Consider the following 57671-nt stretch of genomic DNA (forward strand, 5'->3'; position numbering starts at 1 on the left):
CAGCCTCACCGTGTCGGTGGTCCGCTTCGACAACCACCGTGGCCGTACCCGCAAAGGCGTCTGCTCCACCCACCTGGCTGACGCGTCCCCCGGCGCCGAGGTGCCGGTCTTCGTACAGCGGGCGCCGCACTTCCGCCCGCCCGGCGACCCCAACATCCCGATGATCATGGTGGGCCCCGGCACCGGCGTGGCCCCGTTCCTGGGCTTCCTCCAGGAGCGGCAGGCGACCGGAGCCCCCGGCGGCAACTGGCTGTTCTTCGGAGAGCAGCGCAGCACCACCGACTTCTACTACGCCGAGGAGCTGGAGGCCCTCCGCGCCGACGGCATCCTGAGCCGCCTGGACGTGGCGTTCTCCCGGGACCAGCGCGCGAAGGTCTACGTCCAGGACCGGATGCGCGAGAAGGGCGCCCAGCTGTGGGCCTGGCTGCAGGCCGGAGCCCACTTCTACGTCTGCGGCGACGCGAGCCGCATGGCCCGCGACGTCGACCGGGCCCTGCACGACATCGCCGTCAACCACGGACGCCTGACCCCCGAGGCCGCCACCACCTACGTGAAGCAGCTGGCCACCGAAAAGCGCTACGTCCGAGACATCTACTGAACGTCTCCCCCCACCCCACCCCACCCCACCCCCCCGCCCCGCCCCCGCCTCCGCCCCACCCCCATCGCGGCGATCTTGTGGGGTTTGGGTCGGTCGGCGGGCGAAACCCGGCAAGATCTCCGACGAGTTTCTCGCCGCCCACCCCCATCGCGGCGATCTTGTGGGGTTTGGGTCGGCCGGCGGGCGAAACCCGGCAACTTCTCCGACGAGTTTCGCGCCGCCCGCCCCACCGCGGCGATCTTGTGAGGTTTCGGCTGCTCACGTGGCGAAAGGTCACAAGATCTGCGGGGGCACCGTGGTGACCCGCGGCCCGCGGGTCAGCGCACCGCGGGTCAGCGCACCGCGGGTCAGCGCACCGCGGGTCACCGCACCGCGGGTCACCGCACCGCGGCTCAGGCCATGCGCGTGATGGCGGCGCGCAGACGAGCCAGGTCACGCCGTCGCTGTTCCATCGTCGTGGCGACACCGACGAGCAGCAGCCCGCCCACCGCGAGCGGCACCCAGCGAGGCACCAGATCCCAGAACTGGATCAGTTCATGTAGCGCGACCAGCGACAACGTGCCCCCGCCGGTGATGACCGGGGCCTGCAAGCGGGCGCGCGCACCGGCGAGAAGCACGAGCAGCGCACCCACCCCGAGAAGCAGCCGCCGCAGGTAGTGCGGTTCGTCCGCGGTGCTGTTCGCGATCACGGCGAGCGTGGGCAGGAACGCCGCGGCCAGCGCGGGCCCGTAGGCGGTCCACGACGGCAGTTCAGGCCGTCCCCGGCGGGCGAACCAGCCGGCGACCACGGCCAGCACAGCGGCAGGCAGGGTGTAGATCTCGACGGTCTCCACATCCCGCGACGACAGCAGGAACCACCAGCCGGCCAGCCCTGTCGAGCCGGCCGCGATCGCGTAGCGGAACCGGGTGCTCCGCGTCTCACCGGGCCGCAGCGCGCGAACCGTCAGGACCAGCGCCCACAGCTTGCAGACCAGCGCGGCCCATCCCAGACCGTCCGCGATCAGCAGCGCGACCAGAGCGGACGCATGCCCCACCACGAACGGCGCACGAGCCTCGACCGCCCGCCGACCACGAAGCACCCACTCCAGCCCGATCACCAGAGCCGCGGCCCCGAGGACGAAGAGCGACGGTCCGGCCGGGCCGACATCGATCAGATCCCCGATGGTGTACGAGAGAACGACCACCGAAACACTCCCGGCAGTCCACCCCGCGACCCGATCGGACTGAAGCCGCCCGAACAACCCGGCCACGACGGACGTACCCACCACCAGCCCGAGAGCCGCGATGCTGGCCCCGTGACCGGCAGCCGACCCGGCGAGCCCCGCACCCGCCAGCACCACGAACAGCACCGCGAGCACATTGCCCACCACATACCGAACCGGGGCGAGCACCACGGCCAGCAGCCCGGCCAGCCCGGTCACGAGCCCGGCGATCGGCACAGCCGGCCACGAAACCCCGGCCGCCGCGAACACCAGCGGAACAAGCACCGCCACGAACGGCGCGGCAGCCCACCCCGCCACCAGCACAGGCCCGGCAGGGCGTCGCTCCGGTCGCTCGGCCGCCGGGGCACTGCCGCCGCGGGAAGCCGCGTCCGGAAGCGGTGAACTGGTGACATGCCAGCCCGCGGCGGCGGCCGCGACGGCGGCTCCGGCGAGGGCGACGATGGCGGACCAGGTGACCGGCGACTGCACCGGCGGAACGCCGGACCAGATGTCGTCCAGGGCCGTCCACGGCTCCAGCAGGACGACCGCCAGGTCGGGTGCGGTCAGCAGGAGCAGCGCCACCCCGGGCTGCAGCACGGCGAGCAGCGCATTTCCGCCGCGTGCGCCGGGGAGAGGCAGCAACGCCACGACGAGCAGGAGCCCGGCCGCGGCGTAGAGCACGGCCGGATCGCTGCCGGGTACGGCCCAGATCGGTGCGGTCGCCGCGGCGAGCAGGGCGACTCCGAGCGCGTGCGGCCCGTACCCCGGAAGCCGTCGGCCGACGGCGTGCGCGATCAGGCAGAGGAGTACCGCGACGCCGAGCGAGACCCGCACCCGCCCGGTGACCGGCACGTCGGCCGCGAACAACGCCAGCCAGACGGCCGGCGGTGCCGCGAGGAGCCCCACGGTGAAGGACCCGGCACCGACGTCCGCGCCGCGCGGGGCGTTGCGCAGGGCCAGGGCGGTGCCGACGCCGAGCACGGTGACCGCGCCGAGCACCGCGGCCGCGACCTCGGCCCGCCCGCAGCCGATGATCACGGCATGGCCGACCATGACGAGGGCCACCGCGATCCGATACAGGGCCTCCTGCAGGGTGCGTGACCGGGCGGCGGCGATCAGCGCCACCGCGCCGACGGCGACACCCGCCACCGACGCCGTCCACCACGGCAGCCCGAAGGCCGCCGGAACCTGGAGCCCCAGCAGGGCCGATGCGGTAAGGCCCAGGTCGGCGAGGGTCCGGCGGGGCAGCAGGAGGGCGTACGCGACCGCGGTGAGCACGGTGGCGGCCGGCATGTCGTGCTGCAACCCGTTGACGGCAGCGTCGAAGGACGCGTCGAAGACCGGCCCGGCCGCTTCCCGGCTGCGAATCGCGCCGGCGACCGCCGCGAGCAGAACCGTGACGGCTGGTGCCGCGCCCACGATGAGCGCCCCCACCCAGGCCCCGTCCCCGACCGCAGTGGGAATCCACCGCCGCCCCGACTCCCCGCCGGCCACGGAGGAGGCGTGAGGTGGAGGACTTGCTGAGGGTGAAGGGGCACCGGCGGGCCGCGGCAGGCGGCGGGGAAGCCGGGCCACGACCGCCGCGATCAGGAGGGCCACCAGGGCGATCCGGCCGGCGTGCCAGGACGAGTCGCGGACGTCGATGGGCAGCGTCCAGGCCCAGCGCGCCAGGGCGACCCCCGAGGTCACCACGAGCAGACCGGCGGCGATCGACTGGGCGAGCGCCAACCGTGCGAGGAGCGCCCACGTGAGGACGACGGCTGGTGGCAGCAACAGGATCAGACCGGTCACGGCGGCGTCGGCCGGTCCGGTGGCGAAGGTCAGGTCGGCCAGGGCCAGGACACCGGCGGTGGTGGCGGAGAGAAGACCGCAGACGTACGTGACGACGCCCGGCCCGTCGGCCGCGAATCGGGCCGGGCGGAACCGCAGGACGGCGACGTCGAGGGCCGCGGTGGCGGTGAACGCCAGGGACCAGCCGGTCAGGTCGGCCTCGGCGGTGGCGGCCAGGAGCGGGAACACCGGCTGGGCCATGAGCAGCGCGGCGATGCGCGGGCCACGCAGCCCGGTCGGGATCGAGTAGCCGAGAGCGATGGCCGCAGTGACGGCCAGCACCGCGGCCGCGTACCCGCTCGGTTCCAGGCCCCGGACCCGCAGGAGGTCGACGGCCCACGCCGCGTAGCCGTCCATCAGGATCATGAGCAGCCCGACGGCCGCGAGGGTCTCGGCGGCGGCGGTGAGGCCGCGCCGGGCGGCGAACGGCGGCACCGCGAGGACGGCGGCGGTCGCTCCGGCGAGCAGCAGCGCCCGTCCGGTGACGCCGACCTGCGCCCAGGCGACGGCGGTGAACACCGCGGCGGCCACCACGAGCAGCAGCCCGCCGAGGGTGAACAGAACGTTCTGGACGGTGAGCGTGCTCAGCTTGGGCTCAACCGGCTCCGAAGGCGTGGACGCGAGAGCGGGCGAAGGCGTGGACGCGGGAGCGGGCGAAGGCGTGGACGCGGGAGCGGGCGAAGGCGTGGACGCGGGAGCGGGCGAGGAACCGGACGTGAGAGCGGGCGAGGGAACCGGCGCGGGAGCAGGCACGGGCGACGGCTGCCGGCGAGCGACGACACGGGCGGCGATCTGATTGCGGCGCGCACGGGTGTCGTGGAGACGCCGATCCAGGCTCGTGACCAGGGCCCTGGCCTCCTGCAGCTCGGTGCTCAGGCCGGCCAGCTCGGCGTCGAGGCGGATCACCTCGGCGGCCTCGAGGTCGGGTCCGGCGCCGCAGGCGGGGCAGCCGTCCGGCAGGGCGGCGGTGGCGCCGCAGCGCGGGCAGGGATAGGACGTGGTCAAGGCCGTTCCCGAGGTCAAGGAGATGTGGAAGCACAGCTTCGCGCATCGATGCAACCCGCGGAACAGGCGATTCGGCCGGTACGGGCTCCGTGATGAACCCGATGCGGTCCACGCCGGTAGTAGAGGGGGAGGACCGCCGCACGAAGGAGACCCCAGCGTGAGCGTCGCCGACCTGATCCTGATGGCCGACCGGATCCACACGATGTCGGACGGTCCGGCGCCGACCGCGATCGCCGTGGCCGGTGGCGTGATCACCGCGACCGGTGACCGGGCGGATGCGCGGGGCTGGCGCGGCCGCGGCACCGAGGTCGTCGATCTGGGCGCGGCCACGATCACCCCGGGCCTGGTGGACGGGCACTTTCACCCGGTGACCGGTGTCGGGCTCACCCGTGGGGTGGACCTGTCGTCCGTACGTACCGCAGAAGGGTTGAAATCGGCCTTGAGGGACGCGGACGTGGCGCCGGGCGCATGGCTGGAGGGCTGGGGTCTCGATCCGAACGTCTTCGAGGGAGCACCGGTCACCCACGCGCCGCTGGTGGAGGCCGTCGGGCCGGACGTGCCGGTGTTCCTGCTGCTGTTCGACGGGCATGCGGCGCTGGTCAGCCCACGCGCTCTGGAGATGGCCGGGATCGACGGTCCGCGGGCGTTCGTGTCGGGAGCCGGTGTCGTCTGCGACGCGGACCGGCGGCCGACCGGACATCTGCTCGAACTGGAGGCCCTCGATCTGGTCCGGGCCCTGCTGCCGGGGGACGCACCGGCCGACCGGCGTGCCCGGCTGACGGATCTGCTGCGGCGGATGGCGGCCGCCGGTCTGACCGCGGCGAACGCGATGGATTTCGAGGCGGACTCGGCGGCGCTGTTCCGCTCCCTGGAGGAGGATGGTGAGCTGCCGGTCCGGTGGCGGTTCGCCCCGTTCGTGATGCCCGGCGCCGGGCGTGACGGCCTGGACGCGGTGATCGCCCAGCAGCGGCTGGCCGGTCGGCGCTGGCGGGTGCAGGGCGCGAAGTTCATGATCGACGGCACGATCGACGGCGGCACGGCCTGGCTGGACGAACCCGACACGCACGGCGAGTCGACCGCCTGCCTCTGGCCGGACCCGTCGGCGTACACCGACGCGGCCGGTGTTCTCGCCGGGCACGGGATCCCGATCGTCACACACGCGATCGGCGACGCCGGGATCCGCTACGTGCTCGACACGTACGCCCGGCTGCCCCGCACCTCGGTCCCGCACCGGATCGAGCATCTGGAGACCATGCCGACCGAGCTGATCGAACGGTTCGCGAGCCGGGACGTGACCGCGAGCATGCAGCCGACCCACTGCACCGCCTACACCCGCGCCGATCACAGCGACAACTGGTCCTCACGGCTCGGCAAACGGCGGGCCGACCGTGCGTTCCGGGCCCGTGACCTGCGCGATCGGGGTGCCCGGCTGGTGCTGGGCTCGGACTGGCCGATCGCGCCGTTCGACCCGCGCGCGATCCTGGCGGCGGCCCGGCTGCGCCGCCCGGCCGGGCGGCCGGACGTCGAGCCGGTGCTGCCCGGGCAGGCGCTCACGGCGCGGATGGCGCTCGAGGGCTACACCACCGAGGCGGCCGCGGCGGCCGGGCTCTCCGGTGAGTCGGGGCGGCTGGTACCCGGTCACCGGGCGGATCTGACCGTCTTCGGCCTCGATCCGCTGAGCGCCGACCCGGATGAATTCGCCGAATCGCCGGTGCCGATGACCGTTGTCGGTGGCCGCGTCGCGCACCGGGGGTAATCGGTTGGCCTCTCCGGGCCGGACCATTCCGGCAAGCTCTGAAATCGCTGCTTCGTCAGCTTCACATGAATGTGATCACTAGCCTGGAAATATGCGTATAACCCACCAAAAAGCAATTAAGTTTCCTGCCGCATTCGCGCTTTCTCTCGGGCTCGGACTGGGCTCCGCCGCGGGTCTGCCGGCTTCGGCGAGCGCCGCGCCCGGACTGCCGGCGACCGCCGTCACCGCGCCGGCCGAACCGCCCGACCGGACGGAGCAGCTCAAGAAAGCGCTGCTCACCGAGGAGGACATGCCCGCTGGTTACGCGCTGCTGGACATGAACTACTTCGAGCCGTTCCTGCGGTCGGTGCTCGGCGAGGCGTCCGTGGGCGGCGACCCGTGCGCGATGTCCGGCAGCCCGGCGGAAGTCTCCTCGAGCCCGCTGGCCATGCCGGTCCAGGACGTCGACCTGGCCAGGTCGACCGGGCCGGTCCGCACGGTGGATCCGGTCAAGACCGGGCCGGCCGAGAAGGACGTTCCCGAGACGCCGGCGGCCCCGCCGACCGCGCTGGCGATCTTCGAGAACACCGACGAGGGCTCGATGGCGATGGAGGTGCTGTCCGCGGGCGGCGAGAAGGAGGCCGGTGCGGCTCTCGCGTCGCTCCGGACGATGCTGAAGGAATGCGCGGACATCGACGTGGACGACGCCGAACTCACCCTCCGCGCCCTGGACTGGCAGCAGCGCCTCGGCGACGACTCGGTCGCCGTCGAAATGGTGATGCAGGCGAAGTTCGCGGGGATCGAGAACACCATTCGGGTGAAAGCGGTGCAGGTCGCTTACCGGGACGTCTCGATGACGGTGGGACTGATGGGAGCGGAGGATCCGTCGAACAAACGGCTGAAGAAGGTCGCGCGAGCCGCTGTACGAAAGTTGGTCACGTCCACCGGAATCGTCACCGAGTGAAGCCGGGAGACAAATGAAGCGACACGCTATGTGATCGCTCTCACGTTCGGTCAACCGATGCCCTGCGTGCCGCATCGACAGGGGTGTGGCGGTGGCCGCGCGGGCACCGACCGGCGTCGTCTTTGCGCCAAGATACTGCGCGACGGCCGTGCGGCCGGTGCGAGACGAGCGGGGGGAACCGCGTGGAGCGGCGTGACGGCGGGCTGCCGGTGGATCCGGTGTCCGGGGAGCAGCGCAGGCCCTCACGCGCGGACAGCCTCCGGCTGACCCGCATGCCGCAGATCCCGCGGACCCCGCCACCGTCACCGTCCGGATCCGGCAGTGCGGAGGCTCAGGGTCTGTCGTTTTCAGCACCCGATGCGGTACGCCCGGAGCGGTCCCGCAGGCGCCGGTGGCCCTGGGTCGCCGCCGGTGCGACGCTGGCTCTCGCCGTGCCGCTCAGCCTGCTCGCCGCCCAGCGCACCGGCGGCCGGAACCCGGCCGAGGCCGCCGCCCCCGCGCCCACCGTCCCGACGGAGCAAGTCGCGTCCACTCCGGACCCGGCGAGCGCCGCCCCCACGAAGCCGCCGAACGGTTCCGCCGCCCGCCCGTCGGCCCCCGCGCCCTCCCCGTCCGTCTCCGGACGCTCCTCTTCCGTCTCGGGCCCCCCGAAGCCCGCCGCGACCGGCCGGGCCAACCCGTCCGGCGTCAACCTCGCGCTGCAGGGCACAGCGACCGCCTCCGCCTCCGAGGGCGACCCGTGGCGGCCCGCCAACGCGTGCGACGGCGACGCCTCGACCCGCTGGTCGAGCGGCTTCTCCGACCCGCAGTGGATCCGCGTCGACCTGGGCCGTGCCTGGCAGATCTCCGAGGTCGTGCTCGTCTGGGAGCACGCCTACGGCGCCGCGTACCGGGTGGAGACGTCGCTGGACGGCAAGACGTGGAAGCGCGCCTACTCGACCACCACCGGCGCCGGTGGCACCGTGCGGATCGCCGCGAAGACGAATGCCCGTCATGTGCGGATGTACGGCACGAAGCGCTCCGGGATCTACGGCTACTCGCTCATCGAGTTCGAGATCCGCTGACCGCTTCCGACCGCCGACCCGAGTCACTGTGGGTAGTCGACTGTGGAACGCTGTTCCGTCGCACCCTGCGTGACCAAGTGAGAGTCACCCGTCGGCGGGGTCCTGGGAAAATTTTCCGCACTTTTCTCGCAGCCGCTTTGAGCTGCGGTTTCTCGGCTTTTCAGGAGGCATTTCGGGACGTCTCCGGTCGGATGCGTTGAACCCGTCGAGGGTCCGGGCCCGTATGGCCCCCCAACCGATGGCATCGACCTCCAACGACGAGGAGTGATTATGAGGGCGCGCTCGTACCGACGTAACCCGGACAGTCGGCGGAAGACGATCGGCGCGGTGGTGGTCGCGGGAGTGTTGGTGGCCACCGGTGTGACCGGCGTGCAGCTGGCGTCGGCCGGCACCGGGAAGTCGAAGGCCGCGGCCGGTTCCGGCATCGTGACGGTCGACGGTCAGCAGTTCGACGTCTCGAAGTGCACCGACCTCCAGGTCAATGCCGGCAGCGTGGTCTGCGACGGTGAAGAGCTCGCCCCGATCCAGGAACAGGCACCCGAGGAGGCCGCCGTCGACTCGGCCGTGGCCCTCGAGGCGTCGTGCGACCAGTTCGCCGCCGACGTGGCCGCGGCCGCCGGTGAGGACGGCGCCGAGGAGGCCGCGCAGGAGGCCGAGGAGGCCGCCGCGAACCCGGCGAAGGCCAAGGCGGAGAACAAGGCGCTGGCCAAGAAGTACGCGAAGGCGGCCCGTAAGGCCGAGAAGGCGGCCGAGAAGGGCGCGGCCGGCAAGGGCGCCGCCGGTAAGGGCGGCGCGGGCAAGGGCGCTGCCGAGGGAGGTGCCGCCGAGGAGGGTGCCGCCGAGGAGGGCGCTGCCGAGGAGGGCGCTGCCGAGGAGGGCGCTGCCGCTGAAGAGGGTGCCGCCGGCGAGGGCGCCGCCGACCAGGCAGCCGCTGCCGCCGCTGCCGTGACCTCCGCTCAGGCCGCTCTGCTCCAGTCCTGCCTGGCCCTCGCCGACGCCAAGGCGGTTGCCGCGGCGGCCGGTGCCGGTGCCGGGGACCAGGGCGCCGAGGAGGGTGCCGCTGAGGAAGGTGCCGCCGAGGAGGGTGCTGCCGAGGGTGGTGCCGCTGAAGAGGGTGCCGCCGGCGACAACGCGGAGCAGGCGACCACGGGCACCAAGCGTCGCTGACCCCGAACCGTGACGGTGGTCCGGGTGTCGGGGCGGTACCCGAGCCACCGTCACACACAGCAGGCTCAAGCTGAGCCCGCCGGCCGTATCCCAGGCGTGTGATCCGCGTAGCGGACCCTGTCGGGAGTGCGGCCGGCGGGCTCAGCCGTGCTCCAGGCCTTGTCTCCGCATCCGTCCACGCCGAGAAAACTGCGGCTGGCGGCGGAAGGGCTCTGGCATCTAACATTTCAGTTGTGGAGAGCATTGGACGGCATCTGCTGCGGGACGCGGCCTACGGGCGGCTCCGCGGTGCGATCATCGACGGCACCCTGCCGCCGGGCAGTGCGCTGCGACCCGACGACCTGGCATCCCGGCTCGGGCTGTCGAAGGCGCCGATCCGTGACGCGATCGCCCGCCTGACCAGCGAGGGCCTCGTCGAGACGAAACCGCAGAGCTACACCCGGGTCACCGAGGTGGTGGCCAAGGACGTCGAGGACGCGGCGGCCGTGCTCGGAGCCATGCACGCGCTGGCCGTACGCCATGTGGCAGAGACCCTGACCGCCGACCTGCTGGAATCGATGCGCCTGGCCAACACCCGGTTCGCCGAGGCGGTCGCCGCGGGCGACGTCGAGGCGGCCCTGGCCGCCGACGACGAGGTGCACGCGATCCCGCTGGCGGCCTACGGCAACGCCGCGGCCTCCGGCACGGTCGAGAGATACACCCCTCTGGTACGCCGTGCCGAGCGCCTCCTGTTCACGTCCCCGCAGGCCGGCCGTTCCGTCCGGCTGCACGACGACCTGATCTCCGCCCTGGCCGCCCGTGACGTGTCGCGCGCGACCGCGGTGAACGCGGAGATCTGGAGCCATCTACATCCGCTGACCGAGGGGCGATCATGAGCATCTCCGACTTCCCGCGCCACCCGCTGCTGTTCGGACCGTCGCCGGTGCACCGGCTGGACCGGCTGACCCGTCATCTCGGCGGCGCCGAGGTCTGGGCGAAGCGGGAAGACTGCAACTCCGGCATCGCCTACGGCGGCAACAAGACCCGCAAGCTGGAGTACCTGGTCGCGGACGCGCTCGCGCAGGGTGCCGACACGCTGGTGTCGATCGGCGGCGTCCAGTCGAACCACACCCGGCAGGTGGCCGCGGTCGCCGCCGCGACCGGGCTGAAGTGCGTGCTCGTGCAGGAGAGCTGGGTCGACTGGCCGGACAGCGTCTACGACAAGGTCGGCAACATCCTGATCAGCCGGCTGGCCGGCGCGGACGTACGCCTGGTCAAGGCCGGTTTCGGCATCGGGTTCAAGGAGAGCTGGGAGGCGGCCCTGGCCGAGGTCGTCGCCTCCGGCGGTACCCCCTACGCGATCCCGGCAGGCGCGTCCGATCACCGGCTCGGCGGGCTGGGCTTCGCCAATTGGGCGTACGAGGTGATCGAGCAGGAGCGGCAGCTCGGTGTCTTCTTCGACACGATCATCGTCTGCTCGGTGACCGGCAGCACGCAGGCCGGGATGGTCGCCGGGTTCGCGGCGGCGGGCGGCCGTCCCCGCCGGGTGATCGGCATCGACGGATCGGCCAAGCCCGCCGAGACCCGTGATCAGGTGGCCCGGATCGCCCGCTCGACGGCCGGGCTGATCGGCGCACGGGAACTGACCGAGGACGAGATCATCCTGGATGACCGCTACCACGCCGGTGTTTACGGCATCCCCGACGAGTCCACGCTGGACGCGATGCGCCTGGCGGCCCGGACCGAGGGCATGGTCACCGACCCGGTCTACGAGGGCAAGTCGATGGCCGGCCTGATCGACCTGGTGGCCCGCGGCGAGATCGACCGCGACGCGAAGGTCCTCTACGCCCACCTCGGTGGCCAGCCGGCCCTCAACGCCTACGCCGGCCTGTTCTCCTGATCATGGCGATCCGGCCGGCGGTCCCGGACGACGTCCCCGCGCTGGCCCGGGTGCACGTGCGCGCCTGGCAGGCCGCTTACACGGGCCTCGTTCCGCAGGAGTTCCTGGACGCCATGGATCCGGCCGAGCGCGAGCCGCGGTGGCGGCAGCGGCTCGACGAGTTCCCTCCACCCGGCGCCGTTCTGGTGTGGACGGAGGGGACGGTGCCGCCGGCCGGGTTCGTGGCGGTGATGCCGAGCCGCGACCCGGATGCTGACCCGGAGACCGGCGAGGTCGGCGCGATCTATCTGCTGCCGTCGTTCCAGGGGCGCGGAGTGGGGCGGGAGCTGATGGCGGCGGCGGTGGAGCATCTGACCGCGGCCGGGTTCCGGCAGGCGACCCTGTGGGTGCTCGCGTCGAACGTCCGGGCGCGGCGGTTCTACGAGGCGGCGGGCTGGCGGCCGGACGGGATGTCGAAGGTTGACGACCTTCGCGGCTTCCCGCTGGAGGAGGTGCGCTATCGGCGTACCCTCACCGGGTCTCAGGGTTTGCGGCCGACCGCGCCGTAAAGGGCGACCGTGTCGGCGGGTGGTCGCTGGTGTGCCGGCACCTCGGGGAGCCACTCGGAGACGGCGACGATGCCGGGGCCGATCAGGCCGAGGCCGGTGAAGTACTCGGCGAACTGGGCGCGGGTGCGGGGGTGCGTGCCCGGCCGTCCGGCGGGTTCGGCCGGCCGGTGGTCGAGGGTGAAGCTGGTCGCGACGAGGTAACTGCCGGACGGCAGGGCGGCGAGCAGTTCGCGGACGACGCTGACGGACTGCGCGTGGTCGGGCAGGAGATCGAGCACCCCGACGAGGATCAGCGCGACCGGCCGGCCGAGGTCGATGGTCTCCTTGAGCAGGGGATCGCTCAGGAGGGCGCGGGGTTCACGCAGGTCGCCGTGCAGATATCGGATGGGGCCCCGTTCGGGCGTGGCGGGGAATCCCGCGTCGATCGTGGTGTCGTTGTCGACATACACGATCCGGGCGTGGGGGACCTTGCGCTGGGCGACCTGGTGGGTGCTGTTCACGAGTAGCAGCCCGGCGCCGATGTCGAGGAACTGGTCGACCCGCGCCTCCTCGGCCAGGAACCGCACCGCCCGTTGCAGGAACGAACGACTCTCCCGGACCGGAAGCCGGACCGTCTCCTCCACCACATCTGCCCCCAGATCGCGTCGAGTGTCCCGCGACTTTATCGTGATTCCACTGTGGAACAGGCAATGCGCCGGAAACTTTCGCGTTGCGTTGCCGTCGTGTACGCCTTAGGGTTCGCCCATCCCCAAAAGTTAGATGTGCATCGATGCTCAGGTCGGTCGAAGCGCTTCGACGCGGCCGCTCATCCCCCTCCCTGAGGAGCTCCCGTGCGCAAACTGAGAATCACCCTGTCCCTGCTGCTCGCGTCGGTCCTGCTGGTGCTCGGGCAGACGCCCGCGCAGGCCGCCGTCTGGTGGTCCTCCGACCAGTGGGGCAACTGGTCGAACGGCGGCTACACCCTCTACAACAACATCTGGGGCAGTGGCGCCGGACCGCAGACCATCTGGGCCAACTCGCCGAGCAACTGGGGCGTCTGGGCCAACCATCCCAACACCGGCGGCATCAAGTCGTACCCGAACGCCAGCCGCAGCGTCGGCATCCGGCTCAGCGCGCTGCGCAGCGCCACCAGCAGCTTCAACGTCACCGTGCCGTCCGGTGCGGCGTACACCACCGCCTACGACATCTGGGCCGACGGGCACACGTACGAGATCATGCTCTGGATGAACAAGACCGGCGCCGTCGGGCCGCTCGGGTCGCTGCAGGCCACGGCCACCGTCGGCGGCCACACCTGGAACGTCTACCGCGGATCGAACGGCGCCAACCAGGTGTTCTCCTTCGTCCGGACGAGCAACACCAGCGCCGGCACGGTCGACATCCGTGCCGTCATGAACTGGATCAGAACCCGCGGATGGTACGGCGACGTCACGCTCAGCACGATCCAGTTCGGCTACGAGATCACCTCGGCGAGTGGCGGCAAGGACTTCGTCACGAACAGCTACTCCGCGTCGGCCTCGTAGGTCGATGACAGGGCATCCATAGTTTCCGGTGTTTGCATGCTCGGGTAACCCCTGGCGAGCAGCACATCGGAGGAAGAAGTGACGGACCGACCGACCTATCAGGGACGCCCACTGGTCAGACCCGGGGAGGAGGTGTTCGACCAGGGCCTCGGGTTCGACCTGGGCACCCTGATGGGGCGGCGGCAGATCCTGCGGGCGTTCGGCGCCGGTGTGGCCTCCCTGGGGCTGGCCGCCTGCACCTCCGAGTCCACTCCGGCGGCGACCGCCACCACCGCGGCTGCCACGAATGCCGAGGAGATGCCGGCCGAGACGGCCGGGCCGTACCCGGGCGACGGCTCCAACGGCCCGGACGTGCTGGAGCAGAGCGGGATCGTGCGCAGCGACATCCGTTCCAGCTTCGGCGGCGGCAGCGGCACCGCCGAGGGCGTGCCGATGACCCTGGAGCTGACGATCAAGGACCTCGCCGGCGGCGGAGCCGCGTTCGCCGGGGTGGCCGTCTACGTGTGGCACTGCGACCGGGCCGGGCTCTACTCGATGTACTCCGAGGGCGTCACCGGCGAGAACTACCTGCGCGGCGTGCAGGTCGCCGACGCCGCCGGGAAGGTGACGTTCACCAGCATCTTCCCGGCCTGCTACACCGGGCGGTGGCCGCACGTCCACTTCGAGGTCTACCCGGACGAGGCCGCCGTCACCGACTCCACCAAGGCGATCGCCACCTCGCAGGTCGCGATCCCGAAGGAGCACTGCGACACGGTCTACGCCGAGAAGGGGTACGAGTCGTCGGTCACCAACCTGGCCCGGCTCACCCTGGCGACCGACAACGTGTTCGGCGACGACTCGGCGGTGAAGCAGCTGGCCACCGTGACCGGTGACGTGAGCGGCGGATACACCGTGGCCCTGACCGTCGGCGTGGACACCACCACGACCCCGGCTGCGGACGGCGGCCCTCCCGGCGGCGGGCGGGGTGGTCCCGGCGGTCCAGGCGGAGCACCGCCCTCAGGCCCGCCGCCGGCCTGATCAAGAGGCGGCCTGATCAAGCGCCGGCCGGGTCGGGGAGGTGGGCCGGCCCGGTTCCGGAAATGGTTCGGAACCTTGACAGAGGATCGGCGACGGTGGATGAATGTGTTCGAACCTGTGAGAGACCGTTCGGTCTTGCGAGGTTCGGTTGAAGTGCGTCCGTCCCTGCTCCCGCGAGGAGTCCGATGCGCCAACTTCTAGCCCGTGCGTGTGCGGTTCTGACCCTGGCCTCCACCGGCCTGGTCGCCGTCGCCGGTCCCGCGTCCGCCGTCGTCCCGAAGACACCACCCCTATCCACGCCCTGGACCAGCCAGGTCTCCACCACCAACCCGCTGCCCGAGTACCCGCGCCCGCAGATGACCCGCCCCGACTGGCAGTCATTGAACGGCGAGTGGGAGTTCCTGAACCCGGCCACCGACAGCGCCGGCAACGTCAACCGCAACGCCGCGCCACCGCTCGGTCAGACGTTGCCGGAGCGGATCCTCGTGCCGTACCCGGTCGAGTCCGCGCTGTCCGGGATCATGCGTAACGACAACCGCGACCTGATGTTCTACCGCCGCACGTTCACGGTGCCGTCCGGCTGGAACGGCCGCCGCGTGCAGCTGCACTTCGGCGCGGTCGACTACGAGGCCACCGTCTGGGTCAACGGCACCCAGGTCACCACGCACAAGGGTGGTTACGACCGGTTCGAGGTCGACATCACGCCGCAGCTCAACGGCGGCAACAACGAGATCGTCGTACGGGTTTACGACCCCACCGACGGACGCGGCGAGGAGCAGCCGTCCGGCAAGCAGGTCAACAACCCGGGCGGCATCTTTTACACCCCGTCCTCGGGCATCTGGCAGACCGTGTGGCTGGAGCCCACCCCCGTGTCGTCGATCTACTCGGTCGACATCTACCCGAACATCACCGCCAACAACGTCCGGGTGCGCGTGTTCACCCGCGGCAATGTGAGCGGGCACAGCGTCTTCGCCGAGGCGCTCAGCGGCGCGACCGTCGTCGGCTCGGCGACCGGCGGGTTCACCGAGTTCACCGTCCCGGTGCCGAACGCCCGGCGCTGGTCGCCCGACGATCCGTTCCTGCACAACCTGCGGGTCTCGCTACGCAACTCCAGCGGCGCCACGGCCGACCAGGTGACCAGCTACTTCGGCATGCGCGAGGTCGGCACGAAGCTGGTCGACGGCGTGCTGCGCCCGACCCTCAACGGCGAGTTCGTCTTCCACGCCGGCACCCTCGACCAGGGCTTCTGGCCGGACGGCGTCTACACCGCGCCCACCGACGCGGCGCTCGCCTTCGACCTGCAGAAGCACAAGGACCTGGGCTTCAACATGGTCCGCAAACACATCAAGGTGGAGCCCGCCCGCTGGTACTACCACGCCGACCGTCTCGGCCTGCTGGTCTGGCAGGACATCCCGTCCGGTGGTGACGACACCAAGTCGGCCGCCCAGATCGCGCAGTTCGAGACCGAGGCGCGCGAGATCATCGACGAGCACCGGGCGTTCCCGTCGGTGGTCACCTACGTGCCGTTCAACGAGGGCTGGGGCGAGTGGAACCTGGCCGAGACCCAGCGGGTCACGCGCAGCCTGGAGGCGTACGACCCGACGCGGTTGATGAATGCGCACAGCGGCTTCAACTGCTGCAACTCCAAGGGCGACCCGGGTACCGGCGACATCATCGACTGGCATGCCTACACCGGGCCGGACGCGCCCCTGCCGTCGTCGACACGGGTGTCGATGCTCGGTGAGTTCGGCGGGCTCGGCCTGCGTACGCCGGGGCACGAGTACAGCCCGAACGGGCAGTTCTTCGCCTACGAGCAGATGTCGGGCAACGCGCATCTCAACGACCGGTTCACCGGGATGATCCGGGACTCCGAGCGGCTCGTCACCAGCAAGGGGCTGTCCGGTTTCGTCTACACCGAGATCACCGACGTGGAGGGCGAGTACAACGGCCTCTGGACGTACGACCGGCGGATCCAGAAGGTCGACACCAACCAGGTGCGCACCGCCATGAACAACCTGCTCCGGACGGCGCGGAACCAGAACGCGGCGGTTCCGCTCACCCTCGGGCACGTGCGGTCGTTCCAGGTCACCACGCCCGGATACACCGATCGTCGTCTGCGGCACGCGAACTCGCTGGCGCGTACCGATGTGATCAGTGGTGACGGACCGCGGCAGGACGCGTCGTTCCGTACCGTGGCCGGTCTTTCCGATCCTCGTTGCTATTCGTTCGAGTCGGTGAATCTGCCGGGCCGGTTCCTGCGGCACGCGAACAGCGTGGTCCGGCTCGACGCCGATACCGGCGGATCGTTCGCGGCGGACGCCACGTGGTGTTCCCGGCCGGGCCTGGCGGCCGGCGGGGTCTCCTTCGAGGCGGCCAACCAGCCGGGCCAGTACCTGCGGCACGCCAACGAGCAGGTGCGGATCGACCCGAACACCGGCGGCAGCTTCGCGGCCGACGCCACCTGGAACGTCTCGGCTCCGGCACTGTGGCGCAGCTCGGTGGTTCTGCCCTTCGACGTGCGGCGCTCGCTGCAGGTCGCCACGTGGGGTTACACCGACCGGTACCTGCGGCACGCCGACAGCCTGGGCTGGACCGAGTCGGTGAACAGCGGCAGCAGCGCCCTGCTCAAGGCCGACGCCACGTTCACGCTGCGCCGGGGCCTGGCCGACTCGTCCTGCTACACCTTCGAGTCGGTCAACTTCCCGGGACAGTTTCTGCGGCACGCCTCGAGCCGCATCCGGATGGCGCCGAACGACGGGTCGGCGCTGTTCGCGGCCGACGCCACGTTCTGTGCCAGGCCCGGACTCAGCGGCACCGGGGTGACCTTCGAGTCGATCAACATCCCGGGCAGCTTCCTCCGGCACTACGACGCCCAGGCCTGGATCGCCTCCGGGGCGGGCACCGGAGCGAACCGCCCGCTGACCCTGACCGCCGACAGCAGCTGGACCGTCGCCGGTCCCTGGACACCGTAAGAGATGCGGCTGTGCCTCACCGCTGTCTCAGCTCGCTCGAGACAGCGGTGAGGCACAGCCGTGTGCGCCGGGCTCCGGCGGCCCGGAACTTTCGCCGGAGGCTCGGGATCTGAAACCTCAGGGCTGGTCACAGGAAGGTGTCGGAGCGGTAAAATGCTCGACTATGGGAGCGCTCCCACCACTGCTCCCATGCCGGCCCGCGACCAGCGGGGCGGCTCCGACTGCGACGGGGGAGGACCTGTTGCGCTACGGGCAATTCGACGATGAGCAGCGCGAGTACGTCATCGATCGGCCGGACACGCCACTGCCGTGGATCAATTACCTCGGTACGGACGCCTACTTCGGGATCGTGTCCAACACGGCGGGTGGCTACTCGTTCTACCGTGACGCCCGTCTGCGGCGGCTCACCCGTTACCGGTACAACAACGCGCCGCTCGATGTGGGCGGCCGCTACGTCTACGTCCGCGACGACGCCAGCGGGGACTACTGGTCGCCGTCCTGGCAGCCGACCCCGGAACGGGAACTCGACGACTACGAGTGCCGCCACGGGCTGTCCTACACCAAGATCGGCTCGTCCCGGCGGGGCATCCGGGCCGAGACCCTCTACTTCGCGCCGCTCGGCGAGACCCTCGAGGTCTGGCGGGTACGGGTAACCAACGAGCGCGACGAGAACGCGGAACTGTCGCTGTTCTCCTCGATCGAGTTCTGCCTCTGGGACGCCCAAGACGACGCGACCAACTACCAGCGGAACTTCAGCACCGGTCAGGTCGAGGTCGTCGACGGGGTGATCTACCACAAGACGGAGTACCGCGAACGTCGTGACCACTTCGCCTACTTCGCCTGCTCGGAGCCGCTCGCCGGGTTCGACACCTCGCGCGACGCGTTCCTGGGCGCCTACCGCGGCTGGGACCGTCCGTCCGTCGTCGAGTCCGGCTCGTCGGGCAACTCGGTCGCGAACGGCTGGCAGCCGATGGGCAGCCACCACGTCCGGCTCGCCCTCGCGCCCGGCCAGACCCGCGAGGTCGTCTTCGTCCTCGGCTACGCCGAGAACCCCAAGGACGACAAGTTCGATCCGCCCGGATCGCAGACGATCAACAAGACCCGGGTGCTGCCGGTCATCTCCCGGTGGCTGCGGCCCGAGGTCGTCGAGCAGGGGTACGCCGACCTGCGCTCCTACTGGGACGGTCTGCTCGGCAACCTGCACGTGTCGACGCCGGACGGCGACACCGACCGGATGGTCAACGTGTGGAACGCGTACCAGTGCCTGGTCACGTTCAACATGAGCCGCTCCACCTCGATGTACGAGTCGGGCATCGGCCGCGGCATGGGCTTCCGTGACTCCAACCAGGACCTTCTCGGTTTCGTGCACATGATCCCGGAGCGGGCGCGCGAGCGGATCCTGGACATCGCGGCCACCCAGAAGGAGGACGGCGGCGCGTACCACCAGTACCAGCCGCTGACCAAGCGCGGGAACAACGACATCGGCAGCGGCTTCAACGACGACCCGTTGTGGCTGATCCTCGGCGTGGCCGCCTACCTCAAGGAGACCGGCGACCACACGTTCCTCGACGAGCAGGTGCCGTTCGACAACGCGCCCGGCAGTGAGGTCTCGCTCTACGAGCACCTGCGCCGGTCGCTGCGGTACACCCTGGACCGGCTCGGCCCGCACGGGCTGCCGCTGATCGGCCGCGCCGACTGGAACGACTGCCTCAACCTGAACTGCTTCTCCGACACCCCGGGCGAGCCGTTCCAGACCACCGAGAACGCCACCGGCGGGGTGGCCGAGTCGGTCTTCATCGCCGGGCTGTTCGTGCTGGCGGCCAAGGAACTGGCGGAGATCGCCGCGCTGCGCGGGCAGGACAGCGAGGGCGTCGTCTACCGGGCGGCGGCCGAGAAGATGGCCGGCACGATCACCGAGCACGGCTGGGACGGCGCCTGGTTCCGCCGGGCGTACGACTTCTACGGCAACGTGATCGGCTCGGGCGAGAACGACGAGGGGCAGATCTTCATCGAGCCGCAGGGCATCTGCGTGCTCGGCGGTGTCGGCCTGGAGGACGGGCTGGCCGTGAAGGCGCTGAACAGCGTCGCCGATCGGCTCGCCACCCCGCACGGCATCGTGCTGCAGCAGCCGGCCTACTCCAGCTACCGGATCGAGCTGGGCGAGATCTCGTCCTACCCGCCCGGGTACAAGGAGAACGCCGGCATCTTCTGCCACACCAACCCGTGGATCATGATCGCCGAGACGATGGTGGGCAACGGGGACCGGGCGTTCGACTACTACCGGCGCCTCAACCCGTCGGCCCGCGAGGACATCAGCGAGGTGCACCGCTGCGAGCCGTACGTCTACGCCCAGATGATCGCGGGCAAGGACGCGCCCACCCATGGCGAGGCCAAGAACTCGTGGCTGAGCGGCACCGCCGCCTGGAACTTCGTGGCGATCAGCCAGTGGATCCTCGGCATCCGGCCCGACTACGGCGGCCTGCGGATCGACCCGGTGCTGCCGTCCGGCTGGCCCGGCTTCTCGGCGACCCGGGGTTTCCGCGGCGCCACCTACGAGATCAGCGTCAGTGGCGAGGGCCGGGTCACCCACCTGGTCGTCGACGGTGAACGGGTCGAGGGCAACCTGATCCCGCCGGCGGCTCCCGGCGCGGTGGTCCGCGTGGAGGCCGTCCTGGGCTGACACATCGCGCCGAAATCGTGACCGTTCGTTACCTTGAGCGGCGGTCGAACGGCGTGCCGCGAGCCGGATGCGCACCGTACCGTGTGGAGGGTCGGACAGTGCCGTCGACGGGTATGGAGGGGCACCCGGCTCGCGGAGGAACAAGTGAACGAGTGGACCAGATACGGCGCGAACAGCCCGATCCCGGCCCGGTTGCGCAGCCGCCGCCGGCCGGTGATCTGGCTGTTCGTCGGCGTGCTGCTGATGGTCGGCGCGATCCGGCTGATCGGTGAGAACAGGCCCGGGGCCGCCGGTGTCCTGGGCTTCGCCGGCGGCGTGACGATCCTGGTCCAGACCGGCAAGCTGATCTCCCGTACCCGGACGCTGCGCGGCCGTCCTCGCCTGGCGGCCCGCCGCGGCTGGACGTACCGCGCCGAGGACACCGCGCTGCCCGCGTCGACACGGCTGGAACAGTTCCTGCGGGACGCGCCGCCCGCGTTCGCGGTGGTCTCCGGCACCGAGAACGGTGTGGAGTTCGTCGTCTTCGACCAGACCCGTGACATCGGCGGTCACGACACGTTCTACCTGGCCAGGTTGCCGCGCCCGCTGCCGGTGGGCCGGGTGTCCATCGCGGACGGGCAGCTTGTCGGCGGTGACATCGGCACGCCCGAGGTGGCGGCGCTGTTCACGGCTGAACTGCTCGGCCGGATCGAGGAGGCCCTGCCGGGCTGCGGGTACGTGGTGACGGGCGAGTGGGTGAACACGCCGGTCACCGCTCTGCTGAGCCCTCGGCCCCGCGAGATCGAGCAGCGGATCGACGCGATGACCCGAGTCGCCGCGCTCCTCTCCGACGCGGCCGATGAGCTGACCTCAGCGGGGTGATCGCCGGCCCCTGGATCGGTGAGGGACCGCGCATGCCCCGGCGGTGGCGCCGGGGCCGTGAGGGTACGCCTGCGTCGCAGCGACGGCCGGGTTCTCCTGGTAGCCGTACCATATTTTCCCTATGGGCTAGGTAGGATAACCGCATGTCTCTCGCCGCCCGCTACGGTGACCCCTCGGCTGCCGTCGCTGTTGCCAATGAAGTTCTCGCCGTTCAGCTCGCGCATCGATCGGTGCGCCGGTTCGGGCCCCGCGATGTCACCGCCGACGAGCTCACCGCCCTGGTCGCGGCCGCCCAGTCCGCGCCCAGCTCGTCCAACCTGCAGCCGTGGAGTGTCGTCGCGGTGCGGGATCCCGGGCGCCGCAAGCGTCTGTCTGTGCTCGCCGGGGATCAGGCGTTCATCGCGCAGGCGCCGCTGTTCCTCGTCTGGGTCGCCGATCTGGGGCGGGCCCGCCGTCTCGCGCATCGGGCCGGTACGCCGCTGGATGCCGCCGACTACCTGGAGACGACGCTGGTCGGGTTCATCGACACTGCCCTGGCCGCGCAGAACGCGGTGGTCGCGGCCCGCTCGCTCGGTCTCGGCACGGTCTTCGTCGGGGCGATCCGCAACCGGCTCGAGGAGGTCGCCGCGGAGCTCGGCCTGCCGGCGCACGCCGTCGCGGCCTTCGGGCTCGCGGTCGGGGAGCCCGACCCGTCCGAGGAGGCCGGCATCAAGCCGCGGCTGCCGCAGAGCGCGGTCCTGCACCACGAACGCTACGACGCGGACGCCGCCGACGCGCACATCGAGGTGTACGACGAGCGCCTGACCGACTACAACAGCCGCTTCGGCCTGCCGGGCGCCTGGAGCGACCGGGTGCTGGCCCGGCTGCGCGGCCCGGAGTCGCTGTCCGGCCGGCACGTGCTCCGGGCCACCCTGGAACGCCTTGGCCTGCCCTCGCGCTAAATCTAAGGACCGGCTCGCCGCCGTCGATCCAGTCCGGTGTGAACCGGCCCGGGATCTCCCCGACCGGCCGGGACGTCTCGGCGCCCCGGCCGGCGATGGTGCGTGCCGGGCGTACGGTCAACGTGGCCTTCGTCTTTCTCGCCGCGGTGTTCGCCGTCGGATACCTGCTCGGAAGCGTGCCGGTCCGGACCGGGCTGATGCTGCTCTCCGGGATCCTCGCGGCCGTGGCGATCGCGGCCGGCATGCGCTGGCACCGGGTGACCGACCAGCGGCCGTGGGTGCTGGTGATCATCGCGTTGCTGCTGCTCACGGTGGGCAATGCCGGCTGGTTCATGGCCGCGCTGCTGCGTGACGGCGGCACCCCGCCGGACGTGCTGGTGGTGCCTCCGCAGCTCGGCGGCTACGTGTTCATGCTGGCCGCGAGCCTGATGATCGTGATCCGGCACGCACCCCGCGACGCCGGGGGCACGATCGACGCCGCGGTGTGGGGTGTGGCGCTGGCCGCACCGGCGTGGGAGTTCCTGTTCCGGCCGAACCTGCTGCGCGGCGGCATGGGGATCGCCGGACAGTTCCTGGTGCTGACCCAGCTGCTGGTGCTGCTCGGCATCTGCGGCGCCCTGCTGCGGGTGGCCCGCGCCAGTTCCGCGAGCCGGACCTGCCTGAACTACCTGTTCGCGTCGCTCGGCCTCACCATCCTGGGCACCGCCATCGTCAACATGGGGCCGGCCACCGGTGAGGCGGGGTCGCTGCCGGCGCTCTGCTTCGCGATCGGCTACCTGAGCCTCGGTGCGGCCGGGATGCACCCGAGCGTCAAACACCTCAGCGAGCCGGTCACCCGTCTCGGCGGGCCGATCCCGAAGATGCGTCTCGGCATGCTCGGTTCGGCCCTCGTGCTGATCCCGGTCTGCGGTGGTCTCGGCCAGCTGCTCGGGCAGCCCGCCGACGGGCTGCTGCTCACCGTCGCGCCGCTGCTCAGCATCCCGCTGGTGCTGGTCCGGATCAGCCGGCTCAAGCACGCCCTGCTCTACCAGGCCACCCACGACGAGCTGACCGGCCTGGTCAACCGGCGCCGGCTGTTCACCGAGATGCACAAGGCGATCGCCGCCCATGCCGGCGGCGCTCCCGGAGATCTGGCGCTGATCTACTGCGACCTCAACGGCTTCAAACCGATCAACGATGAGTACGGCCATGAGGCGGGCGACGCGATACTGCGCGCCACCGCCACGCGGATCAGCGACGCGGTCCGGCCCGGGGACGTGGTGGCCCGGATCGGTGGCGACGAGTTCCTGATCTTCGGAGCGGAGGCGGACGACGCCACGGTACGGGCCATCGGCGACCGGGTGGCGCGGTCCATCGCCGCGCCCGTCACCTGGAACGGGCAGACGCTCCAGGTGACGGCCGCGGTGGGCACCGTCACCTGGACCGAGCGTCGCCTCGTCGCGCCGGACGATCTGCTCGCGCGGGCCGACGAGCGCATGTACGCCGACAAGCGCTCCCGGTCAGCGCAGCGCGGGCAGCACCTTCGCGCCGAACGTCTCGATGAACGGCATCAGGTCCTGCCCCACGTGGTGCAGGTAGATGCGGTCGAAGCCGAGAGCGGCATAGCCTCGTAGCCGTTGCACGTGCTCCTCCAGGTCGGCGGAGATGTTCACGACCTTCGCCACCTGCTCGACCGTGACATTTTCGGACACGACGTCGAACTCCTCGGCGGTCGCCAGGTCCCAGCAGACCGGCGGGGCGAAGATGTTGCCGCGCCACTGGTCGTACGCGATCTCCTCGGCCTGCTGCTGGGTCGGCGCCCAGCTCAGGTGCACCTGCAGGCAGATCGGACCGCGGCCACCGGCTCCCCGGTAAGCGTCGATCATCGCGCGCAGGTGGTCCTCGGGCGCGTTGACGGTGGCCAGGCCGTCGGCCCACTCGGCGCACCAGCGGGCCGTCTCGACGCTGACCGCGGCGCCGATCAGGGGCGGGGTCACCTCGGGACGTGTCCAGAGCCGGGCCCGGTCGACGGTGACCAGGCCGTCGCGGGACACCTGTTCGCCGGCCAGCAGGTCACGGATGACCTCGACGGACTCGCGCAGGCGGGCGTTGCGGACCTCCTTGCGCGGCCACTTGCCGCCGGTGATGTGCTCGTTGCTGAACTCGCCGGAGCCGAGCGCCACCCAGAAGCGGTCCGGGAACATGTCTCCCAGGGTGCCGATCGCCTGCGCGATGATCGCCGGGTGGTAGCGCTGGCCCGGTGCGTTCACCACGCCGAAGCTCAGGTTCGTGGCCTGCAGGGCCGCGCCGAGCCAGGACCAGGCGAAGCCCGACTGGCCCTGGCGGGCGCTCCATGGCGAGAAATGGTCGGAACACATGGCGGCCTCGAACCCGGCGCGCTCGGCCGCGATCATCGCGTCCAGGAGCACGCCAGGCCGGATCTGCTCGTGCGATGCGTGGATGCCGTACTGCGTCATGACATCCCGCTTTACCCACTACTCGCTCGCGACGACCAGGATTCCGAGACACATCTCGTCGCTGGTGCCCTCACCCCACACGACGTACCGGGAGGGCAGCTTCTGCAGCTGTGGCAGCTGCTTGCGCAGCGTCGCGTCGTGGGTGCAGGTCACCCGTACCGTATCGCCCTTGGCGATCTTGACGGGTTTGGCCAGGGGAAGCAGCGCCTGGTTGTCGAAGTTGTACTGCGGCACGTCGAGCAGGGTCTGCGCCTTCGGTGTGCCGGGGTTCAGCTCGACCTTGATCGCCCGGCCGAGCAGATGCATGTGCCCGGCCGCCATGTGCACCGTGCCGCCCTGCTCGATCGGCTGGTCACAGGACTGGGTGTTGCCGGCCTTCGGCGTGCCACCGGCGTTGCACCACTGGTTGAGCTGGTTGACCGTCTCCACGGACTCGGCGCCGAACCGCTTGCCGACGTCTGCGACCGCGGTGGCCCGGTCGCAGAGCGGCCCGCTGCCGCCCGGCTCGCACGGCAGCTCGATCGGGGCCATCACCAGGCCGGTCTCCAGCGGCTTGAGGCTCGGCGCGGCGGAGATGCGCATCTGCATGCCGGACGCGTCCGAACCGGGGCCGCCGTCGCCGGAACCGAGCAGGTTGTAGTGCACCTGCATGACGAGCTTGCTGCCGGGCGGCATCTCGAAGCCGTAGCCGGACGGCATCAGGGTCTCGCCCGCGCCGGGCGCCCAGTGCGCGACCCAGGCGGTCTGTCCCTGCACGCCGCTGTCACCGAAGCAGGTCCAGCCCTCCCCGGTCGCCTCGGCGTCCACCTTCTCGGCGGCCTTGGCCTGCTCGGGGTCGAGCCGGTAGAAGATCGCGTGGTGCACGATGGCCGCGTTCTGCGGCAGGAACTGGCTGCCGGTGAGATAGGCGGCCTCGGTCAGTTTCGGGTCGACGAGGAAGCACCGGTACTCGTCGGTGCCGCCGTTCGGCGCGGCCGGGGTGTACGGCGTCGACAGCCCCACCTCGACGAACCGCTCACCCTCGCGTAGCGGGCTGGCCGGCGGTGCCGAACCGGCGCTGTGACCGGTGTGCGGGCTGGTGGGCGGTGGCGCCGCGACCGGTGCCGGATCCTTGGCGCACGCGGCCAGGAACAGCACGGCGGCGAGGGCGGCGGCGGTAGCGGGACGGGCGAACCTCATGCTGGCCTCCCCAGGGCCGGACAATGGACCGCCTCATCCTCCCAACCGCCGCCCACGGCGGCATATCAGTGGTAACCCGGACGAGACCCTACGAATGGATCTTCAGGGTCGTATCAGGGTCCCGTCGATCCGGTCAGCGTCGGCTCGGGCGCGGGCTCGGCCGGCACCACGTTCTCGACCATCGACGGCGGCGAGCCACTGTCGCGCGCCAGGGTGAAGGCGCCGGCGCAGAACGCGAGCAGCACGAAGGCGGCCACCACGGCGAGCACCACCCAGAGCGCCGTCCGCTTCGGCTGCCGCGCGGGCTGCACCGCGGGAGGGTACGGACTTGCCGGGGGGTACGGACTTGCCGGGGGGTACGGCGCGGTCGGTGGCACCCGGGGCAGGTCGGTCTGTGTATCGGCGGCGGCCACGATGCTCTCCGGGTCGCCGAGACGGTCCAGGATCGTGCGGACCTCGGCCTCGGTCTGCGCCTCCGACTCGGCCCGGGCGATCTCGATGTGCTCGCGCAGGTCGGCGATCAGCTCCTCGCGACGCCCGGCCGGCAGCCGGCTCGCGGCCCGCTCCACCCGCGCCAGGTAGGCGGCGACGAGTTCGTCGGTCTGGGTCATCTCAGAGCTCCGTTCCGAGGATGCGGTCGACGCCGCTGCGAAAGACGACCCACTCGGTGCGGAAGTGGGTGAGAGCCGCCTCGCCGTCCGGAGTGAGGGTGTAGTAGCGACGGGGAGGACCGGCCGGAGCCTCGCGCCAGGTGGTCGCGATCCGGCCGTTGCGCCGCAGTCGGGAGAGCAACGGATACATCGTGCCCTCGCTGGTGGTCATGCCGAGGCCGGTGCTGAGTTGCTGGACCAGCTCGACGCCGTAGAGCTCGCGCTTGTCGAGAAGCGCGAGCACGCAGTACTCGATGGTGCCCCGGCGCAGGGCCGTGGTCAGTGCCGCATCGTCGCTCACGCCCACAAGGTACCTTGCGTCGCAAGGGATAGGCAAACGAAAAGGGGGCCGCTCCGGCGGCCCCCTCAACTGATCAGCTGGTGATGCGGAAAGTGGCGTCGGAGCGCTCGGTCGCGGTGCTGATCGGGTCGATCCGCAGCAGGTAGTTGTAGTGCCGCAGGTAACGGGTCGGATAGTTGTACGACTGGAACGACGACCAGGAACTGTCGGCCAGCCCGGCCACCTGCTTGAACGTCGCGTCGCCGGCGAACGTCGAGGTGCCGTCGTTCGGCGCGAGCACCAGGTCGTAGCCGTAGTGGCGCAGGTAGTTGCCCGGGAAGTTGACCGACTCGAACGACACGTACCCGGAGTTGTTCGCCAGGCCGGGAACCAGCCGGAACTGGGCGTCCTGGGCCGGACTCACGTTCGCGTCGATGCGCACGTCCATGTTGACGTGCCGGACGTAGCGGGTCTGGTTGTTGTACGACTGCAGCCGGTTGATCGGCGCGCTCGCACCCCACTTCGCCAGCACCCGGCTCTCCTCGGCGGCGGTCAGGTTCAGGATCGACCCGTGCCGCTTCTTCGTGCTGCCGAGGCTGTAGTCGCTGCGGGTGGCGAAGTTCGCGGTGCTGCCCAGGTTGGTCGAGCGCACCGGCATGTAACCGCGGCCGGTCGCGTACTGGTCGACCCACAGGTGCCACTCGTTGGTGCCGTTGGTCTGTGCCCACATCGGGCCCTCGACCACGTTGCCGCCGGTGGCGCCGTTGGAGATGCCGAGGTGCTGCAGGTCGCCGATCCGGGTCCAGCTGCCGAGGATCGAGTTGCTGCCCTCGACGGTGATCTGCCCGTCGGCCGACGCCCGGTAGTAGCGGTAGCCGCCCAGGCTGTTCGCCACCTCGATGATCTGGGTGTCGATGATGCCCTGGCCGGATCCCCGGTCGATGTAGAGCTGCGGGGCGGTCACGGTACGGAAATCGCTGGTCCGGACATACCAGATGCGGTGCTTGGTGACGCCGTTGAGAGCCGAGTTGGTGGCCCAGTAGATGACGTAGTCGCCGGTGGCCGGGTTCCAGATCGCCTCGGGCGCCCACGCGTCACCGGCGCCGGAGATGCCGCCGGCCACGTTGATCAGCCGGGGCGCCGACCAGTTGACCAGGTCGCTGGACTCCCACACGACCAGGCTCTTGCTGCCCTTGGTGGACGCGTCGCCCCACGAGGTGCCGCTGGCGATCCGCAGGTCGGTCGCGATGATCCAGTACTTGTCGCCGCCGGGGGAGCGGACGATGGCGGGGTCGCGGACGCCCTTGGTGCCGACGGTGGACAGCAGCACCGGGCCGCCGTTGTTGAGGTCGGTCCAGTTGCGGCCGTTCTTGCTGTGGGCGAGATAGATCTGTTCACCCTGGCTCTGCTCCCCGATGAAGTGGGCCATCAGGTAGCCGGTGAACGGGTCGAGGGCGCTGGCCGGGGCGGCCAGGCCGGCGATGAAGAGGACGAAGGTGGCCAGGAACGCGCTGGTGCGACTGAGGACTCGGGGCATCGAAACTCCGATTGTTAGCGCTAACGCTCGTGGGGGAATGTTTCGAAGTGTTGATGCCCGTAACTTTCTTGTCAACCACCGGATTTGTTGTACCGCTGTCTCAACGCCGTTCAGGCTGCGGTGAGAGGCAGCCGGTGCAGGGCTTCAGCACTCGATGACGTTGACGGCCAGGCCGCCGCGCGCGGTCTCCTTGTACTTGTCCTTCATGTCGGCGCCGGTCTCCTTCATGGTCTTGATGACCTTGTCGAGGGAGACGTGGTGGCGGCCGTCGCCGCGCAGGGCCATGCGGGCGGCGGTGACGGCCTTGACGGCGGCCATGCCGTTGCGTTCGATGCACGGGATCTGGACGAGGCCGCCGACCGGGTCGCAGGTCAGGCCGAGGTTGTGTTCCATGCCGATCTCGGCGGCGTTCTCGACCTGCTCGGGAGTGCCGCCGAGCACCTCGGCGAGCCCGGCCGCGGCCATCGCGCACGCCGAACCGACCTCGCCCTGACAGCCCACCTCGGCGCCCGAGATGCTCGCGTTGCGCTTGAACAGCAGGCCGATCGCACCGGCCGTGAGCAGGTAGCGGACCACGCCCTCCTTGTCCGCGCCCGGCACGAAGTCCAGGTAGTAGCGCAGCACGGCCGGGATGATCCCGGCGGCACCGTTCGTGGGGGCGGTCACCACCCGGCCGCCGGCCGCGTTCTCCTCGTTCACCGCCATGGCGTAGACGGTCAGCCACTCCATGGCGTGCGCCTCCGGGTTGCCCTCGGCGCGCAGCTGACGGGCCGTGGTCGCGGCACGGCGGCGCACCCGCAGGCCACCGGGGAGCACGCCCTCGGCGTCCAGGCCGGCGTCCACGCAGTCCCGCATGACCTGCCAGATGTCCAGCAGGCCGGATTTGATCTCCGATTCGGTACGGTCGGCGCCCTCGTTGGCGAGCATGAGGCGGGAGATCGACAGTCCCGTGGCGTTCGCCCGTGCCAGCAGCTCGGCGGCCGTGGCGAACGGGTGTGCGACAGGGGCGTGCTCACGCCGTACCACCGATATGTCCTTATCCACGATGAACCCGCCGCCGACCGAGAAGTAGGTCTTGGTGATCAGCTCGGTCCCGTCGGCGTCGAGCGCGGTGAACAGCATGCCGTTGGGGTGACCGGGAAGGGTCCGGCGCCGGTGCAGGACCAGGTCGACGCCGATCTCGCGCTCGCGCAGCAGCCGCAGCCGCCGGTCGGCGTGGATACGTGCGGCCCGCGCGTCCGCCATGACCACGTCCACCGTCTCGGGGGCGTCGCCCTCAAGCCCCAGGAGCACGGCCTTCGGCGTCCCGTGCCCATGGCCGGTGGCGCCGAGCGACCCGAACATCTCGGCCCGCACACTCTCCACCTGATCGTTTCCGGCCAGCAGCCCGGCGAAGAGCCGTGCCGCGCGCATCGGGCCGACGGTGTGTGAACTGGAGGGGCCGATACCGGCCGTGAACAGATCGAAGACGGAGACATGCTGCTCAGAGCTCACGATGCACTCCTTTGTGCGCCGACGGCCGGGGGATGCCGATGGGAGTGGTTACGTGAGCGACGGGTCGGCGGTTCAGCGACTTGACCCTATGTAGAGTTCCGATAGAGTGGCCGGATGCGGATCACGATCCCGACGGCGCGGATTCTCGCCGCACTGCTCGCCGAGCCCGACGCGGACCGGTACGGCCTGGAGCTGATGCAGGCGACCGGCCTGGCCAGCGGCAGCCTCTACCCGATCCTGCACCGTCTCCAGGGCGCCGGCTGGGTCGAGGCCCGCTGGGAGCAGGTCGACCCGGCAGCCGAGGGGCGGCCCGCCCGCCGGTTCTACCGCCTCACCGCCGACGGCGTCGTCAATGCCCGCCAGGCACTCGCCAAGCTCCGCGCCCAGACCGCGATCCCCGGCGCGTCCCCGCAGGTCAATCCGGCCTAGGTGTCGCACACCCCGGACATCGGGTTCTTGCGGGCCATCACGACCGGCGACGCGTTCCGGCGCTGGTGGCTCGCGTGCTGCCAGCGCATGATCGGATACATTGCCAGCAGGAGGCGGGCGGTCATCCAGGCCCGGGCGTACGAGCCGCGCCGCAGCCGGCCGATGTGGCGGGCGTACCCCTGCTCGGTCATCAGCAGGTAGTGCCGGAACCCGGCGAAGTCACCCTTCACCCGCCGCGACGACGTCCCGGCCACCAGCCGCCGGGCGTACAGCACCGAGAAGCCACTCTCCCGCAGGTGCAGGCCGAGATCCAGATCCTCGTGGAACCGCTCGTCCGCGCAGAGCGTCGTGGCCACCGCCTGCCAGATCGGCCGCCGGATCGCCATGTTCGCCCCGAAGATCCAGTCCAGCCGTCCGTTCGGCACCGTCCACATGCCGCGGATCAGGGCGTCACCCCGGGCCGCCACCCGCGGCATCATCACGTCGTAGTAGCGGACCGGTCCGGTCGCGGCGTCCACCGACGGGTCGCCGAAGGTGGCCACCACCTCGGCCAGATAGCCCTCCGGCAGCCGGGTGTCCGCGTCGATCCGCACGATGATGTCACCGGTCGCCGCGTTCAGGCCGCGATTGCGGGCGTGCTGAACACCCTGCCGCTCCTCCTGCAGCACGATCACATCCGCCGCGAATTGGAGCAGTATCTCCGCCGTACGATCGGATGAATTGTTGTCGACGACGATCACCTCGTCGGCGGCCCGTGATTGTGCGAGAACGGCACGCAGGCAGGGGCCGATCATCGTTTCCTCGTTATATGCGGGAATGACTACAGAAATGCGCGGCCGGCCCATGGCTCCTCCGAATATCTCATTGACGAGGATGATTCATCGCAGGTGGAGACGGGTCAACGGACGGCGCTTGACGGGCGGGTGGCGGTTTGATGAGCGGGCGGAAACCGGTAAGGTCTGTCGATGCGCCGATCATGGCGTGCCGTTTAAGTCGCCCCTAAGAAAAACTTAAAACAAGCAAGGAAAAGGACATGAGAGCCCTGCGTACGGTGTGCGTTGCCGCACTTGCCGCTTTTGTCATGGGAGCGTGCTCAACGTCATCCGGGGAAACGGCTGATCCGGGGCCCGCTGAGCGGGTCGCGGCCGGCTCGTCACTGCCACCCGGGGCGTCCGTGGCGCCGTCCGCCTCCGCCTCCTCCGTCGTGAAGCCGCAGGCCCCCGCGACCCCCGCGACCACCGGGGCCTGCGCCCGCAAGATCGCTGCCGCGCCCGTCGCGAAGATCACCGAGGTGAAGCTGCCGTCCAAGGTCATCGGCTACGGCTCCGAGGGCGACACCGACAAACTGCCGATGGCGATCGCGGCCCGCCCCGACGGCGGCTCGTGGCTCGCCTGGCTCGGCACCGACGGCAAGGTCCACCTCGGCCGTCTCGGCTGCGACGACAAACTCACCGGCACGCCCACCAGCTTCACCGGCATCGACCTGCAGGACGTCCAGGCCGATGCGAAGGGCGGCGTCATCCTGCTCACCCGCAAGGGCAACTGCGGCGGCGGCAAACTCTGCGGCGGCACGTCCAGCCCGTGCAACACGATGCACATGATCCGCTTCGACGACAACGGCAAGCTCCTCTGGGAACGCCAGGTCACCAACCTGACCGGCGGCCGCACCGGCTACGACGACGGCGCCCGCTTCATCTGGTGGTACCAGCACCACGGCCGCCTCGCCACCAACGGCTCCGACTGGGCCGCCTACTTCGGCACCGCCATCACCGTCAAGAACGGCGCCTGCGTCGACATCCACCAGGGCGACCGCATCCAGGTTGTGAGCGCTAACGGCAAGCTGCTCAGCGGCCACAAGGACGCCGCCGAGGTCGGATGCAGCCACGCCTGGAACTCGCGCATCGTCTGGGACCCGCGCACCAAACGCTTCGCCGCCGTCTGCGCCACCGACAACGACTGCCGGATCGCGCAGCCCAACCCGTACCGCACGGTCGCCACCGGCACCTGCGACGGCACCCTCTTCGGCGGTGACCTGGTCCTGGCCAAGTCGAAGGGGTACTGGACCGCCTGGAGCCAGGGCGGCAAGATCCGCCTCGAGCGCTTCACCACCGGGAAGTCCACGTCGAGCATCAAGACCGGCATCGCGTCCGCGCACCCGCACCTGGTCACCTACGGCAGCGGGCGGATGCTGCTCGCCTGGCAGTCCGGGGCGGGCATCGCGGCCCAGGTCTACGACGCCGGAACCGGCAAGGCCGTCGGCGGTCGCCTGAACCTCGCCGCTAAGGACCACTCCTACCAGGCGTTCAAGTCCTACGCCGACGGGAGTGTCGCCTATCCGGCGGCGGGCGGTTCGACCTCGGCCATCAAGATCGCGCGGGTCCTGCCGCAAAGCTGACTCGGCCGTCAAGATCGCGCGGGTCCTGCCGCAGAGCTGACTCGGCCGTCAAGATCGCGCGGGTCCTGCCGCAAAGCTGATCGGTGCGGTGTTCCGCTCTCCCTCCGGAGGGCGGAACGCCGCCCGCGGATCCTGGATCGTCGTCTTCGCGAGAGATCTTGTGGACTCCGGCCCTCGACGCAACCGCAACCTCACAAGATCGCGGGCGGTGGGCGGTGGGCGGCGGGCGGCGGGCGGCGGTGCGCGGCGGTGCGCGGCGGTGCGCGGCGGCGGGTGGCGGTGCGCGGCGGGTGCGCGGCGGGCGGCGGGTGAGGACGGCGGGTGGTCGGCGTCAGACGGTGATGGGGGTCCAGGAGGCGTACTTGGGGAGGCGGTTGTCTCCTGAGGACCGGCCCCGCAAGCGCCGGTGGATCCAGGGAAGTACGTGCTGACCGTAGTAGCGGGCCTCGTTGAGCAGGTGGAACGCCGGCGCCGGGCCCGGGTCGAGGGCGTGCGGTGGCTTCGGGTGGCCCAGGGCGCCCAGCACCAGGGAGGCCACCCGCCGGTGGCCGGCCGCGTTGAGGTGCAGGCGGTCGGATGACCAATATGCACGACGGCGCAGTTCGACGTCGCGGAAGCAGTCGACGAACGTCACACCGTAGCGGGGGAGCAGCTCGGACACCGCGGCGGTGAGGATCTCGCCTCGCTGGCGGAACGTGCTGCCGAACGGCAGGTGGTCGGAGGGGTCGGCGCCGCTCAGCACGACGAGGCGGACATCGGTGTCGACACAGCGCTGGACGGCGTGCTCGGTCAGCTCGATGAGGTGCTCCAGGGAGACACCGCGCCGCAGCATGTCGTTGCCGCCGCCGTTGAAGGTGAGCAGCGTCGGGGCCGGTGTGAGGGCCAGCGCGGTCTCCAGCTGCTCCTTCACGATCGGCTCGAGCAGGCGGCCCCGGATGGCCAGGTTCGCATACTCCACCGGACCGTCGGCGATCTCGGAGAGGCCGGCGGCGACGAGGTCTGCCCAGCCCCGCTCGGTGCCGTCGGGCAGGGTGTCACCCAGGCCCTCGGTGAAGCTGTCGCCGATCGCCACGTAGCGCGTCATGTGGTGCCCCCGTGCTGTAACCCTTCGAGATCCGCATCGACGCTATCCGACCGAACGGTCGCAAAGCTAACCAATGAAACGGCGACCTGCGTCACGAATGACACAGGCCGCCGTCGTGGGAAATCAAGCGGGCCAGTCCACGCTCAGGTATTGCGTCTCCTGGAACTCGCGCAGCCCCTCCCGGGCGCCCTCGCGGCCGAGGCCGCTCTGCTTGACGCCGCCGAACGGGGCGGCCGGGTCGGAGACGAGGCCACGGTTGACGCCGACCATGCCGGCGTCGAGGGCCTCGCCGAGGCGCAGGGCACGGGCCAGATCACCGGAGAAGACGTACGCCGCCAGGCCGTACTTGCTGTCGTTGACCAGTTTGAGCAGCTCCTCCTCGGTGTCCCAGCTGGTGATGGCCGCGACCGGCCCGAAGATCTCGTCCTGAAGGATCGCCGCGTCGGCCGGGACGTCGATGAGGACGGTCGGCGGGTAGAAGTGGCCCGGCGCGTCCGGTGTGGGGGCACGGTGGCTGATCCGGGCGCCGGCCGCGACCGCCTCGTCGACGGTCCGGGTGACCCGGTGCAGCGCGTTCGCGCTGATCAGCGGCCCGACGGCGGCGCCGTCGGCGGCCGGGCCGACGGTCAGTTCCTCCACGGCGGCACCGAACCTCTCGACGAAGCCGGAGACCACCGCTGAGTGGACGTAGAACCGGTTCGCGGCGGTGCAGGCCTGTCCGCCGTTGCGGAACTTGGCGATCATCGCCCCGGCTACGGCCACGTCCAGGTCGGCGTCGTCGGCGACGATGAACGGAGCGTTGCCGCCGAGCTCCATCGACGAGTTGACGACCCGGTCGGCGGCGTGCCGCAGCAGCACCCGGCCGACCGCGGTGCTGCCGGTGAAGGAGATCTTGCGGACCCGTTCGTCGTCGAGCCACGCACCGACCACACCGGACGCGTCGGTGGTGGTCACCACGGTGATCACCCCGTCCGGCAGCCCGGCCTCGGTGAGCAGCCGGGCGATGGCGAGCGCGGTGAGCGGTGTCTCGGCGGCCGGTTTGACGACCGCGGTGCAACCGGCGGCGAGCGCCGGGCCGATCTTGCGGGTGATCATCGCGGCGGGGAAGTTCCACGGCGTGACCAGTGCGGCTACCCCGACAGGGCGATGCGTGACGAGGGTACGGGTGCCCCCGGCCGGCGATTCCCCGAAGTCGCCTCCCGGCCGTACCGCCTCCTCGGCGAACCACCGGAAGAACTCCGCCGCGTAGGTCACCTCACCGGTGGCGTCGGACAGCGACTTCCCGTTCTCCCTGGTGATCAGCAGGGCGAGCGACTCACGGTCACGGACCATCAGCTCGTACGCCCGATGCAGGATCTCCGACCGGCGACGAGGAGGGGTCCGCCGCCAGGTGGTGAAGGCCGCGGCGGCGGTGTCGACGGCCGCGCGTGCGCCGTCGGTGCCCTGGTCCTCGACCTGTGCCACGACCGTCAGGGTCGCCGGGTCGATCACGTCGAAGGTCACCGGATCTCCTCGAAGGCCGGGCGGTTCGGTGATCAGCCGGCGCTGTTGCTCAATGCTCACGCGCCTCAGTCTCGGGCGCGCCGTCATGCCCGTCCATTACCGTTGCGGCAGCCCGACTATGCCGGGGAGGCATGAATGGAGCTGCGGCATCTCCGCTACTTCGTGGCGACCGCCGAGGCAGGCACGGTCAGCGGCGCGGCCGCCCGGTTGCACCTCACACAGCCCGGCCTGTCCCGGCAGCTGCGCCAGCTGGAGAGGGACCTCGGCGTGCCGCTCTTCGACCGTTCGACCACCCGCCTGGAGCTGTCCACGACCGGTCGCGCCCTCCTCCCGCAGGCCCGTGACCTGCTGCAGCGTGCGGACGCGCTGAAGGTGGCGGCCTCTTTCCACGCCAACGGCCGGCTGGAGCGGCTGACCATCGGCGCGCCGGCCGTGACGCTGACCGACGTGATCGCCCCGTTCATCGCGACACTGGCCCCGGACGACCCGACCACCGACGTCCTGGGCGCCGACGGTCTCTCCCCGGCCGAGACGCTGCGGCGGGCCGATCTGGCGGTGACCACGTTTCGTGCGTCGGCGCCGTTTCAGGAGATGCCACTCGCCGTGCTGCCGGTCTGGGCCTACGTTCCCGGGGACCATCCTTGGGCGGACCGGGTGCGCGTCCGTCTCGCGGACCTGTCCGGCGAGCCGCTGATCCTGTTGCCGGCGACGTTCACCGCCCGGCAGGCCTGGGACGCGGCCGTGGCCGGCAATTCGCACGAGCCCTTCATCGAGGCGGCCAACGGCACGGTCGCCCAAGCGCTGGCAGCGGCCGGTCGCGGAATCGCCATAGCCTCCGACGACCCTCGGTTCGACCTGCGGCCGCTGGCCGTCGAGGAGCTCTCCATCCGGCTCCGCGCCGTCTGGGACTCCCGCCACGCCGCCGCCGCGACCCTGGAGCGCTTCGCCGGCCGCCTGGGCGCCTTCATCCGGGACCGCTACGACGCCCCCGCCTCCTGACCGAGCGTGCTTGGAAAGCAACGGCAGGTGATCTCAGGTCTGGCCCCGGCGCGCCGATTCGTCGCGACATGGATCGCGTTGAGCTCGACGGCCGCTGGTTCGGCACGGGACACAGCACGCTCACTGACCCGGCCTCGGCCGGGGCCGAGGCGGCCGCGGCCGCGCTGAACGGCCGTGAGCCGCTGGTGGTGTTCGTCTTCTGTTCGGTGGGCTATCACGTGCCGGAGCTGTTCGACGGCATCCGGGAACGGGTCGGCGCCGGGACGGTGATCGTCGGCTGCACCACGTCGGGGCAGATCGGGGGCGGCACCGTCAGCCGGGACGGCGTGTCGGTCACCGCGTGGGGCGGTGCCGGCTTCGCCGTACGCACCCATGTCTCGAGAAACGTCTCGGGCCGCCTGCGTGACGCCGGCGTGGAGGCCGCCTCGTGCCTGGGCGCCGTCGACCAGCCGCATCGGGCGCTGCTGATGCTCGCCGACGGCCTGACCGGTAACCAGCACGAGATCGTCCGTGGCGCATTCTCGGTGGCCGGCGCCGTGGTTCCGCTGGTCGGCGGCTGCGCCGGTGACCATCTTGCCTACGTACGCACCTACCAGTTCCACGGTGGCCGGGACGGGGTGGAGATCCTCTCCGACGCGGTCGTGGGCGTGGCGGTCGGCTCGGACCAGCCACTCGGCGTGGGCATCGCGCACGGCTGGCGCAAGCAGGGCGACGCCATGATCGTGACCAGCAGTCAGGACGGCCGCGTCCACGAGCTGGACGGCGAACCGGCATTGGACGTGCTCCTGCGGCGGCTCGGTCTCGACGAGTCGATCCTCGACGACGAGGAGGCGTTCCGGCAGGCGGCTTTCTCCCACCCGCTGGGCCTGTCCCGGCGCAGCGGCGAAGACATCCGGGTGATCCACTCGGCGGACCGTTCCGCCCGGTCGCTGATCTGCCTGGCCGACGTGCCGCAGGGCGCCCTCGCCTGGATGATGGAGAGCGACCACGGCTCGCTCACCGACGCGGCCGGTCAGGCCGTCGCGCAGGCGGTCGGGACGCTCGGCGGCCGGACGCCCCTCGGCGCGATGGTCTTCGACTGCGCCGCCCGCCGGATCGCCATCGGCGAGGACGGCGTCAAGCCCGAGCACGACGGCATCGCCGCCGTGATTCCGGATGTGCCGTTCGGCGGCTTCTACACCAACGGTGAGATCGCCCGGGTGCGTGGCGCGCTCGGCATGCACCACTTCACCGTGGCCACGCTCGCGCTGGGTTGAGGAAGCTCTTGTGTTGAGGAGGCGGTCGTGAACCACTGGTCCACACATCAGCTCACCGAGTTCTTCGCCGCGGTCTGCTCGCCGCAGGACGAGCGAGCCGCCATCACCATCGCGGTGGAACGGGCCGCCGAGGTGCTGGAGGCCGAGGTCGGGGCGGTTCTGCGCGGTGACCGGGTCGAGGTGGCCCGCGGCGTCGACCGCGACCTGCTCGACGGCGCCCTGCCGGCGGGTCCGGCGTCCCAGCTGTCGCTGCCCGGCCTCGAGGACCTCAACATCGGCACCGCGCGGTTCGGCGCCGAACCGCGCGGGTCGTTGATGGTGGCGCGGGCCGGTGACCCGCTCGACCCGGAGGAACGGCAGCTGCTGCAGGCGATGGCGCAGACGCTGGGCCTGGCACTGGACAACATCGCCCTGCTCACCGCCGAGCGACGCCTGCGTGAGGAGCGTGAGCGCGAGGCCGCCGAGCGGCTTGCCCTCGTCGAGGCGGTGCGCGAGGCCCGGCACGACTCGCTGACCGGTCTGCCGACCCGGGTGCTGTTCCTGGAGATCCTGGCCGGGAAGCTGCGCCTGACGGTGCCGACCAGCGTGCTCTTCATCGACCTGGACCGGTTCAAGGCGGTCAACGACAGCCTCGGCCACCGGGCCGGTGACGACCTGCTCGGACACGTGGCGGCCCGGATCCGCGACTGCCTGCGCCCGGCCGACGTGGGTGCCCGGATCGGCGGCGACGAGTTCGCGGTGCTGCTCGACACGACCGTCGCCGACGACGCGGTGCCGGTGGCGTGGCGGCTGATCGAGGCGCTGCGCCGGCCGTTCCGGATCAGCGGCCGGGACGTGTTCATCGGCGCCAGCATCGGCATCGCCACCGGCACGGCCGGGTTCGACGCCGACGACCTGCTCGGCAACGCCGACGTGGCGATGTACCGGGCCAAGAAGGACGGCCCCGGCAAGGTGATCGTCTTCGAGCCGGCCATGCACGCCGAGGCGCTGGCCCGTCTCACCCTCACCGCCGACCTGCGGCACGCGCTGGCCGCCGACGAGTTCCGGCTGCTCTACCAGCCGCTGATCCGGTTGGAGACCGGCGTGGCGACCGGCGTGGAGGCGCTGATCCGCTGGAAACGGCCCGGTCGCGGGTATGTGCCGCCGGTCGAGTTCCTGCCGCTGGCCGAGGAGAACGGCATGATCGCCGACATCGGCCGCTGGGTGCTGCGGGCCGCCGGCGAGCAGGCCGCCCGCTGGCGGCGGACCCACCCGGCCCTGACCCTGAACGTGAACGTCTCGGGCCGCCAGCTCACCGACCCGCAGTTCGCCGCCGACGTGGAGCAGACGCTCACCGGCTGCGGGCTCCCGGCGGGCGCGGTCACCCTGGAGCTGACCGAGTCGGTTCTGATGAACGATCCGCGTACGGCCATCGCCTGCCTGGGCGACCTGCGTGACCTCGGCGTGGGCCTGGCGATCGACGACTTCGGCACCGGCTACTCGTCACTGTCCTACCTGCAGCGCCTCCCGGTCGACGAGCTGAAGATCGACCGCGCGTTCATCAGCCGTGCCGAGCCGACCGCCGCCGACCTGGCGGTCATCCGCACGGTGGTCGAGCTGGCCCGCACACTCAAGCTGCGTACCGTGGTCGAGGGCGTCGAGACCGAGGAACAGCACCGGGCCATGCGGGAGCTGGGCTGCGACTACGGTCAGGGCTACCACCTGTGCCGGCCGATCGAGCCGGAGAGCGTGCCGGCCGCGTTCGCGGCGCCGCTGGTCACCTGAACCCCGTTCGATAGCGGCCGGGCGGTACCCCGAAGCGGCGCTTGAACGCCGTCGCGAACGCGAACTCGGAGCCGTACCCGACCCGGTCCGCGACCGCGCCGAGGGTCAGATCGGTGCTCCGCAGCAGCCCGGCCGCCACCGCCATCCGCCACCACGTCAGATACGTCAGCGGGGGCCGGCCGAGCTGCTCGGTGAATCGGCGGGCGAACGGCGCGCGGGACAGCCCGCCCTCGGCGGCCAGCGCGGCGACCGTCCAGTCCCGGCCCGGTTCGCGGTGCATGGCCCGCAGTGCGGCGCCGGTCACCGGATCGGACAGTGCGGCCGCCCAGCCGGTCGGATGGTCGCCGGTCAGGCAGGTCCGCAGCAGGTGCACGAGCATCGTGTCGAGCAGCGCCGGGATCAGGGCGGTGCTGCCCGGTCCGGGATCGATCAGCTCGGCGGCCAGGTGCTCGACGGTGGCGGCCAGCCGCGGATGCCGTCCGGCCGGGATGTGGATCAGGTCCGGCAGATCGTGGATCATCGGGTGCACCAGCTCCGGCGCCAGCTCGTAGGCGCCGCAGAGCGTCACGGTCGCGTCCGCGTCCCCGGCCGGGCCGGCCGCGGCGAACGCCGGGAGCCCGGCCATGTCGTCGGGGCCGCACGCGGGCAGGATCGGCCGGGTGCCGGGCGAGTCGGCGAGCGTGTGCCCGTCACCGTGCGCCCGGAACACGATGTCGCCCGCGGCGAGCCGCAGCGGTTCCGCGCCGGCGCGCAGCAGCACGCACGAGCCGCGTGCCAGCACGTGGAATCCGGCCGAACCGGGCGCCGGCGCGAACTCCTGCGCCCACGGCGCCCGCCACGCCACCCGCGCGGATCGGGGGCGGCCGGTTCGCATCACCGCAAGCACGTCGCTGAGCACGTCCATGAGCGAGACGATCGCATATAGAAACGGGATCATGGAACATTCATCGTCCTGGGCGGCCCGCTTACGGTTCGTTCATGAGAGCAATGCGCATGCATGGGTACGGGGAACCGGCCGTGATCCACCTCGACCGGATCCCGCGGCCCGTACCCGGTGCCGGTGAGGTTCTGCTCCGGGTCGCCGCGACCACGTTCAACCCGTCCGAGGCCGGGTTGCGGCAGGGGTTGCTGCGGTCGATCGTGCCGCTCGATCTGCCGTACACCATGGGTCTCGATGTGGCCGGAACCATCGCCGACGGTGACCGCACCGGTGATCGGGTGATCGCCCGCCTCGACGGAGGTGCCGCCGCCGAGTACGCCGTGGCACCGGAGAACATGCTGGTCCGCGTGCCGGAGGGTGTCCCGCTGGAGGACGCGGCGGCCCTGCCGATCGCCGGTCTCACCGCCTGGCAGGCCGTGTTCGAGCATGCAAAGGTGACCGCCGGTGACCGGGTGCTGATCAACGGCGTCGGCGCGATCGGCCGCTTCGCCATCCAGCTCGCGCGGCACGCGGGCGCCCACGTCATCGCCGTCGCCACGCCGCGCAGTCTGGCCGCCGCCCGCGACGCCGGAGCCGGCGAGGTGCTGACGGCCGGGACGATCGCCGAGCACCTCGAACCGGTCGACGCGCTGATCCACCTCGTCCCGGCCGGCCCGGAGCACACCGCCCTGCTGCGTCCCGGCGGCATCCTGGTCTCCGCGACCACCCCGGCCGACCGCCTTCCGCCCGGCGGAGTGCACTTCATCGTCCGCAACGACATCGCGGACCTCGCGGCCATGCTCGACCTGGTGGCCGCCGGCACGATCCGCATCGACATCGCGGCCCGCCGTCCCCTGGCCGACCTGCCGGTCGTCCACGCCGAGGCCGAGGCCGGGCGCCTCCCCGGAAAGACCCTGTTCCTGCCCACGGAATGAGCGGCCGTCAACCCGCCGGCCGTACCCGAGGCAGGTTCCGGCGGCCGGATTCCGGTTCTGTGGGACGGCTGGCGGATGTCAGCTGAGGGTTGCGGCCTGGAGGTCGATGTTGCCGCAGGTGGGGTGGTGGACGGCGGTCGCCGTCCAGGTCACGGTCAGCTTGCTGCCGGCCGGGGCGCGGTAACGGATCTCGAAGCGATTCGTGCTGATGGTGTCGCGGTTCTCCAGGGTGCCGGAGGCCGAGGCGTTGCCGACCGTGACGGTCAGGCGGCCGGTGGCCATCCAGACGCCGGCGTAGACGCGCAGCGTCCGGGTGGCCGGACCGGCCGGAGCACGCAGGATGATGGTGCCGCCCTGGCCGCAGGTGTAGACACCGGTCGGAGTGCGGCTGGCCGTGGCGGTCGGTGTGCCGCCGGTCCAGGAGTAGAGCTGCGGGTTGTTGTCGTAGCGGCCGCGCGGGGTGCCGCCGAGATCCTCGATCCGGCCCGCGCCGGGGCGGCGGTTCACCGCGGTGGCGCTGCCCAGTCCCCAGTGCACCCAGTCCCGGGCGCCCTCGGCGCTCAGGTTGACGAACGCCGGAATCGGGCCGGCGGTCAGCGACACCGCCGGGAGCACCGGCTTGGCGGCGGGTGTCGGTGTGCGGTCCGGGGCCGGAGTGCCGCCGGTGCCGGGATCGGCCACCGGGACGGACGGCACCGCCGGCGGCGGGCCGGACGGTTCGGCCCACGGCGCCGGCGTCGACAGGGACCAATGCTCGTACGGGACACCGGTCCACAGCGGGGACTTCGGCGCCGGGCTCGCGCTGCTTTCCGGTTCGCCGCCGGTGTTGATCCACACCGCGGTGATGATCGCGAGGGTGGCGGCGGCCGCCGCGGCGGCGAGACGCCGCCGGCGATGTGCGGCGCGGTGCCGGCCGGTGTGAACGCCGGACGGGTCGTCCTCGGTGCTGTCGTGCACTGCCGTGAGCCCCCACGCTGTCCGAATCCGTTCGGCGAACGCTGACCAACCTACGGCCCGTTGCGACCGGAACAAACATTTCGGTCGATATTGTGTGTCGATGGGGAGCCGGATCGTGCCGCTGCTGGCGCTCGCCGCGGCGGCGTTCTGCTACGTGGCCACCGAGACGATGCCCATCGGGCTCCTGACGCTCATCGCGGACGACCTCGGTGTCTCACCCCCGGCGGTCGGGCTTCTGATCACCGGGTACGCCGTGACGGTCGCGGTGATCACGATCCCCCTGACGTACGCCACCCGCAACGTGCCGCGGCGCCGCCTGCTGATCGTGCTGCTGGCCGTCCTGGTGGTGGCGAACCTGCTCTCCGCCGCCGCGCACGCCTACCCGGTGCTGCTCGGCGCCCGCCTGCTCGCCGCCGTGTCCCAGGCGATCTACTGGGCCGTGGCGGCGCCCGTGGTGGCGGCCATGTTCGAGGTCACGGTCCGCGGCCGGGTCAACGCGGTCGTCTTCGCCGGCGCCTCGCTCGGCCCGATGCTGGGCGTGCCGGCCGGCACGTGGATCGGCCAGCAGTCCGGCTGGCGGGCCGCCTTCCTGGCCCTGGCCGCGCTCGCGCTGGCGGCGCTCGCGGCCCTGGTCGCGGGCATGCCGGCGATCGAGGTGTCGACCACCCACGCGGCCACCGGCACGAATCCGGACGGCCGCCGGTACGCGATCCTCGTCGCCGTCACCGCGTTGTCGGTCGCCGGGCTGTACGCGGCTTTCACGTACACCGAGATCCTTTTGACCGCGGTGACCGGTTTCGCGGCGGCCGCGGTGGCCCCGCTGCTGCTCGCGCGGGGTGTCGCCGACTTCGCCGGCATCGCCGCCGGAGGTTACGCCAGCGACCGCTGGCAGCGCGGCGCCGTCACCGGATCGGTCGCCGTGCTCGCCGTGTCGCTGCTGGCCATGTACGTGACCGCGGACTCCCGGCCGATGACCGCGGTCCTGCTGGCCGTCACCGGGTTCGCGATCGGCGCGCTCACCCCGGCCCTGCAGAACCGGGTCATGGAGGTGGCGCCGGGCAGCACCGACATGGCGTCGGCCGGCAACTCGGTGGCCTTCAACGTCGGGATCGCGGCCGGCTCGCTGCTCGGTGCGGCCGTCGTCGAGGCGTCCGGCGCCCGTGCCACCGCGCTGGCCGGCGGGCTGCTGGCGGTGGCGGCCCTGCTGCTCTTCCTGGCCGAACCGGTGCTCGCGCGGCGTACCCCCGAAATGGTCCGCGAGTGATCGCCCTGGCAAGCTCTCCCACGTGGAAGCACTGCGGCTGATTCTTCTCCTCATTCACCTGGTCGGTTTCGCCCTGCTGCTCGGCGGCGCCGTCACCCAGCTCCTGTCCGGAAAGATCCGGATCAACGCGCCGGTCCTCTGGGGCTCGATCATCCAGCTCGCCAGCGGCATCGCGCTCGCCGCGCCACTGCGCGGGGGCGGCGACAACGAGCCCGACCCGATCAAGCTCGGCGTCAAGGCGCTGATCGCCGTGATGATCTTCATCATGGTCTTCATCCCGCGTAAGCGCGAAGAGGTCAACAAGGGCCACTTCATCGGCATCATCACGCTGACCGTGGTGAACGCCGCCGTGGCCGTCCTCTGGCGCTAGCCCGGCGGCTCGGCCTCGTCGCCGGCCTCGCAGTAGTCCAGCCGGCCCGCGTCGAAGCCACGGCCGAAGCCGAGGATGTACCCGCGGACGTAGTCGGTGATCTCGAAGGTCTGCGCCCGGACCGGTTTGGCACAGTCGGTCCGGGCGGCCTCCAGACCGGAGTCGAAGCCGTCCTTGTAGCCCTGCCGGAACTGCCGGCCGTCACCGGGAGCGGCGCCGGCCGGTGCCGCGGCGACCGGGACCAGCCCGGACACCGCCAGCAGGAGAGCGACGCCGAATCGTTGCGCCTTCATGACTTGTGGAATCTACGCGCCCTTCCTCCCCGCTGTACGCGGAACGGTAGATCCCGCGTATAGGTGTGATGCGGACGGCGGGGGCGTGCGAGTTGCTCCGGGCGCCGGTAGTCTCGGGCGGATTCGCGCGGGTAGGAGGCCCGCTCGATCATGCCCACGGCAAGGGCACTGGGCCGTTGCGTAGGATTTCTCGCCGCACGACCCAAACAGAGGGAACCCGAGGAGCACGATGCCGCTCACTCCAGCAGACATTCACAACGTGGCGTTCAAGAAGCCGCCGATAGGGAAGCGCGGGTACGACGAGGAAGAGGTCGACGCGTTCCTCGACGAGGTCGAGGCCGAGCTGACCCGGCTCCTGGAGGAGAACGGCGCGCTCAAGGAGACCCTGCAGCGTGGTGGCGGCCCCGGCGGCGGCAACCCGGCCGCGACGATGGTCCTCAACAACGAGTTCGCGGACCTGGCCGCCCAGCTGGAGCGCCTGCAGGAGGCCCGGGCCCGGGCCGAGCAGAACGCCCGCAACGTCCAGTCGCAACTGGAGCGCGCCCGCAGCCAGCCGCCCTCCGGTGCGATGCCGGCCCTGTCCGGCGCCGACGACGACCGCAACTCGCGGGTGCTGATGATGGCCCAGCGGACCGCCGACGAGCACATGCGCGACGCGCAGCGTGAGTCCGAGACGCTGATCACCAACGCCCGCGACAAGTCCGACCAGCTGGTCAGCGAGGCCCAGATCAAGGCCGCGACGATCGAGGCGGACGCCCGGCGCAACCACACCGAGGCGATGGACAGCCTGGTGGAGAAGCGCTCCACGGCGCTGGACGAGATCGACCGGCTCGGTCAGCTCGCCAGCAGCTACCAGGAGGCGCTGACCAACCACGTCCAGCAGCAGCTGATGGACCTGACGGCGGCCCCGGAGCCCGGCGGACGCGACATCTGATCGCCGGTACGACGACGGCCCGCCCCCTGACCAGGGGACGGGCCGTCGCGCTGTTTCCTAGGACTCCGGGTGGTGGATGTGCTCGTCGCCGCCGTCACCGGTGTTGAAGGTGCCCTGCGGACCGGCCGGGGCCGGCAGCCTGATCGGCTTGCCGGGGACCGGCTTGCCCTTCACACCGTTCACCGACTCGGTCGAGTAGGCGTAGGTGAGCTGGGCGAACGCGATGAGGTCGCTGTTGACCTCGAGCGCGTTCAGGTCCAGGTTGGTGATGTCGTCGCCGGCCTCGTGGTAGTTCGGGTCGAACGACTCGCCCGCGGTGCCGCCCCAGATGGCCGCCTGCTGCTCGGTCTTGACGACCTCGGCGCCGGTGAACAGGCCGCCGGCCGGGATGCCCGCCTCGATGAACGCCTGGTAGTCGCTGCGGCCCGAGTACTCGGCGTCGTCGTACGGCTTCTTCTTCCACGTGTAGTACGACTCGAAGAGGTCCTCGATCGCGGTCGAGCCCTCCGGCACCACGACCGGGGCCGGGAACGACGACTGATCCGAGTCGTACACCTGGAAGATGTAGTTCGGCGAACCGACCATGTCGTAGTTCAGGTAGAGCGCGATCCGGTCCCTCTCGGCCTGCGGCAGCTCCGCGACGTACGCCGCCGAACCGAGCAGACCCTCCTCCTCAGCACCCCACCAGGCGAACCGGATGGTGTTCTGCGGCTTGGTCTTGGCCAGGGTCAGCGCCGTCTCCAGGATCGCGGCCGAACCCGAGCCGTTGTCGTTGATGCCCGCGCCGGCGGTGACGCTGTCCAGGTGGGAGCCGGCCATCACGACGTTGTTCCTGTTCTTGCCGGGCAGCTCGGCGATCACGTTGACGTCGGTCCGGGTCTCCGACGGCAGGATCCGCACGTGCGCGGTCGAGCCGGCCGCGGCCAGGGCCGCACCGTCGGCGAAGCTCGCGCCGACCACCGGGACCGTGACGTCCGGGTTGTCGCCGAGGGTGCCGACGATCAGGGCCTCGCGGGTCGGGTCGTTGCCCTGGTTGAAGATCACCACGGCCTCGGCACCGGCCGCCTGGGCGTTGCGCGCCTTGATCACGAAGTCGCAGCTGCCGCGCTGGACGAGGGCGATGTCGGCGGTGCCGCTGAAGTCCAGGCCGGTGAAGTCCGCGGCCTCGCAGCCACTCGTGCTGGCCCGGTCACCGGTCAGGTTGACGTCGACCGGGACGACCTTGCCGGTCACGTCACCGGGGGCGCTGTTGGTGAAGGCGCCGGTCTCGTACGACGCGGCGGCCGGCGTGATCTGGTCGAGCACGGCCGGGAAGACGAACTGAAACTCGAACGGGTCCAGCGTGACCCTGTAGCCGGCCTTCTTGAGCAGGCCGGACACGTACTTGACGCTGTCCGCGTAGCCCTTCGTGCCGGCCGCGCGGCTGCCCGGGTAGTAGGGGTCGTTATTGCGGTCGGCGATCTTCTGGAGGTTCTTGAGGTGCCCCAGAACGTCGTCGAGCGTCACACACTTCAGAACTTCGGCGTACGTGTCGTTGGCCTGCTTGGCACACCGGTCGCCATGGCCGTGGCCGTGACCACCCGCGGTGGCGGCGGTCGCCGGGGCGACGGTCAGCACGGTGGCGATGGCCGCCGTGCCGAGGGCCCGGAGCGATCGGCGCCGGGTTGGCGCCACGTCGTCGTGACTCATCTACGAGATCTCCTGTCCATTGCGGAACTCCGATCACCGTAGAAGAAGGTCGGTGTCGATGGCCACCGGCTGAAATCGGGCCGTCACGAGTGATAACCGGCGGACCGGATGTGCTCACCGGCTTTGATGCTCGGCATCCGGCCGCTCACCGGCCTTGATTCGCCGCACCCGGCAGTTCGGAGGCTTTGAATCGCCGCATCCGGCCGCTCGCCGGCTTTGAATCGCCGCACCCGGCAGTTCGGAGGCTTTGATTCGCCGCATCCGGCCGCTCGCCGGCTTTGAATCGCCGCACCCGGCAGTTCGGAGGCTTTGATTCGGCGCAACCGGCCGCTCGCCGGCCAGCAGAACAGCGCCGTCAGCGCCAGGAGGGCCACGCTGACGCCCCACTCGACGACGGAATCGTCCACGTCGTCGAACGGGGCGGGACCCAGCCGGCCCGCCGGATCGACGACCACCTGCAGTCGCTCGCCCGGCCCGAACTCGCCCTCGGCGCCGTCCCATCGCCCCAGTTCGTCCAGGCTGCCGACCTCGACGAACTCGTAGCGGCGGCCGTCCTCGGTGATGGCGCTGACCACCGCGGTGGTCTCCCGGCCATGAGAGGCGAGCGCCGTCTCCGTCCCGGCGTCCGCGGCGACGAACACCATCAGGGCGCCGGTGAGAACACCGAGAACGGCATACCAGAACCGCAGGCGTACGGTCCAGGCGCACAGCGCGATGGCGGTGAAACAGGCGACGTCCGGAACGTTCGACGGCCATCGCAGGATCGGCGCGACCGCGGCCACCACGGCGGCGACCAGGAAAAGGCCGAAGCTGACGGCGAACTTCGCCGGACGGGAACGCGGACGCCGCATCGCCCGAGTGTGACGCATCAGTGCCGCGTCCGTGGTAGCCGGGACGCCCGCGCTGGGAGGGCGACGCGACCGGTTCCGGTCGGCAGGCTGTGAGCTGTGACGTCGACCGTGGACAGTGCGGCCCCGCCAGTGCGCCGGCGATGGCCCGGAGTACTGCTGTTCGCGCTGGTCACCCGCCGTGACCGTGGTTGCGTTACGGAATCGCCTGCCCGATCCGGGACGGGTCGCCGGCACCCTGGCCGGGGCCGACCCGTGGTGGACGGCCGGTGCGGTGCTGCTGCTGTACCGGCTCGCTTCGTGCTGGATGATGCTGCCGCTCGGCCCGGCCGGCTGGTTCATGAACCACCCGCGCCGAAGCCCGAAACCGATCATCGACCAGCACTGTGCGCCATGACGGCCATCGCCCTGCCGTCACTCTCGCCCCGCGGTCACTCGCACCGCGGTCACTCGCCCCGCGGTCACTCGCACCGCGGTCACTCGCCCCGCGGTCACTCGCACCGCGGTCACTCGCCCCGCGGTCACTCGCACCGCGGTCACTCGCCCCGCGGTCACTCGCACCGCGGTCACTCGCCCCGCGGTCACTCGCACCGCGGTCACTCGCCCCGCGGTCACTCGCACCGCGGTCACTCGCCCCGCGGTCACTTTCGCTCCCGGCTTCGCTCTTGCCCTGCGGGCACTCTGGCCCCTCGCCGCTGTTGCCCTCGTCTCGTTGGTAGCTCCGCAGAATGGTTATGGAACCGGACGGTAATCGTCCGGAATAGCTCCTAGCATCGCGGTCATGGCTATCGCTCGTTTCCCGACCATCGTTCTCGACTGCCCCGAACCGGCGGTGCTCGCCAAGTTCTACAGCGAGATGCTCGACTGGAAGGTCGACGCCTCCGAGGACTGGATCGATATCCGTGCCGACTACGGGCAGTGCATCTCGTTTCAGAAGGTGGAGGGTTACCGGCCGCCGGTCTGGCCGACCCAGGACGTACCCCAGCAGATGCACCTGGACGTGGTCGTCGACGACCTCGACGTAGCGGAGGCGGCGGTGGTGGCCCTCGGGGCGACCAAGCACGCCGAGCAGCCGGGCACGTCGTTCCGCGTCTTCCTCGACCCGGCGGGCCACCCGTTCTGTCTCTGCCTGAACTGATAGTTGTCCGCCCGCCGTGGGTCTCGTTGTCGCCACCTCTGGACAGAACGTTCGTTCCGCCTCCGTTCCGTCCTCGCCGCGTCTCCGTTCCGTCCCCGCCGGGCCTCCGTTCCGTCCTCGCCGCGTCTCCGTTCCGTCCCCGCCGGGCCTCCGATCCATCCCCGCCGCGTTTCCGTTCCGCCTCCGTTCCGTCCTTGCCGCGCCTCCGTTCCGCCTCCGTTCCGTCCTTGCCGCGCCTCCGATCCGCCTACGCTGCGTCTGCGCTGCGCCTACGCTGCGTCTCCGTTTCGTCTCTGCTGCGTCGTCGTTCCGCTCAGCTGCGTCCCCGCCGCGCCTGCCGCACCGATCTTGTGAGCTTTGGCCGCCCAGGCCACCTCAACCACACAAGGTCTGTGAAGACGAAGGTGGAGCGGGCATCGCACGCTGCACTTGTCGCAGATCTTGTGAGATTCCGGCTGCCTGCGGGGCGGAACCTCACAAGATCTGCGAGGGCCGCGTTCGCCGAGATCCCGTTTCCAGGAGCCGTGGGTGCTCGGGGAGCTGAAGCCTCCAGGCTCCGGCAATGCGCCACAAACGAACGCTCTTTCCACAGGCAAGTCCTCTGGCGTGGACTGAACGTTCTGTCAGCGGGTGTGGGGATAGGTGGGCTTTCAGAGCGGAACGAACGTTATGTCTACCAGCGTGAGGATGGGTGCGCTTCAGCACGCGATGAATGTTCTGTCTGCAGGTGGGGTGGAGGGTGTTTCAGCGTGGAATGAACGTTCTGTCTACGAGTGGGCGGCCCCCGGGCTGGAACGAACGTTCTGTCTGGGGGGTGGCATGGCGGGCCTTCAACGCTGCAACCGTGCCTTGGCCACGTTGAGCAGCACCAGGATCGCGCCGAGGACTGCGGCTGCGGCGCTGAAGTAGATCAGGAACTGGATCCGGTACTCGGAGTCCAAGAAGACGACCGTGGCCACGCCGCCGACGAACAGGCTGAACGGGATCTTGACGATGGCGGCGGCACGGGCTGCGGCTGCGCTACTGCCACGCCATAGCTTCGGCGCGGCCGTCACGAGGAGCATGCCGAACAGGAACGGCACCGCGCCGAAGAAGATGTAGCCGGCGAGCGGACCGTCGGTGATGCCGATCCCGAGCAGCCAAAGAAAGGCGCCGAGCAGGCCGGCGCCGAGCACCAGCGTCACGACGGCCGCCGCCCGGGTCAGGGCCGAGGGCCGTCCGAGCCGTTCCGTGATCTTGCCGGGTGTGGAAGAGGCCACCGGAGCGGATGCGGCAGATGGCGGAAGTGCCGGGCCGGATGTGGTCATAGGCGGCGCCGTGGATGCGGAAAGCGGCGGAGAAGATACCGCACCCACGCCGGGAACCGCCGCCGGGACACGGATCGGCGCGGCCGATGCGGGGACAGGTCCGGGCGCCGGGATGGAGCCGGACGCCGCCGCAGGAACGGGTGCGAGGGCCGGGGCAGCGGCGACAGGAGGCGGACCGGCGGTGGACGGCGCGAGCGGCGACGCTGCCCAGGGCAGCGGCATGCCGCTCCGGGCGGCGCGCCACAGGCGGACGGCCGCGACCGGGAGCAGCCCGAGAGCCAGGAACATGGCCAGGTAGGTGAGGAAGACCGCCCGCTCCTTGCTGACGGTGATGCCCTCGGCCCGCATCATCGCCGGCAGTACGGCCTTGGCGTGCACATACGAGACCTGGGTGGCCAGGACGATCCAGGCCGGCGCCAGCGCCGCGACGAGCGTGGCCGCCCCGCGCCACCAGCGTGGCAGGAACGGGATGGCGCACAGCAGGATGGCAGGCAGGATCAGCGCCACCGGCCACAGCAGGGCCGGCCCGCCGAGGTCGAACGGCGAGTAACCGACCCGCTCGAGTTCGTTGTTCCGGACCACCCAGAACGTGCTGAGGTCCGGCGTTGCGGGAGTGGCCGCGAGGGCCGCCGCGACGGCGACGGCACCGAGGACGAGCAGGGCGTACCGTTCGGCGACGATCTGGGCCGCTACCAGCAGGAGCAGGAACGTGCCGAGGAAGCCGAGGAGCCAGCCGGGGCCGACGAGCCACGTGTCGCCGGGCACGCTGAGCTCACCGGTGGGCTTCGCGCCGGCCAGGAGCCCGGCCATGTGGCGGGCGTCGAGCTGGTCGATCCGGGCGTAGAGCATCAGCAGCAGGCCCATGAACAGGGAGCCGGCCACGAGAGCCGGCACGCCGAGGACGATCCGCAGCGTGTGGCGCCGGGGGAGCAGGGCCAGGACGAGGATCGTGAGCAGGCCCGCGCCGAGCGAGTAGCCCAGCCAGTAGACGGGTGCGCCGGTGCCGTGCACCTCGAGCAGGGTGATCTCGCGGTTCTCGCCGGTCTGGAGGAACTCGACCTGGCCGCCGAGGGCGACCATCCCGATGCCGAGCAGCGCGAACGTCCACAGTCCACCGGCCCGCCGCCGGACGGGAGTGACGGCGGCCGGGCCGCGACTGCGGTGCAGGAGCGCGAGCCCGGCGGTCAGACCCAGCGGGGCAACGATCACCGCCACCATCCAGATGGTCACGGCGGTGGCCTCGGCGGGAGTGGGGGCGATTTCCGGCATGGTGGACGATCGTAGATGTATCCGGGTGCGGGCGCCGTCCCGAAGGACCGACGCCCGCACGGGTCAGCGCTTGCGGGTCAGCGTGATCTCGTAGGTCTGCCGGGTGGCGCCGTCCTCGCTGATGGCGACGACGGTCCGGGTGCGGCCGGAACCGGTGACCTCGACCGTGGCGTACGGGTCGGTGGTCACCGCCGTCACCTCGGCGGCGGCCGGGTCACCGACCGCGACCTGCCAGGATTTGACCGCCGGGTCGAACGACCGGATCGCCTCGCCGTCGACCAGGATCGACGTGACCGACGCGTCGGAGCCACGGCCGGGCGCCGCGACGTACACCTGAAGCTCCGAGACGGTCAGGTATCCGTCCGGCGTGGGGGTGACCCGGAGGCAGAACGGGTTCGTGCCCGGGTTGAGCGGGATGTCGGCGACGGTCGAGGTGACCACGACGGGCGACCCGGTGACCTGGCAGTCGCCGCCGGACTGCGTGCCGGCCTGGACGGTGGCGGCGATGCCGCCGCCGGAGGAGTTGTCCCGGTAGAAGTGCAGCACCGCCCGGTGCGGCGACACCCCCGCCGGCAGCGTGGCGGTGAGCGTCTCGACCGGGTTGCGGCCCGAGCCCTTCCAGTTGGACCAGGCCTTGTCGGTGAGGTTGCCGTTGGTGAGGCCGGCCGTCGAGTAGCCGGGCTCGGTGTAGGACGCGGTCACCGAGACCCCGTTCTGCAGGCCTTCGGACGGTGGTGTGACCTGCACCCGGGCGATGGCCGGGAGCGTCTGGCCGGGTACCACCGTGGCGGTTCCGGCCACTTCGGTCACACCCGGCGCCGGGAAGGTCGCGGCCGTCCACACCACCGGGACGGTCGCTGTACCGCCGTTCTCGCCGAGGGCGGTGACGGTGGCCGGCATCGACGCGAGCCCACCGGTCCAGGCCTTGGCCCGGCCGGGCACCGTCGAGGTGAAGACGTCCACGGTGACCTTCGCGGTGGCCTCGACCTTCCTGCCGAGGGCGTCGGTGGCGGTGCCGTTCACCAGCACGGTGCCCGGCTTGCTCCACTGCGACGCGGGCGGAACGGTCCAGGTGACCGGCAGGGCACGGTTCTCTCCGCCGGCCAGCACGGCGGTCACCGTCGCCGGCAGCACCGGCGCCTGGCCGGGCACGGTGTGGGTGAGGGCGATCTCGGTACGCCCGACCGTCTCGTCCTTGAGCGTCCACCGCTGGTTCGCGCCGGAGTTGGGCATCCATGTGCCGACCCGGGTGCCGTCGGCGGTGGCCCCTCCGCCTACGTCGAGCAGCCGTCGTTCGCCCACGTTGATGAGGGTGTAAGTGCCGTCCCCGGTGGTCGAGAAGCGCCACAGCGCACCGTCGTCGACGGCCCCGGCGGACTCGGTGACCAGTTGCCCGCCACGGACGGCCAGCCGCTGGCCGGTGCCCGCATTGATCAGCTGGTAGCGCTCGTGGACGGCGCTCTCCTGCACGGTCCAGAGCTGGTCGGCGGCGGTGGTGCTGTTGGTGCGGATCACGACGTCGGTGCCGGACGGCGTCAGCGACCGCCCGCTGGCGGCGCCTTCGAACCGGTAGGTGCGGCCCTCTCGCAGGTGTGACCCGCCGTCGTCGCGGACCCCGCTGACCAGGAAGGTCGTCACGGACTGGGCGGGTACGGCAAGGGTGACGCGCTTGCCGGTGACCCGCGCCGTGGCGCCCTTGACCAGCTTGCCGCTCGCGCTGGTGACGATCGGGGTCACCTTGGCGTCCGCGTCGACCTCGAACTTCGACAGGTCGAGGGTCACGTTCTCCGCGGCCGTGCCCGGGTTGGAGTGGACCACGGTCAGGCCGCGCTCCGAGGTCGCCGCGACGCTGCGGGTCCCGTCCACCTTCACCAGGTGGTCACCGGGCCGGATGTAGTGGGTGAAGTTCCGGATCGTGTCGAACTTGGTGTTGGTCCGGATCGGGCAGGTGGCGAGCGTGTCGTTCGGGCCGCAGTCGAAGGGCACGTGGATGGCGCCCCACTGAAGGTTGCCCTCGGCGACCATGTTCTCGGCGTCCTCGACCGGCTGCCACAGCACCCAGGCGGTGGGCTCCAGTTCGCGCAGGTCGTCGATGATTCGCTGGGCCATGCCCAGGCCTGAGTCCATGCTGGTGAAGTCCTTGCCCCAGCTGCCCTCGACCTCGCTCATCCAGAGCGGCTTCTGTTCGGCCTTGGCGATGTCACGGACGCTGGTCCGCTGGCCGGTGCCGTACGTGTGCACGTTGATCCGGTCGACGGCCTCCTTGGCGGCCGGTGTGTAGCCGTACCAGTCGGTGACGAGTGTTCCCGGGTTGGTCTCGTCCGGAGCGGCGATGCCCCGGTACGGCGCGATACGGCGGAGCGACTCGAGCACCTGGGCCTGCAGTGCGGGCCCGGCGTGGGCCCCTTCCTGGCGGCCACCGGTGGGCCGGCCGTCGGCGCCCAGGGTGGTACGCCAGTAGTTGGTGTTCGGCTCGTTGAGCGGCTCGATCGTGTCGACCTTGATCTTGTGCTTCTTCTCCAGGAACTCGGTGACCCGGAGCAGGTAGGTCGAGAACTCGTCGAGCGTCTCGGTCCGGATCTGGTCGGCGTTCGGGTCGAAGCCGCCGCTGACGTACCCGCTGACGGTCTGGAACCAGGGCGGCGAGTTGCTGAACGTCTCCCAGTGGTCGACGCGTTTCTTGATCCTGTCGACCCACCAGCGCTGGTTCGCGTCGGCGTTCCAGTTCCAGTGCTGCGGGTTGTCCGGGTCCCACCAGTCCTTGTCGGCCGGTGTGTAGGTGGCCGGCGCCTTCCACCAGCCCGGCACGTCACCGCCGGGTCGCAGGTAGGAGCCGACCGTGGGCGCGTTGCCGCCGCCGATGTTGTAGCGGGCGATGTTGAGGTTCAGCCCGTCCGGGCCGTAGAGCATGTCTGCGAGCTTGTTGCGGATCTCGTCGGGGTATCCGCCGGTGGCGTGGGCGAGCCACGCGAGGCTGGTGCCCCAGCCCTCCCACCGCTCCCCGTGGTAGCTGGGATCGATGGTGATCGTCGTGGCAACGGGAGCGGCGGTGGCCGGCGCGGGTACCGCCAGGGCCGTGGCAGCCAGCGCCGTGGCCGTGAGGAGTGCTCGAATTCTCATCGCAGTCCTAGGTCCGGTGGAATGGTTACGTAAACATTTGACGATATGGATGTCAATCGGGAGCGGGCCGGGAATCCCCGGCCCGCTCCTATGGCGTCAGACGACGATGCCGCCGCCGTCCAGGTTGAGGTCGTGCACCTCGTGGACGACCTTCCCGGTACGGGCCTGCCAGACCTTGATCGACACCAGGTCCTTACGGCCGTCGACGACCGTGATCAGCACCCGGTACCCGGACACCCCGTCGATCGTCGCGCTGCCGAGCAGCGACGCCACCGGCCCGAGGACCAGCAGCGGCGTCAGGTCGGCCGACTCGACGACACCCTTCGGCGTGCCGATCCACGCCTTCCCGGTGCTCTTGCCGGACCGGGCCAGGAACGCGAAGTCGGTCGTCGAGCTCCAGCCGCTGCCCGCCACGTAGCCGGCCTTCGACTGGTGGACGACGGTGAACGGCAGTACCCCGGGGCTTGAGGAACCGTCGTCGTCGCTGACCGTGACCGATGGCCGGTAGACGCCCGGAGTCGTGTACTTGTGCTTCACCGTGCACACGCCGGCCGCGACGGTCCCGGCCGACGTGGATCCGTCGCCCCACGCAGCCGTACAGCTGAGGGTGTCGGCGCCCGCGTCGCGGACCGTGACCTTCCGGACCACCTCGGTCTTGACGGCGACCGGGGCGTCCGGTGCCGGACGCCCGGCCGGAACCGTGACCACCGGAGCGGCGTTGACCACCGTGATCACCGCCGTGTCGCTGCTGCTCCCGGCGGTGAGCGTGACCGTGTGGGTGCCGTTGTCGGCGCAGGTCAGCGTAGTCGCGGCGGCGTGCGGATCGGCGAACACGCAGCCCGTGCCGGTGACCGTCCAGGCCGGCCGGTTGGCGTTGTTGGAGACCGTGCCGGCCAGGGCGATGGCGCTGCCCTCGGGCCCGCCGGTGTCCGGCCCGGCACCGGCTACCGTCACCGGGTCGATGCTCTCCAGCGTGGGCACGACCGGCTTGATCGCCCCGTCGGCCGCGAACTCGAGCCGGTCGATCGTCGTCTCCCGGTGCGTGCCGTCACCGCCCGGGATCGCGAACCGGTGGTAGGCCGTGTACCAGGAGTCCGACCCCGGAACGCGGACCACCGAGTGGTGGCCGGTGCCGAGAATGCCCAGCGACGTGTCCTTCGAAAGGATCACGCCGACCCGCTCGCTCCACGGTCCGAGCGGCGACGAGCCGGTCGCGTACGCCACCCGGTAGTCGGCGCTGCGGGTGTCGTTCTCCGACCACATGAAGTAGTAGACGCCGTTCCGCTTGATGACGAAGCTGCCCTCGTTGTAGTTCGCGGGCTTGTACGTCTTCACCAGCGCGGGGTCGAACGACACCATGTCGTCGTTGAGCGGTACCTGATACGAGTTGCCGTTGCCCCAGTACAGGTAGGACTTCCCGTCGTCGTCGGTGAACACCGCCGGGTCGATCATCTGACCCGGGTAGGTGCCACCCGCGACCAGCGGCCTGCCGAGCGCGTCGGTGAACGGCCCGGCCGGCGAGTCGGCGACCGCCACGCCCAGGTGCTTGGCCGTGTTGCCGCTGGCCAGGCCACCCGAGAAGTAGAAGTAGTACTTTCCGCCACGGGACGCGATCGCCGGTGCCCACGCGCTGTTGTCGGCCCACGTCACGTCCGGCCCGAGGTCGAGGATCACCCCGTGGTCGGTCCAGTTGACCAGGTCCTTCGACGACCACGCCTTGAACTGGGTTCCGGACCAGCCGGCGAACCCGTCGGTGGTGGCGTGGATCCAGAACGTGTCACCGAAGACCGAGATGTTCGGGTCGGCGTTCAGTCCCGGCAGGATCGGCGACTTCATGACCAGCGCCTGAACGGTCCATTTGCGGGTGGTCCCGTCGGCGGCGGTCACCGTGTAGGTCACCGGCTTCGTGAAGTCCTGCGGCGCGCCCGGGGAGATGGTGCTTCCCTTGGCGAGGGTGAAGGACGGGGCCAGCGACGTGACATCGGTACCGGGCTTGACCGGCAATTTCACCGTCGACGTGGCGTCGTCGACGATCGCGGTGGCCTTCAACTGCGGAAGATCAACCCCTCCGATCGATGTCGTACGCCCTGCGAGCTCCAGAATCTCCGAGGCGGACAGCGCCGTGTCGTAGATCCGGAAGTCGTCGACCTCACCGGCGTAGTACGGGTCCGCCGCGTAGAGCGAACGACCGACATAGCCGCTGTAGTTCTTCGACGCGTCGTAGAGGTCGGACGGCTTGACCGTGACCCCGGTCGCACCCGCGACCTTCGTGCCGTTGAGATACATGGCCGCGTTCGACCCGTCGACCGTCACGGCGATGTGCTGCCAGCTGCCGCCGGGCAGCGCCGCGCTGTGCGACAGCTGCTTCTCGGCCTGCCAGGACCCGGTGGTGAGCGCCGAGAACAGCACGTTGCCGCCGTTGCGTGGCCCGGTGAACAGGTACTTGTTGCTGTCCGGCCCGAGACCGTAGATCCACTGGTTGATCGTGGTCGACGCGGTCCACTTGGCCCAGACCGAGACCGTCACGGCGCTCGCGCCCTTGAGCACGCCGTTCGGGATCGTCACGTACGGCGAGGTCGAGCCGCCGGACATCTTGAACGAGCCGTCCTGGACACCGGTGCCCCACGCCGGAGTGCGTACGTAGGTGCCGTTGAAGTCGTTGCCGGAGGTGTCCCGGGCGACCGTGCCGCTCGTCTCATCGAACTGGTAGCGCAGCCGCAGCCCGATCGACGGGGTCGGCGGCTCCTCGTACTTCGCCGAGATCCGGTCGTACTCGGCTTTGGTGACCGGCAGGATCGTGCCATGGCGCGGGCGCGACGGCATGGTGTACGTGGGTTCCGGCGTCCACTTGCCCGAGTTCAGGTCGGTAGTGGAGAACGGGACGTAGCCCCGGCCGCCGTACTCGTCGATGTAGAGGTACCACTTCTCCTCGGTGTTCGACTTGAACACCAGAGGGCCTTCGCCCTGGCTGAGTGCGCCCTGGCCGATGCACTCGGCCTGGAAGTCCCAGTTCGTGCTCAGCAGGTCGGTGGACTTCTCCTGGATCAGGAACTTGCTGCACGGCGAGGTCGACGAGTTGTTCCGCTCGTCCTTGGTGATCCGGTGATAGACACCGTTGTGCTCGATCACCGTCGAGTCGATCACCGAGTAGCCGGGGTCCTTCCACACCTGCGGCTCGCTGAACGTGTGGAAGTCACGCGTGGTCGCGTACATCATCTTGTTGTAGGTGTTGCCGGTGTGGTTCGGGTCGTTCTCGGCGTAGAGCTTGGACGCCCAGAAGACCACGTAGGCGCCCAGTTCCCTTGAGTAGAACGCCTCCGGTGCCCAGGTGTTGCCGGCGGTGTCGGGGGAGACCTTCACGAGGCGCTGGTCGGTCCAGTTGACCAGGTCGGTCGACTCCCACACCATGATCGACTTGCTGCCGGTGCGCTGCGACGCGTCCCAGTCACCGTTGCCATAGATCTTGAGGTCGGTGGCGATCTGGTAGAACTTGTCGCCCTCCGGTGAGCGGATGATGAACGGGTCGCGCAGGCCCTGGGTGCCGAGTGTCGAGGTCAGCACCGGGTTGCCGTTGTTGATCTCACGCCAGCTCAGCGGGTTGTTGCCGTTGCTGAGCGCG

The 57671-nt window shown here is 70.7% G+C and carries 45 protein-coding genes (2 of these 45 running past the window's edge); 26 read left to right on the forward strand and 19 right to left on the reverse strand.

Going from position 1 to position 57671, the window contains the following annotated elements:
* On the forward strand, positions 1–598 hold the final stretch of the coding sequence (locus tag CLV67_RS22795) for a bifunctional nitrate reductase/sulfite reductase flavoprotein subunit alpha (RefSeq protein ID WP_106321608.1). Its footprint begins 3551 nt before the window's first position; the window shows 598 of its 4149 coding nt (coding positions 3552–4149); its start codon lies off the left edge, out of view; the stop codon is at positions 596–598.
* Between the two features lie 392 nt (positions 599–990).
* On the opposite strand, the gene CLV67_RS22805 is transcribed toward CLV67_RS22795, so the two are convergent.
* A complete protein-coding gene (locus CLV67_RS22805; RefSeq protein ID WP_106321610.1) occupies positions 991–4635 on the reverse strand; it encodes an SCO7613 C-terminal domain-containing membrane protein in 3645 nt (1214 codons plus the stop codon).
* 157 nt (positions 4636–4792) lie between these two features.
* Between CLV67_RS22805 and CLV67_RS22810 the strand changes: the two genes are divergently transcribed.
* The 7 genes from CLV67_RS22810 (at position 4793) to CLV67_RS22840 (ending at position 11992) form a co-directional block, all read left to right on the forward strand.
* Positions 4793–6391, forward strand: coding sequence for an amidohydrolase (locus CLV67_RS22810; RefSeq protein ID WP_239166447.1), 1599 nt, complete (start codon positions 4793–4795; stop codon positions 6389–6391).
* Between the two features lie 91 nt (positions 6392–6482).
* Positions 6483–7334: a hypothetical protein gene (locus CLV67_RS22815; RefSeq protein ID WP_146169260.1), complete on the forward strand. Its 852-nt coding sequence runs from the start codon at positions 6483–6485 to the stop codon at positions 7332–7334.
* A gap of 182 nt (positions 7335–7516) precedes the next feature.
* Positions 7517–8398 carry a discoidin domain-containing protein gene (locus CLV67_RS22820; RefSeq protein WP_106321616.1) on the forward strand — a complete coding sequence of 294 codons (882 nt, stop codon included), beginning with the start codon at positions 7517–7519 and terminating at the stop codon, positions 8396–8398.
* 270 nt (positions 8399–8668) lie between these two features.
* A complete protein-coding gene (locus CLV67_RS22825; protein ID WP_146169261.1) occupies positions 8669–9565 on the forward strand; it encodes a hypothetical protein in 897 nt (298 codons plus the stop codon).
* Between the two features lie 233 nt (positions 9566–9798).
* The gene (locus CLV67_RS22830) at positions 9799–10440 is read left to right on the forward strand and encodes a GntR family transcriptional regulator (RefSeq protein WP_106321620.1); all 642 of its coding nucleotides are present in this window, start codon (positions 9799–9801) and stop codon (positions 10438–10440) included.
* Complete coding sequence (locus CLV67_RS22835) at positions 10437–11444, forward strand: 1-aminocyclopropane-1-carboxylate deaminase (RefSeq protein ID WP_106321622.1); 1008 nt, start codon at positions 10437–10439, stop codon at positions 11442–11444. The genes CLV67_RS22830 and CLV67_RS22835 overlap by 4 nt, the downstream gene beginning before the upstream one ends.
* A gap of 2 nt (positions 11445–11446) precedes the next feature.
* Positions 11447–11992, forward strand: coding sequence for a GNAT family N-acetyltransferase (locus CLV67_RS22840; protein WP_106321624.1), 546 nt, complete (start codon positions 11447–11449; stop codon positions 11990–11992).
* Here CLV67_RS22840 and CLV67_RS22845 read toward each other — a convergent pair.
* Positions 11965–12615: an SAM-dependent methyltransferase gene (locus CLV67_RS22845; protein WP_170153961.1), complete on the reverse strand. Its 651-nt coding sequence runs from the start codon at positions 12613–12615 to the stop codon at positions 11965–11967. The two genes, CLV67_RS22840 and CLV67_RS22845, sit on opposite strands and share 28 nt — an antisense overlap.
* Positions 12616–12822: 207 nt before the next feature.
* Between CLV67_RS22845 and CLV67_RS22850 the strand changes: the two genes are divergently transcribed.
* The 7 genes from CLV67_RS22850 (at position 12823) to CLV67_RS22880 (ending at position 23596) form a co-directional block, all read left to right on the forward strand.
* Entirely contained in the window at positions 12823–13512 is a 690-nt protein-coding gene (locus CLV67_RS22850) for a GH12 family glycosyl hydrolase domain-containing protein (RefSeq protein WP_106321628.1), read from the forward strand.
* A 78-nt stretch (positions 13513–13590) separates the two neighbouring features.
* Positions 13591–14529, forward strand: a complete 939-nt coding sequence (locus CLV67_RS22855) for a dioxygenase family protein (RefSeq protein ID WP_239166448.1) — start codon at positions 13591–13593, stop codon at positions 14527–14529.
* A gap of 185 nt (positions 14530–14714) precedes the next feature.
* Positions 14715–17501: an AbfB domain-containing protein gene (locus CLV67_RS22860; RefSeq protein ID WP_106321630.1), complete on the forward strand. Its 2787-nt coding sequence runs from the start codon at positions 14715–14717 to the stop codon at positions 17499–17501.
* Between the two features lie 241 nt (positions 17502–17742).
* Positions 17743–20181 (forward strand): glycoside hydrolase family 94 protein, encoded by a 2439-nt coding sequence (locus CLV67_RS22865; protein WP_106321633.1) that lies wholly within the window; start codon positions 17743–17745, stop codon positions 20179–20181.
* Between the two features lie 144 nt (positions 20182–20325).
* Positions 20326–21042, forward strand: a complete 717-nt coding sequence (locus CLV67_RS22870; protein ID WP_106321635.1) for a type III secretion system chaperone family protein — start codon at positions 20326–20328, stop codon at positions 21040–21042.
* Between the two features lie 143 nt (positions 21043–21185).
* On the forward strand, positions 21186–21983 hold the full coding sequence (locus CLV67_RS22875) for an NADPH-dependent oxidoreductase (RefSeq protein WP_106321637.1): 798 nt from the start codon (positions 21186–21188) through the stop codon (positions 21981–21983).
* Positions 21984–22021: 38 nt separating this feature from the next.
* Positions 22022–23596 carry a GGDEF domain-containing protein gene (locus CLV67_RS22880; RefSeq protein ID WP_106321639.1) on the forward strand — a complete coding sequence of 525 codons (1575 nt, stop codon included), beginning with the start codon at positions 22022–22024 and terminating at the stop codon, positions 23594–23596.
* Here the strand turns inward: CLV67_RS22880 and CLV67_RS22885 are convergent.
* The 6 genes from CLV67_RS22885 to CLV67_RS22910 all read right to left on the reverse strand — a co-directional run bounded on the left by CLV67_RS22885 (position 23483) and on the right by CLV67_RS22910 (position 29579).
* Positions 23483–24439: a TIGR03885 family FMN-dependent LLM class oxidoreductase gene (locus tag CLV67_RS22885; RefSeq protein ID WP_106321641.1), complete on the reverse strand. Its 957-nt coding sequence runs from the start codon at positions 24437–24439 to the stop codon at positions 23483–23485. The genes CLV67_RS22880 and CLV67_RS22885 overlap by 114 nt on opposite strands.
* Positions 24440–24457: 18 nt before the next feature.
* Positions 24458–25618, reverse strand: coding sequence for a monooxygenase (locus CLV67_RS22890; RefSeq protein WP_106321643.1), 1161 nt, complete (start codon positions 25616–25618; stop codon positions 24458–24460).
* Between the two features lie 113 nt (positions 25619–25731).
* Positions 25732–26229, reverse strand: coding sequence for an HAAS signaling domain-containing protein (locus tag CLV67_RS22895; RefSeq protein ID WP_106321645.1), 498 nt, complete (start codon positions 26227–26229; stop codon positions 25732–25734).
* A gap of 1 nt (position 26230) precedes the next feature.
* Positions 26231–26569, reverse strand: a complete 339-nt coding sequence (locus CLV67_RS22900) for a PadR family transcriptional regulator (protein WP_239166449.1) — start codon at positions 26567–26569, stop codon at positions 26231–26233.
* Between the two features lie 73 nt (positions 26570–26642).
* Entirely contained in the window at positions 26643–28085 is a 1443-nt protein-coding gene (locus CLV67_RS22905) for a glycoside hydrolase family 43 protein (RefSeq protein ID WP_106321649.1), read from the reverse strand.
* 144 nt (positions 28086–28229) lie between these two features.
* Positions 28230–29579 carry an L-serine ammonia-lyase gene (locus tag CLV67_RS22910; protein WP_106321651.1) on the reverse strand — a complete coding sequence of 450 codons (1350 nt, stop codon included), beginning with the start codon at positions 29577–29579 and terminating at the stop codon, positions 28230–28232.
* 114 nt (positions 29580–29693) lie between these two features.
* Here CLV67_RS22910 and CLV67_RS22915 point away from each other — a divergent pair, with 114 nt between their 5' ends.
* The gene (locus tag CLV67_RS22915; RefSeq protein WP_106321653.1) at positions 29694–30008 is read left to right on the forward strand and encodes a PadR family transcriptional regulator; all 315 of its coding nucleotides are present in this window, start codon (positions 29694–29696) and stop codon (positions 30006–30008) included.
* Here CLV67_RS22915 and CLV67_RS22920 read toward each other — a convergent pair.
* A complete protein-coding gene (locus CLV67_RS22920; protein ID WP_106321655.1) occupies positions 30005–30853 on the reverse strand; it encodes a glycosyltransferase family 2 protein in 849 nt (282 codons plus the stop codon). The genes CLV67_RS22915 and CLV67_RS22920 overlap by 4 nt on opposite strands.
* A 359-nt stretch (positions 30854–31212) precedes the next feature.
* Between CLV67_RS22920 and CLV67_RS22925 the strand changes: the two genes are divergently transcribed.
* A complete protein-coding gene (locus tag CLV67_RS22925) occupies positions 31213–32403 on the forward strand; it encodes a hypothetical protein (protein WP_239166451.1) in 1191 nt (396 codons plus the stop codon).
* Positions 32404–32734: 331 nt separating this feature from the next.
* Here CLV67_RS22925 and CLV67_RS22930 read toward each other — a convergent pair whose 3' ends face one another.
* Together CLV67_RS22930 and CLV67_RS22935 are read right to left on the reverse strand one after the other, a co-directional pair.
* A complete protein-coding gene (locus CLV67_RS22930; protein WP_106321659.1) occupies positions 32735–33487 on the reverse strand; it encodes an SGNH/GDSL hydrolase family protein in 753 nt (250 codons plus the stop codon).
* Between the two features lie 123 nt (positions 33488–33610).
* Positions 33611–35050, reverse strand: a complete 1440-nt coding sequence (locus CLV67_RS22935; protein ID WP_239166452.1) for an NAD-dependent succinate-semialdehyde dehydrogenase — start codon at positions 35048–35050, stop codon at positions 33611–33613.
* A 75-nt stretch (positions 35051–35125) separates the two neighbouring features.
* Here CLV67_RS22935 and CLV67_RS22940 point away from each other — a divergent pair, with 75 nt between their 5' ends.
* From CLV67_RS22940 to CLV67_RS22950, 3 genes are all read left to right on the forward strand, one after another.
* On the forward strand, positions 35126–35989 hold the full coding sequence (locus CLV67_RS22940) for a LysR family transcriptional regulator (protein WP_106321663.1): 864 nt from the start codon (positions 35126–35128) through the stop codon (positions 35987–35989).
* Between the two features lie 68 nt (positions 35990–36057).
* On the forward strand, positions 36058–37245 hold the full coding sequence (locus CLV67_RS22945) for an FIST signal transduction protein (RefSeq protein WP_106321665.1): 1188 nt from the start codon (positions 36058–36060) through the stop codon (positions 37243–37245).
* A gap of 27 nt (positions 37246–37272) precedes the next feature.
* Entirely contained in the window at positions 37273–39009 is a 1737-nt protein-coding gene (locus CLV67_RS22950; RefSeq protein WP_106321667.1) for a putative bifunctional diguanylate cyclase/phosphodiesterase, read from the forward strand.
* Here CLV67_RS22950 and CLV67_RS22955 read toward each other — a convergent pair.
* On the reverse strand, positions 39002–39913 hold the full coding sequence (locus tag CLV67_RS22955; RefSeq protein WP_106322017.1) for an AraC family transcriptional regulator: 912 nt from the start codon (positions 39911–39913) through the stop codon (positions 39002–39004). The two genes, CLV67_RS22950 and CLV67_RS22955, sit on opposite strands and share 8 nt — an antisense overlap.
* A gap of 74 nt (positions 39914–39987) precedes the next feature.
* On the opposite strand from CLV67_RS22955, the gene CLV67_RS22960 reads away from it, so the two are divergent.
* The gene (locus CLV67_RS22960; RefSeq protein WP_106321669.1) at positions 39988–40863 is read left to right on the forward strand and encodes an NADP-dependent oxidoreductase; all 876 of its coding nucleotides are present in this window, start codon (positions 39988–39990) and stop codon (positions 40861–40863) included.
* A 78-nt stretch (positions 40864–40941) separates the two neighbouring features.
* Here the strand turns inward: CLV67_RS22960 and CLV67_RS22965 are convergent, their stop codons facing one another.
* Positions 40942–41820 (reverse strand): hypothetical protein, encoded by an 879-nt coding sequence (locus tag CLV67_RS22965; RefSeq protein ID WP_106321671.1) that lies wholly within the window; start codon positions 41818–41820, stop codon positions 40942–40944.
* A gap of 100 nt (positions 41821–41920) precedes the next feature.
* Between CLV67_RS22965 and CLV67_RS22970 the strand changes: the two genes are divergently transcribed.
* Positions 41921–43084, forward strand: a complete 1164-nt coding sequence (locus tag CLV67_RS22970) for an MFS transporter (RefSeq protein WP_106321673.1) — start codon at positions 41921–41923, stop codon at positions 43082–43084.
* 22 nt (positions 43085–43106) lie between these two features.
* Positions 43107–43454 carry a hypothetical protein gene (locus tag CLV67_RS22975; protein ID WP_106321675.1) on the forward strand — a complete coding sequence of 116 codons (348 nt, stop codon included), beginning with the start codon at positions 43107–43109 and terminating at the stop codon, positions 43452–43454.
* Here the strand turns inward: CLV67_RS22975 and CLV67_RS22980 are convergent.
* Positions 43451–43747 carry a hypothetical protein gene (locus CLV67_RS22980; RefSeq protein WP_106321677.1) on the reverse strand — a complete coding sequence of 99 codons (297 nt, stop codon included), beginning with the start codon at positions 43745–43747 and terminating at the stop codon, positions 43451–43453. The two genes, CLV67_RS22975 and CLV67_RS22980, sit on opposite strands and share 4 nt — an antisense overlap.
* 229 nt (positions 43748–43976) lie before the next feature.
* Between CLV67_RS22980 and CLV67_RS22985 the strand changes: the two genes are divergently transcribed.
* Positions 43977–44681, forward strand: coding sequence for a DivIVA domain-containing protein (locus CLV67_RS22985; RefSeq protein ID WP_106321679.1), 705 nt, complete (start codon positions 43977–43979; stop codon positions 44679–44681).
* A gap of 57 nt (positions 44682–44738) precedes the next feature.
* On the opposite strand, the gene CLV67_RS22990 is transcribed toward CLV67_RS22985, so the two are convergent.
* Positions 44739–46370, reverse strand: a complete 1632-nt coding sequence (locus CLV67_RS22990) for a M28 family metallopeptidase (RefSeq protein ID WP_106321681.1) — start codon at positions 46368–46370, stop codon at positions 44739–44741.
* 83 nt (positions 46371–46453) lie between these two features.
* Positions 46454–47221, reverse strand: coding sequence for a hypothetical protein (locus CLV67_RS22995; protein WP_106321684.1), 768 nt, complete (start codon positions 47219–47221; stop codon positions 46454–46456).
* 178 nt (positions 47222–47399) lie between these two features.
* Here CLV67_RS22995 and CLV67_RS23000 point away from each other — a divergent pair, with 178 nt between their 5' ends.
* Together CLV67_RS23000 and CLV67_RS23010 are read left to right on the forward strand one after the other, a co-directional pair.
* Positions 47400–47615 (forward strand): hypothetical protein, encoded by a 216-nt coding sequence (locus CLV67_RS23000; protein ID WP_106321686.1) that lies wholly within the window; start codon positions 47400–47402, stop codon positions 47613–47615.
* Positions 47616–47999: 384 nt separating this feature from the next.
* Positions 48000–48356 (forward strand): VOC family protein, encoded by a 357-nt coding sequence (locus tag CLV67_RS23010; protein ID WP_106321688.1) that lies wholly within the window; start codon positions 48000–48002, stop codon positions 48354–48356.
* Between the two features lie 830 nt (positions 48357–49186).
* Here the strand turns inward: CLV67_RS23010 and CLV67_RS23015 are convergent.
* The 3 genes from CLV67_RS23015 to CLV67_RS23025 all read right to left on the reverse strand — a co-directional run.
* Positions 49187–50932, reverse strand: a complete 1746-nt coding sequence (locus tag CLV67_RS23015; protein WP_106321690.1) for a hypothetical protein — start codon at positions 50930–50932, stop codon at positions 49187–49189.
* Between the two features lie 63 nt (positions 50933–50995).
* Entirely contained in the window at positions 50996–54052 is a 3057-nt protein-coding gene (locus CLV67_RS23020) for an RICIN domain-containing protein (protein WP_106321692.1), read from the reverse strand.
* Between the two features lie 96 nt (positions 54053–54148).
* Positions 54149–57671 carry the 3' portion of a family 43 glycosylhydrolase gene (locus CLV67_RS23025; RefSeq protein WP_203737198.1) on the reverse strand. Its footprint extends 1283 nt past the window's final position, so only the last 3523 of its 4806 coding nucleotides appear in the window; the start codon falls outside the window, past its right edge; the stop codon is at positions 54149–54151.

The organism is Actinoplanes italicus, assembly GCF_003001815.1.
GTDB classification, from domain to species: Bacteria; Actinomycetota; Actinomycetes; order Mycobacteriales; family Micromonosporaceae; genus Actinoplanes; species Actinoplanes italicus.

What these genes read in the sequence shown, in the direction of transcription:
- CLV67_RS22885 (WP_106321641.1), bottom strand. Translation starts at nt 24,439, where the DNA reads ATGACGCAGTACGGCATCCACGCATCGCACGAGCAGATCCGGCCTGGC.
- CLV67_RS22890 (WP_106321643.1), bottom strand. Translation starts at nt 25,618, where the DNA reads ATGAGGTTCGCCCGTCCCGCTACCGCCGCCGCCCTCGCCGCCGTGCTG.
- CLV67_RS22930 (WP_106321659.1), bottom strand. Translation starts at nt 33,487, where the DNA reads ATGACGCGCTACGTGGCGATCGGCGACAGCTTCACCGAGGGCCTGGGT.
- CLV67_RS22920 (WP_106321655.1), bottom strand. Translation starts at nt 30,853, where the DNA reads ATGGGCCGGCCGCGCATTTCTGTAGTCATTCCCGCATATAACGAGGAA.
- CLV67_RS22895 (WP_106321645.1), bottom strand. Translation starts at nt 26,229, where the DNA reads ATGACCCAGACCGACGAACTCGTCGCCGCCTACCTGGCGCGGGTGGAG.
- CLV67_RS23010 (WP_106321688.1), top strand. Translation starts at nt 48,000, where the DNA reads ATGGCTATCGCTCGTTTCCCGACCATCGTTCTCGACTGCCCCGAACCG.
- CLV67_RS22905 (WP_106321649.1), bottom strand. Translation starts at nt 28,085, where the DNA reads ATGCCCCGAGTCCTCAGTCGCACCAGCGCGTTCCTGGCCACCTTCGTC.
- CLV67_RS22945 (WP_106321665.1), top strand. Translation starts at nt 36,058, where the DNA reads ATGGATCGCGTTGAGCTCGACGGCCGCTGGTTCGGCACGGGACACAGC.
- CLV67_RS22825 (WP_146169261.1), top strand. Translation starts at nt 8,669, where the DNA reads ATGAGGGCGCGCTCGTACCGACGTAACCCGGACAGTCGGCGGAAGACG.
- CLV67_RS22840 (WP_106321624.1), top strand. Translation starts at nt 11,447, where the DNA reads ATGGCGATCCGGCCGGCGGTCCCGGACGACGTCCCCGCGCTGGCCCGG.
- CLV67_RS22985 (WP_106321679.1), top strand. Translation starts at nt 43,977, where the DNA reads ATGCCGCTCACTCCAGCAGACATTCACAACGTGGCGTTCAAGAAGCCG.
- CLV67_RS22835 (WP_106321622.1), top strand. Translation starts at nt 10,437, where the DNA reads ATGAGCATCTCCGACTTCCCGCGCCACCCGCTGCTGTTCGGACCGTCG.
- CLV67_RS22915 (WP_106321653.1), top strand. Translation starts at nt 29,694, where the DNA reads ATGCGGATCACGATCCCGACGGCGCGGATTCTCGCCGCACTGCTCGCC.
- CLV67_RS22970 (WP_106321673.1), top strand. Translation starts at nt 41,921, where the DNA reads ATGGGGAGCCGGATCGTGCCGCTGCTGGCGCTCGCCGCGGCGGCGTTC.
- CLV67_RS22940 (WP_106321663.1), top strand. Translation starts at nt 35,126, where the DNA reads ATGGAGCTGCGGCATCTCCGCTACTTCGTGGCGACCGCCGAGGCAGGC.
- CLV67_RS22860 (WP_106321630.1), top strand. Translation starts at nt 14,715, where the DNA reads ATGCGCCAACTTCTAGCCCGTGCGTGTGCGGTTCTGACCCTGGCCTCC.
- CLV67_RS22990 (WP_106321681.1), bottom strand. Translation starts at nt 46,370, where the DNA reads ATGAGTCACGACGACGTGGCGCCAACCCGGCGCCGATCGCTCCGGGCC.
- CLV67_RS22815 (WP_146169260.1), top strand. Translation starts at nt 6,483, where the DNA reads ATGCGTATAACCCACCAAAAAGCAATTAAGTTTCCTGCCGCATTCGCG.
- CLV67_RS22875 (WP_106321637.1), top strand. Translation starts at nt 21,186, where the DNA reads ATGTCTCTCGCCGCCCGCTACGGTGACCCCTCGGCTGCCGTCGCTGTT.
- CLV67_RS22995 (WP_106321684.1), bottom strand. Translation starts at nt 47,221, where the DNA reads ATGCGGCGTCCGCGTTCCCGTCCGGCGAAGTTCGCCGTCAGCTTCGGC.
- CLV67_RS22980 (WP_106321677.1), bottom strand. Translation starts at nt 43,747, where the DNA reads ATGAAGGCGCAACGATTCGGCGTCGCTCTCCTGCTGGCGGTGTCCGGG.
- CLV67_RS23015 (WP_106321690.1), bottom strand. Translation starts at nt 50,932, where the DNA reads ATGCCGGAAATCGCCCCCACTCCCGCCGAGGCCACCGCCGTGACCATC.
- CLV67_RS22955 (WP_106322017.1), bottom strand. Translation starts at nt 39,913, where the DNA reads ATGGACGTGCTCAGCGACGTGCTTGCGGTGATGCGAACCGGCCGCCCC.
- CLV67_RS23020 (WP_106321692.1), bottom strand. Translation starts at nt 54,052, where the DNA reads ATGAGAATTCGAGCACTCCTCACGGCCACGGCGCTGGCTGCCACGGCC.
- CLV67_RS22960 (WP_106321669.1), top strand. Translation starts at nt 39,988, where the DNA reads ATGAGAGCAATGCGCATGCATGGGTACGGGGAACCGGCCGTGATCCAC.